The following is a 57103-nucleotide window of genomic DNA, read 5'->3' as shown; positions in this document are numbered from 1 at the left end:
CCGCCCGTAATAATAAATACTTTATTTTTAAAATTGTTCACTTCTATAAACCTTCCTTTCTCTTAACATCTTTTATTATATCTTCGATCAGAAAAAGGATATAATAGGTAATACTAAGAGCGGTATCATTTAAAATGATATCAACGGAGGAATTGAAATTGGAAAGCCAAGACTTACGAATTTTCAAATGTGTGGCAGAAACAAAATCACTATCAAAAGCTGCGGAGGTATTAGGATATGTTCAACCGCATATTAGCCAGCGGATTAAAAATCTAGAGGAAGAATTAGGCACCAAATTATTGATACGTACAAATCGAGGAGTTACGTTAACAAATGAAGGGGAAGCTTTGTTTAACTACGCCCAGCGTATTTTACTGTTAATGGAGGAAGCTAAAGCAGAAGTTAATCCGAATAAGTTTAAAAGATCCTTGATCATTGGTGCCTCGCAGACGGTTTCTGCTACTAAAGTTCCTTCTTTATTCTCATCTTTTCTGAAAGAACATCGGGATATTGAAGTTAAAATAAAAACAGATAGAAAACAAGTCTTGCAAGAAATGCTTTCGTACGGAGAAATTGATGGACTTTTTCTTAGCGGTACCTATAACGAGGCTCAGTTTGAAACGGTTTATCACTATGCAGAAAAAATGGTGCTTATCTCACCTCTATATGAAGCTCCAGAAGAAAAAGACCAACCAACGCTACTCATCAATAGTGATGGAAACTGCATCTATAGAAACAGACTATTAGAGTTTTCAAAAGAACATCATCTACATAAAGCCAACATCATGGAATTTGATTCATTAGAAGCTATTTTACAAGGCGTTCGTGATGGACTTGGAATGAGTGTAGTCCCCGCTAGTGTAGTAAAATCTCGCGGTGATATGAAAAGCATTGAATACCAAGAGCTTTCAGAAGACGTTCATATTGATTTTGTAGTAAAGAAAGGGAAGCAGCGCTCTCAAAGTCTTAAAAAGTTTATTCATTTTTTAGAGAGTTTATAAATCAAGTTTTTATCTTAAGTTCAAATCTATATGATTTGAACTTTTATTTTTGTCTACATTGTGATTAAATGTTACTCCTTTTAAAATCTACTTTGATATATTGAATATATGTTTTTATAGCCGAATACTCGTCATGATTTGAAAGATAAATGGATGATATGCCAGGTGCTTGTATCTTGGAGGCCGAAATAGTTTATATAAAAACAAAAGGAGTAGATTCTATGAAGGTTTCCTTTTCAAATTCTATAGAAAATGTTGAGTGGTCGAGAATGAAAGAAATTTACCGCTCTGTAGGGTGGAAGAACCATGATGAAGAAAAGGTTAAAAAAGTATTCCAATCAAGCAATGTAGTAGCTATCGCTTATGATGAAAATAAAATAGTAGGGTTCGGCAGAGCTCTTTCAGACGGTGTGTTTAATGCTGCTATCTATGATGTTGTGGTTGACAAGCATTATCAGAATCAAGGAATTGGACAGCAAATTATAGAAAACCTGCTTGCTCAGCTTAATGATATTTCATGCGTTCATCTTGTTTCCACAGCGGGTAATGAAGAGTTTTATAGAAAAGCAGGATTTCGGAAAATGAAAACAGGCATGGCTCGTTATTTAAAACCTGCTTTAGAGGAAGAATATTTAGAATAAGTTATGTGTTAGATTGTAAACCAAGGGACATTTTAGAGTATGTACCAAATGAATAATAAAGAGAACGTAGAAAAATCTAACGTGTTCCCTTTTGGGGTGCAAACATTGCAAATCACCTCACACTTTTTGTCACCAATATTAATATAATTCTCAATGGAATTCTCTAATTAAATAAATCAATAAAAGCAGAGAAGGGACAGTAATTAAGCTGCCCCTTCATTTTAATTTCACTACCTAATCCTCATGGTTGAAGAAATTTGTTGTCTTTTATTATTGATTGTCTTCGTCGCTTTTGTACTCCAAAATATCACCTGGCTGACAATCCAAAGTCTTACATATTGCTTCTAATGTTGAAAAACGAACCGCTTTTGCTTTCCCATTTTTCAGAATGGAAAGATTCGCCATAGTAATTCCAACCCTCTCTGAAAGCTCCGTTACGCTCATTTTTCGTTTTGCTAACATCACATCAATATTAATAATAATTGCCATATCCTCCACCTCAGACCGTCAAATCATTTTCTGATTTTATGTTAATCGCTTCTTGCAAAAGCCTTTGGAGAACAGCAGCAAAAACTGCGATAACCAACGAAGCAAAAGGAATGACCATTCCAACAAATATGAGACCTGGGGCATCGTCTTTATCTGCCACGAGATAATAGACAGGCAAACCTAAGACATGCAAACTACAGATAGAAATGGCGCAGTATTTGATTCCCATTAAAATTCGAACAGACAATTCAGAGAAAGCAATGTTCTTGTCAATATAACTCAACAGTTTAACAGCTTGATAAAGGGCGAAGTAAAAAGGTAATGTTCCTCCATATAAAAGGATGAAAATGATATATTTTATGGAATGAATACCTAAGAAATCCGCTACCGCATCTGCCAGTTCAGGAACTAGAAATATGCACAAAGTGAGAACCAGAATTCCAATGAGAATAATTGCTATCTTCAAAAATAATGTGGTTGCTATCTTCATAAAAAACACCTCTCCTATATTTCGAAATGTTAATTGTTTTTTGGCTGTGAATCCATGACATTCTTTATAGGTTTTTGAAACACGTCCACAATGGCTGCGATGATACTTGTTGCCAAGATGCCCATTAGACCTAGAGATATTGGACCTGCTGCATCATCACCTGTGAATTGAGCATGCGCCCTTAAATAAGCTATTGCTAACAAAATAAAGAAAATGACAGTAAAAGTGCATTTTTTTATTACCTTCAAAGATTGAAGAGATAACTCAGAGAAAGCATTATTCTTCTCGATATAGGTTAAAAGCTTAAAAGCTTGATACCACGCCACAGAAAACGTAATACATATTCCATATGTACATACCAAAAGTGGATATAACGAATAATCACCAGGACGCTCTATAGCATCTCTTCTGGCTGCTTCAGGCAACAAAAATATACATGCGGCAAGCACTGCAATTCCAATCAGAAAAATTATTACCTTTAAGAAAGTGGTAGAACCTCGTTTAACATTCATAAAAAACACCTCACTTATTTAATAATAATACGAATTTAACATATGATTTATCGTTTTACAATAAAATATTATCGTTTTTTATTATATTATTGTTGTTATTGAAATATCCTTTTAATTTTAAACAAAATAAAAAGCATTTCTCAATACAAAGAAACGTTCTTACTTTAGAATGTTAAATTTACAACTTGTTCAACAAAACTTCCAAACAGTTTAATAAAGTGAATCAACAACGAAAGATATCAGAACCTACTTAAAATAAATAATATCCTTAAAACTCACTAAATAATTCACGGTTAAATTCAAATAATTATTTCCATATTGGAGAATTTTTATGCGAATTCCTGCTTGAATTTAAGGGGAAATAGCAAATATAGAAGTAATACCAAGCAAATAAAAAAACATGAATTCACGCTAAAAGTGCATTATGAAATTAAATTTTGCCCCTCGGAAAAGAATCCGTAAATAAAAATCTATGTCCTCTTTTTCTTTGTGGCATTAAGACTTTGTAATCTGTATATTTCAATTCAGTATTATATGGTATTATTTTCTTTAGTTAGGAGGGTATTTGAAATGGGTATTTCAAAGGAAAATAAGCCGATTTTACTGACAGTTATTTTACTGGCGGCTGCGTTTGTTGTATTTTTTGCAAATTGGCTGTTTCCACAAAATTCAATTTTCCCAAATGAAACCGGTGACTTGACGATTCCGCTGTGGCTGTTTTTCGCGATAGACGCTGGCTTTATTGTGGCATTAGTTTTAGGAGTCCGAACGAAAAAACCGAGAGTTGTGTGGTTTAGCATTATAGCAAACAGTATCTTTTTTATTTTGCTTTCTGGCTTAATTTTTTTACTAGCAATTGCGAATGGCATTTCTGAACCGTAAGCTTATTATTTTTATTATAGGTGAATAATGAGGGTTTAGAGAGGTTGATAGATTATGATGATAGGCGGCCCTTTATTGATTGTACTGCTGCCAGGTGTGCTTTTACTCCTTATAACCTGGCTGTTCAGAAAGATAAAATGGAACAAAGTCGTTAGAATGCTTCCTTCAATGCTAACCGTTATTGCTGCCGCTGTTCTTTTTTACATTGGCTATGTAGATGTAAGAGGCTTTGAAGGTGCTAGCTATTTGTTTTTATCTGTGTTTTTGCTTTTATTCGCGCTTGTATCCTATATCGTAGCTGAAAAACCTGTACGATAATTTTTATAAACTTTATAAATTCTTTATAATTCCCTCCTATACTACGTGTAGGGGGGATTTAATATGAAAAATATTATTTTAGATGTAAAAAGCGTTTCAAAAAAAGTAAGGCGTCGTCACTTAGTAAAAGGAGTATCGTTTCAAATTGGTGAAGGAGAAATATGCGGACTGTTAGGACCTAACGGTGCTGGTAAAACGACCTTAATTCGTTTGCTGACGGGGTTAATTAAACCAACTGGGGGAGAAGTTTTTATTAATAACAAAACCATTCTTTCACAAAGAAAAGAAGCGCTGCAAAGCGTTGGTGCAATTGTGGAGTCACCCATCTTTTTTCCTTATATGACTGGAAAAGAAAACCTGACAAATTTAGCTCGATTGCATCCATTTTCAACAAAGCAAGAAAGGCAGCAAAGAGTAAAAGAAGTGCTTGATATCGTAGGATTAACCGGCAGAGAAAACGATAAAGTGCGAACATATTCTCTTGGGATGAAGCAAAGACTTGGCATTGCCCAAGCGCTCTTAGGCGACCCGGATTTGTTGATACTAGATGAGCCGGCCAACGGCTTAGATCCGATGGGCGTACGTGAACTGCGCGAGCTGCTTTTTACCTTAAAACGCGACTATAACAAAACGATTCTGATTTCTAGTCATTTGCTGGATGAATTACAGCGAGTATGTGATCAAATCGTTGTGATGAGAGAAGGAGAGCTAATATGGGACGGCGCTTTGGACCAGTTAGCATCCGGTAAAAATCTTGAAGATGCGTTTGTAGAGCTGGTGTCACAATGAAGGAGCTGTTAGTAGCGGAGTGGGAAAGACTTTGGAAAAGAAAAGTGGCGTGGCTGACCTTTCTATTAGTGCCGGTGGTGCTGTTAGTTGCTTCTTCCTATCTCCAAAAAGAAAACGGAGCACTCACAGTCGATTTACCACAGTATACGTTTGCGGGAAACTTTCCTGTACTGAGCTTAGCCGAAATGTTATTTACCGTTTTTAATGCCATGTTCTTAGTTTTTATTACGCTGGTTGTTACCGGCGAGTACCGGTCAGGACAGCTGCGAATGGTCATGATACGTTCGTATTCGTTTAAAGAAATCATCCTAGCAAAAGCCGCAGTGATTCTGCTGTTTAATTTACTGTTTTTTATTACGTATTTTTGTATGAGCTATGTGATAGGCTTTCTGATGTTTGAACATCCGCAAACCTACTTTGTGTTTTATCACAGTCATGCTTTCAACATAAAAGAAGCTCTATTATATAATCTTTCATTCTATGGATATGCCTATTTATCGACGATTGCGATATGCTGTGTGCTGTTTTTTATCTCTGTCATCAGCAAAACGACCACTACGGCTGTTGGAGTTGGGGTTGCTTTTATACTAATCTCGTTTTCGTATCCGACTTTATTAACAGGGTTTAAGCAGTGGATGAGTGAAGAGCTCTTTGGACAGCTGTTTTTTACTTCCGTACCGATGATTCAATGGCAGGGGATCACAGTCATGATGGCAGAAAAACCGCAGTTTGTAGGCTGGAATTTCGGCGTGTTAGGTTTTTATGTTCTGTTTTTTAGCGGTTTAACGTATGTAGCTATTCGAAAAAAAGAATCATTTCTATAAAAGGAGAGAAGACATGATGACAGGACTTTTTATCAGTGAATTAGAGCGAACGTTTAAACGAAAAAAAACAGCGGCTGTATTAGCTTTGTACGCAGGACTGCTTGCTTTTATTTGGTTCTTTTTTCAAAGGGGAGGCATTTCGTTTTTTGATGCGGCTCATGACGTGAAAATTGATTCTTTAAATTCAGCACCGCTGCTTCTTCGAGACCTATCCTTTGCGATTACGTTTATTGTCATTCCTATGTTTGTGGCAGATAGCTTCAACGGTGAGTACACGTCGGGAGCGCTGCGCATGGTACTAATTCGGCCGCACCATCGTGTGAAGCTGTTTTTTGTAAAGTGGGCGGTTCAATGTTTACTAGTTTTTATTATTCTTTGTATTACGTGGGTAGTGGGGACATGTCTTGGAAGAATGGTTATGCCTCATGTAAATGAAACAACATTTTTAGGCGGACATACGCTAGGGACTTTAGGGGCGTTACTATATTCGCTGAAATTTTACGGCATTTGTTTTTGCATCTTTATAGCGGTTATTAGTATCGGGAGTATCCTGAGTGTTCTTATGCCTAATTCCATTTTATCTTACGTCGCAACTATTGGTGCTTTAATTGGAAGTGTGTATGTTTCAGATAAACTAAGCTTCTTTTTCTCCGTAACCGATTCTGTTTTTCGTGAATTAAGCAAGCCAAACTCTGAATTTTTAGTAAACCTATTATTTCCAATTTTGCTTATTAGCCTTATAATAAACCTATTCGTATGGAAAAAGAAAGAATGGGTAGGGTGAGCTGGAGATGAATCAAACAATTTTACTAGTGGATGATGAAAAAGACATTATTTCATTTATGAAAGATGCGCTGCAAGATGAAGGATATGAGGTGCTGTTCGCTTACGAAGGGCAAGAAGCGTTAAAAAAGCTAAAAATAAATCCAGACTTAATTGTGCTGGATGTGATGATGCCAGGCATGGACGGCTTTGCTCTTTGTGAACTGATCCGAAAAAGCATATCATGCCCCATTATCTTTTTAAGCGCAAAGCAAACGGAGCAGGACAGAGTAAGAGGACTATTGGTCGGTGGAGATGATTATTTAGTTAAACCTTTCAGTATGAAAGAACTAAAAGCCCGCATTTATGCTCATCTGCGCCGAGAACAGAGAATTAGCAGTAACTCCTATAACAGGCTTCATTTTGGAGAGTTAACCATCGATTTAAATGGCTATCAAATTTCACATAACAATGAAGTGATTCCGTTTACTTCAAGAGAGTTCGAGATTATTCATTTCCTCGCTCTTCATCCAGGTCAGGTTTTTACACGTGAGCAGCTGTACGAAAAAGTTTGGGGCTACGACGCGGAAGGAGATTCATCTACTATTACAGAACACGTGAAAAAAATTAGAGCAAAACTATTAAAATATGACGAAACACCTTATATCTCGACCGTTTGGGGCATTGGCTACAAATGGGTAAAATAAAAAAATGGATGAACAGGGCAACGTTAAAGGCGCAGTTTGTTTTATCTTTTCATTTGATTTTGCTGTATAGCCTGCTTGCGACACTTGTAACGTGGGGCGTTGTGATTATGGTTAACTGGGTTCTTATGCCCGGAGCACTGAATCCGGCGAATTATTATGAAAAGAAAATCCCAGAAATTATCCAGTTTGTGAACGAAAAGGAAGATGCGCTTCTTTCTAAAAGTACTAAAAACCAAATAGAAGCGGTTATTCCGCTAGAAGGAATGGATTATCAAATTATAAATAAAGAAGGACAAATCGTGTATGGGTCCATGTCTACTTCATACATTAAGAGCAAACGCGATTTGTATTCTCAGGTCAATACGAATATCCATACAGGTAAATATATTATAAAAGTCTATCCGCTTTTTAATTCAAAAGACGAAGTAAACGGGGCCATTGCGTTAAGATATCAATTAAATATGGCTTCTGCTAATCCAAATATTAAATGGATCGTTGCGCTTGTAACGTTTTTATCGTTAGCCAGTCCGTTTCTTTACTTTTACTTGTTTGCTTATTTGTTTGGAAGACGATTTAGTAAAAAAATTGAACGGCCTTTTAACGAGCTGATGACAGCCGCGAAAAACATTCAGCATAATAATTTGGATTTTTCGCTGTCCGTGACTCAAGACGCAAAAGAATTAAGCCAGCTGCTGCATGCCTTTGAAGAAATGCGAAAAGAATTAAAGCAATCGCTAGCTAAACAGTGGCAGCTAGAAGAAGACCGCAAAGATATGACGGCTGCGATTGCACATGATTTACGAACGCCTCTTACAATTATTCACGGTCACACCGAAATTTTAGTAGAAGGAAGCAAAAAGGACCCAGAGAGGCTTAGTCGATATTTACATACGATCTACACAAATACACAGCGTTCGATTCAACTATTAAATCAGCTGCAAGAAGTATCAGTCATAGAAAATCCAGGCTTTGCCGTAAAGAGTGAGCCTATTAATATCAAAACATTTGTTCATGAGAAAGCAAATGAATTTCAGCTTTTATGTCAAAAAAAAGAGATTACATTTGTGTCGTCGCTTAGTGAAACAGAAGGGCCAAACCAATTTTACGGAGATCCTCAGCGCATTTCCCAAGTGTTAGATAATATCATCACAAACTGTATTCGCTACACGCCTGAACGCGGAGAAATAGTTTGGAATACCGTGATTCATCACAACGAAGTAATCTTTGAAATACATGATACGGGTCCTGGGTTTACACTATCCAACAAAGAACAGCTGTTTAAAAAGTTTTACAGAGAAGATGCGTCAAGGGCAAGCGGCCACGGAAACTTAGGGCTAGGTCTTTATATTGCTCATTCCATTGTGAAAAACCACGGAGGAAGCATCACGGCCGATAATAAAGAGACGGGAGGAGCGTTGTTTAAGATTGTTCTTCCGGTGGGGAAAGAAGTAAAACCGTAAAAAAGAACCCTCCAAAAGGAGAGCTCAAAAAAGGGTAAGTAAGAAAGAAATGTACATGTTCCTTTGGGGGGGACTGCATCTGTACAGTAAAATTTATACCCGGTATACCTCTATTGAAACGTTGAAAAATAATTCAATAATAGAAATGAATAGTTGATAATATGCTTTATAATCTATAAAAAAGACTGCAAAGCGGTTGTATACCGCACCTTGCAGTCTTTTTCGATTTTATTTGTTTAAGAAGTCTCTCATAAATTCATTCACTTTTTCTGGCTGCTCATGTTGAGGCGCATGTCCCACACCGTCTAAGCGGTGGATCGTTACATTTGGAACGTACTCTTCAATGCCATCTAAATTACTGTTTTCAAACGCTTCGTCCGCATTTCCCCATACAATTAAAGTCGGAGACTGAAATACTTTATGCGGCAGGGCTACAGGTTTATGAACACGCTCTTCAAATGGATAAAGAGAAGACGCACGGTAGTAGTTAAGCATGGATTTCATTGCATTTGGCTGGTTCCACGCCTCTACATATTTAGCTTCTTCTTCTTTGGTTAAATAGCCTTTTTTAATGCCCGGCTCCGTCAGCATTTTTCTTAATTTTTCACTATTATTCGCGAGTAGCTCATCTTGAGAATTTGGCTGTTGGAAAAAGCTCATATAGCTGCTTGCTTCTCGTTGAGCAGGATTTTCAGCAAGCTCTCTTATAAATGTGTAAGGGTGCGGTGCATCAAACATCACTAACTTTTTGACATACTGCGGATGTGTATAAGCAAATGCCCATGCAACAGCGCCGCCCCAATCGTGTGCTACTAACACACATTCTTTTTCACCAAATGCTTCAATTAACTGTTTTACATCTTCCATTAAGTGAGGCATGCTGTAAGAAGAAATTTCTTCTGGCTTATCTGATAAGTTATAGCCTCGCATATCTACAGCTACCACGCGATAATCTTTAGAAAACTCTTTTAACTGATGGTGCCACGTATACTAAAAGTAAGGGAATCCGTGTAAAAACAGCATTAGTTCGCCTTCACCTTTTGTTACGTAATGAAGATTTACATCATTTACTTTTACATAACCGTCTTTAAACATATTACTCATCCTTTCGCTTTTAACTGTTACTATAGAAAAACTTTACTCTTTATTAGTTGATGCATCAAATAATAAGGTTTCCTTATACAATAAATGAGCTATAAATCTCTTTTAAAACCCTTATTTTGGTTATTGTTTGTGAAATATAAATCAAGTCTTATTTTAAATAATCGTAATCTATTAGAAAAACTTGGAATTTTAAAGGTTATGTAATAAGATAGTATATGATAAATATTTCCATATATAGGAGGGGCATATGCAAAAAAAAATTCTACATACGGTGCTTTCACTTGCGGTAGGAGCAGGAGTGTTTGCTGTTGGCGGAGTTCTTACTCAAGCTAAGAGTCAAGATGAAAAGATAAGTAACACATACGCAATTGCTTTTAAAAATGGATTACCAGACAACTATCAAGAGATTATTCAAAAAGCTGGTGGGAAAGTCACTAAAGCTCTGCCGGAAGTAGGAGGAATAGAGGCTCAATCTGAACAGTCTTCTTTTCTTAACAATTTAAAAGGAAATTCTTCAATCGAAGCTGCTAACAGGGAAATTCCTCTAAGCTTGGAAAAAACAGCAGTTAGTCCTTATAACTATCAGTCTAGTATAATCAGCTCACAGAATTCAGAGAATTATTGGGACTCTCAATGGGATATTCAACGAGTGACAAATGACGGAAAATCTTATAAGGTAGAAACAGGCGGGTATAAAAATAAAGATGGTAGTACAACTCATAAAGCAGTGGTAGGAGTAATTGATACCGGTATTGATGAGTCTCACCCTGATTTAAAAGATAATATACTAGGCGGACGTAATCTTGTTCCGGCTGGAATGGACGAATCGGAAACAGGGGATCCTGCAGATATAAAAGATCGTAACGGACACGGTACGCACGTTGCTGGAATCATTGGAGCGAATGGAAAAGTAAAGGGAGTGGGACCGGAACTTGGAATACGTTCTTATCGCGTACTGTACTCAGAGCAAGCTCTAGGACTGCCATCTTGGATTATAGACGGAATTATTGCCGCAACTAATGATAAAGTAGATGTTATTAATATGTCTCTTCGTTTCTATAATAATAACAAGATGACTATTGAAGGAGAAAGTTATAAATCAATCGCTGAAACGCTGCTTTGGAAAAGAGCCATTCAGTATGCCGTGAAAAATGGCGTAACGGTCGTAGCCGGTAGCGGAAACGAAAGTTTAAATTTGGATAATAAAAAGGAAGTAAACGACTTTTTAAATACCTTGTATGAACCATATGGTATAAGTGTCAAAGGGCCAGCAACTGTCGTACCGGCGCAAATGCCAGGAGTGATTAATGTTTCGGCTTCCACAAAATGGTCGACTCAGAAGCTTGCTTTCTACTCTAATTATGGAAACAGTGCCATTGACGTGGCGGCTCCAGGAGGGGATTTTGGAGAGAAATATGCCAAAACCAATGATCCTGCAGCGGCAGATCCAAGCAATTTAATTCTGAGTACATGGCCTACGTATTTAGGAACTTCCTATGAGTTAAACGCCGGTACTTCCATGGCAACTCCTCAAGTAGCTGGAATTGCAGGAGTTCTTAAAGCAGCTCATCCTGAGTATAAACCCGCTCAAGTAACAGCACGTATTAAGCAAACAGCTTTTGACTATGGAAAAAAAGGACACGATGCTTTATTTGGTTCAGGAGAAGCAAATGCCTATAGAGCGTTAAAAGATATAAAGAACTAGCGCTTGTAATAAATACAGCAAAAAAAGCCTTTCTAAAAATAATTTTTTAGAAAGGCTTTTTTAAAATTCACCGGCCTTGGAAATTCCTAAATTAGATTCAAAGTGGGTAATGTATACACAGGCATTTGTATATTTATCATAGGAATTATAGCTAAAGTCTCTGCTTACATTATAATATCCACTTATAGGTTTATAGAATTGAATCGATTTAATTTGATTGTTGAGAGACAAATCAAAATTATGAGTGGCTTTTTTTAATTGTTCGAGCTGCAGCTTGGTGAAACTATCGCGATGCTTTTGGATTTCGTCTTGCATGAGCTCTATTTTATATTTAGATACGGTATTGATATGATCAATCGCAGGTCCCATATCTTTTTTTATTTGTGCTTCAGAAGAATGGAAGTGTTTATTATCAAATGAGTCTGACACGTTACTGCTTCCTTCCCAAGTTTTTGTTGCATCTATAACGTCATGCATATTGTTCATTAGCGTAACTTCGTAGATGGTCTTGCTTGAATTAAATTTTTTATAGGATTTTACATACTCTTTTTCTGTTAAAGCATCAATGTCTTTTGTTAATTGCGCTATGCTTTCTTTTAGTTCACTATCACTTTGTGTTTCTATTTTTGTTGTACTACTAATAGACGCAGACAGCAGGTTAAAATCGTTTTTATAGCTTTGAAACGTTTTATCCTCTATCTTTCCGTCTTTATTGATTAAGCGTTCGGACTCGTTTTGCAGAAATTTCAGCTCTATGGCCAGCTCTTTTTTTGCCTCGCTTCCATCTATGCTTTCATTGTTTGAACGTGTAGGACTGCACCCCATTAATCCAAGCGCCAAAGCTATCGTAATGGTCCCTGTTGTTATCTTGCTTATGCTCCTCATGTTGAAACTCCATTTCTATTTGTTTATTACTTACGTATAAAAACTATATCATATAAATGGAATATTTATCTTTATATACTATTAAATGTTACATTTCGTATAGATAAACTAAAAAAAGTATTATAATGGAATTCATAAAAGTAGTGCTGAAAGAAGATAAATATAATAGAAAAAAATAACCATGTACTTATACTATTAATGTGACTTCTAAAGGAGGAAATCAATATGACTGGAATTGCCAAAACCCCCGAACCGCCTTATTATGCCGTTATTTTTGCTTCTGAAAGAACAGAAGGCGAGAAGGGTTACGGAATCATGGCTGACAAAATGGTAGAGCTTGCATCTGCACAAAAAGGCTTTTTGGGAATAGAAAGTGCCAGAGATCAAGATTTAGGTATTACCGTTTCATATTGGGATTCATTAGAATCAATAAAAATGTGGAAAGAAAACTCAGCTCACCGCGCAGCACAGCACAAAGGGAAAACAGAATGGTATCAAAAGTTTTCGCTTAGGGTTTGTAAAGTGGAAAGACATAGCTTTTTTGAGATGTAGGGCGTATATGGTTGATTGTTTTAAAAAAGGGAAGAAGCCGTTATGTTTTATGGCGTTATAGGTTTTATAGCCGTTTTTATCACTTTATGTTCATTAGAAGTAAAGCTAAGAACGGTTGTCAAACAAAATGATAGAATCATTGAATTACTTGAGAGACAGAATAGAGAGTAAGAAAACGCTAATGAACTCACCATTTGTAATATCATCTCCTGACTTTAGCTAAGGGAGATGTTTTATTTTAAGTTTAATATCATAGAAATGTTTAGAAGTGCATAAAAAAAACCTCAGTAGGAGGTCTAGTTATTCCTTTTTAATAAAAGTACTTATAACAGGCTCATTTACTATCGTATGTCATCTAGAGGCTGTATTAAAAGCTAATTATAAAGTGAGGTTATTATTTATCGTTTCACCAGAAAATATGAGCTCAATTTCTTTATTTCTTACTTGTGATCTTTCATTTAATCACCGTATTTTTTTCTGTACATGAGAAACGTTATTAAATATATAACTGAAATCATCGTCAGAAATATTAGCGGCGAGATGCCAATGCCATCATAAGAACTTTTCCCTTGAAAAGTCCGATAAATGGACTCTATAACTTCTAAAATCAGCATACCTATAACTACCACAAATGCGTATGATTGAGCCTTCGTGCTGATAAACTTCTTCCTTTCATCACCTTTTCGAGAAGATGATGTAACAAAAATCAAAATTCCGCAAACTAACAGTATGAATGAATACACAATTTTAACCCAATCCATTCTTACTCCTCCTTGTTAAAAATGTAAAAAGTGTTTTACATTATCATTGTATCATCAGTTCCAAAAATGTCAAACTCTTTTTACATTGTAAATTATTTGTATGGAAGAACTGCTATAAAAAAGTCGATATCTTTAAAATGGTTTTATAAAACAAAGTCACGTTACAAAGTGACTTAAATCAACTTCACTGCTAAAATGGAAGTAACAGGAATTTTTGTGTTTCACCAACTAAAAGTGAGGTGGGTTGTTTGGTTCTTCATAAAAAAACAGTTTCTTTTGTTGCTCTTTTCTTGTTGTTATTAGTGATAAGCTCGAATTATGTGTTATATCATTCTTCTTTTGGACTTCACTCGTTGCCTGGTGATTTCAACGGAGTAGTAGTAGGTTCTATTATAGACTTAAGCCTTGTCGCTCCGCTCTTGTTTTTAGCTTGGCAACGTAAGTTCAGCGTAAAATATTTTATCGTATTAATGGCCACAGGCCTTATTGCTGCGCGTTTTATCATTCCGAGTGAATACTTGGCTTCTTTTCAGTCGGTTATGTGGCTAGGTGTTGGAATAGAAGGGGTACTCATTTTATTTGAACTTTCGCTGCTGTTTATGCTAATTAAAAACGTACCGCCTATTTTTAAAAGAGTCAAATCAAGCTCTTTGCCGCTTTTATTTTCTTTTTCGCATGCTATAAACGAAAAGTTTCCCAAACAACCGTTTATACACGTACTGTGTTCAGAAATGCTGATGTTTTATTATGCGTTTGGAACGTGGAAGAAGCAGCCGAGTACTGAAGGGAATACGTTTACTCTGTATAAACGCTCAAGTTTTATTACGTTTCAAATTATGATTATTCATGCGATTGTCATTGAAACATTAGGTCTTCATTGGCTACTGCATAATACGTCTATAATTCTTTCAATCGTTTTACTGATCCTTAATATTTATAGCATTGTTTTCTTCATAGGAGATATTCAAGGATTAAGGCTTAACCCTTTACGAGTGGAAGATGATTGTATATACATTTCGTTTGGCTTAGCTAAGCGTATGGAAATCTCTTTTAAAGATATTGAAGAAATAGTAGAAGACACTCACATCCTCCAACAAAAAATCCCTAGCACCACGATTGAATTTATCGCACGCGATTTTGAAAAAGTTTATCCTGATCTTTTACTAATACTAAAGTCTCCAATTGAAGCGACGCTTTTTATGGGAATCAAAAAGAAATATCAGCAGGTCGCCATTCGAGTAGATGATCCTCATGTGTTTAAAAAAATAGTTAAAGAGCGTTTGGAGAAAGCTAAGCAAGGGGAGTTTATCTAGAGTTCTAGAAAGTTAGGGCCTTATAGAGATATCTATAAGGTCTTTTTGCTGCTGATCAGCTATTGGACATAAATAGTGAAGTGTTAGCTGTATTTTAGTAAAATGGAAGTAATAGGTAACGTGGTGAAGGGGGACAGAATATGGGGATTTTTTCAAAAGGAAAAGTGAGGTATTTAAACTCTGTGAAGTGGCTATCTAAAAACTCAATCCATTTAAGCGAACCGGCTGAATGTAAGCCTCAAGAGTTTGAATTTCTTCGTCATATCGTAAAAGATAAGAGAATTGTGTGGTTAGGGGAAAACGGTCATAACATAAGAGAACATAATATGATGAAGTCAAAAATAATAGAATTTCTACATAAAGAAATGAATTTTACCGTACTGGCATTTGAAAGCGGCTTAGCCGAATGCTTCAGCGCTAATGAGTTAAAGGAAGAGTTTACAGATGAAGACTTTTTAAAAAACGCAATTTATTCTTTATGGGCAACAAAAGAAAATCTGTCTTTGTTTCAGCTAATGAAAAAATCAGATTTAAGTTTAATAGGAATAGATATTAATCCTTCTTCTAATCCTGATCTTTTCGTAAAATTTGTTCAGCAGCTGAGTTCCGTAGTGTCTGAAGACACGATAGAAAAGATAGAATACATTGAAGCAGGCGTGTATAAATGGTACTACCAACTAGGGCAATATAAAGCGAGAAGAAAAAAAGTTCCAGCAGAAATGCTACATGAGTTTGCAGAGTTTAAAGAAAAAGCAAGCGCAGTCATAGGAGATTTAGAAGCCTCTCTACATGAAGAATACGTTTTGCGTCTTGAAAATCACGAGCTTGTACGTCAGTTTAAAATAATCCTTCGCTGCCTGCAAAATCGCTTGTATTTTATAAACCATTTTCATAACAACTACCGAACATATAAAAAAAGTAAGAGAAAAACGAATGAAGGAAAATTTAGAATGGATTTGTCAAGAACTGTACCCTAATGAAAAGATTATTATCTGGGCACATAACCTTCATATTTTTAAACAATACAAAACGTTTACAGGGTTTGAACCACTAGGAGCAATTGTCTCTAATAAAATAAAAGAACAGTCTTATTACTTAGGCCTATTTATGTATGAAGGTGAAATACATACGGACACGGGACAGCCATATAAAATGGAGAAGCCGCCTAAAAAAAGTCTAGAGGACTATATGCATCAAGTGCAGTCACCGGCTTTATTTACGGATTTTTCACAGCTTGAAAAAAACTCAGGCAACAAGTGGATATTCACTAAAACCACCTTTTTAGAAAGTGGTACCATGCCAACTTTATTTGTACCGCGTGACCAGCTAGACGGTGCTTTACTTGTTGAGTCTGTTTCTCCGCCCGAGTATCTTAAACGCAAAAAAAATAAATAAGAAAACGTAATGAACAAAGAGGTCATGCACATTGAAAATCTATAAATTCAGCAAAGAACATGGCAAAAAAGTAGAAAGATATCAGTCGCATTTAGCCACTTACGTAAAAATGGCACAAACAAATAAAGCAGCTACCATTGGTTTTATGTATATAGAACGAGAAGGAACAGTAGGATATCACGAGGCACCTATACCTCAGCTATTTATCGTAGTCGAAGGTGAAGGGTGGGTAACAGGAGAGAATCAAAAACGAATACCCATTAAACGTGGAGAAGCAGCACTGTGGGAAAAAGGAGAATGGCATACTTCGGGAAGTGCAGAAGGCATGACGGCGATTGTCATTCAATCGGAGGCTTTACACCCCGAAGAATTTATGGAGGTGAAAGAGCATGCTTAGATAGAGTTATCCAAGCATGCTCTCTTTTATAGGACTTTAAATTTTTTAAGCGCAAACTCAATTCCGTCTTCACCGGATTTCTTCGTAACAAAATCAGCGGCGCTTTTTAACGTATCAGATCCGTTGCCCATCGCAATTCCAAGGCCGGCTAATTCTATCATATCAATATCATTTTCTCCGTCTCCAAATGCGATGGCCTCAGATTGATGGATGTTAAAATAATGTAAAACCTTCAGGATAGCTACCGATTTTGTGATTTCTTCTTGAAGAACACTTACGACAAAAGGGTGCCACCTTTTAAACAGTAAATGAGGAAATCGCTGTGCATACTGCTCGGCGGTTTTGTCATCGGCATACAAGCACATTAAATAAATGTCTTCATCATAAATACGCTTATTCATTTTAGGATAATCATTGAGAGATAACGTTTCCTTCAGTGCTTTTAAAATATTGTCATCTTTAATCCCGTTCATGCTGAGCTCTTTTGTGTAAAATGAAAGACCGTGATTTTCTGATGCTGCGTATTCAAAAACTTCGCGCGCAACGTGCTTATCCATGGACAGCTTATGAATAACTTTTTCATTGTGTACAGTAAACGCTCCGTTCGCGGTAATGAGCGTATCTATACCTAATTCTCTAATTTCTTCACAGAGAGATAAAGGCCTGCCTGTCGCGGCTACGACTTTTAATCCTTTAATTTTTAGGCTTTTTACAATCTCTCGAGTCTTAGCGGAGATCGTCCCTTTTTCGTGGTGCGTAAGGGTTCCATCTACGTCAAAGAATACAATTTTATAGCTCATCGTAATCTCCTTATTTAAACAGCTCGATCTTTTTTTACATTTACAAATAATAATGCACAAACTAAGATAGCTGCCGCATATAAAAACGCCGAAACAACTGGTTTATGTAAAAAAGCAGTATGGTTGTATGAAGAGTCATACAAATAAAGAGCGGCTAAAAATAGAAAAGGCAGTAGTTTTTTCATGCTGTCACCTCCTGGTTTTATTATACATATTTTCCTTGGATTTGTATGTAATCTTAGTGAGAGCGATAGAATAATAGTATTTTACATAAGCAAAGAGAAAGAGAAGTGACGAGTATGACTGTACATCACTATATAGGTTCTCCTTATGAATTACCGACAGGAAGCTTTGGCATAAAAGAAAAGTTGGTGACTTTATCCGAAGTTTCTTCTTTTAATCGAAATCCAAAGAAAGAAAAGCTGATTACAATCTATGAAAAAGAAGAAGATGCGTACGGTATTAGTATCAATTACTTAACCGACGGGTACAGCGATATAAAGCATGTATTCACCTTATCATATATCTACGAATTATCTTGCGATGTGCACCCTAAATCCATGAGAGAGCTTTTTACATATATTGAAGAACACCTTATAGAGGGCTGTCATATCGAATTATATTCTTGCTTGGACGGTGATGAAGCGGAAGAAAAAGATTCAAGTCTAGATACGAGTATTAACTTAAAAACCTTGTATTTTGGAAAGCATTACAAATTAGACAAGAAGAAGTACATCTATGAATTAGGGGAAGTGTTTACATTTGAAGACAAACAATTTGTAGTGGTGGTTAAGTGAGTTGGTTAGCCTATAACTTCTGGTTAAGAGTTATAGGTTAACCAGTTTAAGCAGACTGATATTTATAAAAAAGGCTTGATATATGGAAGGCTTAAACCAACGTAAATAACAAATGACATAAGCAAGTAGCAGCCCATAACACTTCTTCTAACTGGTTTAGAAGCTTTTTTGAGCCAGCCCCAATGCTTATCGTCATGGTCGAAGATGAAGTAATCCAAAATGACAGATAATGTGATAATAACAGCAATTATTAATAAGCCCATATGTATCCTCGCTTTCAGTTTATAAAGTATTTCTTACTTTGCAATTTACATTAAAAGCTATAGGCGTAGTAACAATAAAACATAATAAATGTTTAGCTTTCAAGAGCTTGATCTTCGGATAGTCGAAAATCAAGCTTTTATTCTTTCATGTAGAAATTTGAATAATCTTATCTAAACCACGTTTTTCTTACATTTTTTAATTTACCTGTTTTATTCATAGTCAACCGTCGTGCCCGCAAACATAAACGTAATAATCCCTAATATAAAGAACAGCTGAGAAATCACGCCTACTATACTGCAGATCAGCCCGGCAATCGCGAGCCCTTTGCCGCCTTGATTGGAAGCAGCTATTTGATTTGATGCTTTTTTGTAGAAGATAATGCCAATAATACCTGTAATAAACCCGATGATTGGAATAAAGAGGGATACGATGCCTAGAGTTAGAGAAACAATAGAGTTGGTGTTTATTTGAGGTTTTGTATTAGTTTCCAATAGATTCACTTCCTATGAATGATATTTTTTTGATTATACCATAAAAAGTTATAATATCCTTTTTGTTAATAAAAATAGAAATTTTTAGAATTATATGTGTCCTAGTATATTTTCTATACGTCATTTCATCAAACGTATAATGACATGTATAAAAAGAAACCTACTTTTTTGACTCCTATAAGGAAATCGGTTTTGCGGGCTACCTTAGATTAAATGTGCTTCACAAAACATTTAACCTAAATTAAGGAAAATATGATGCAATAATCCATAAGGGTGTGAATAAAGTGAAGAAAAAGGATCTTTTATAGGAGATCCTTTTTTATTTGTGATTTCGCTAAATAGGTAAGGCAAGAATAGTACAGGAAGATGTTGTCATACATATTACGGTCATAAAAAATGAACGAAGAAGCAATAAAGCCTTATGTTGTCATCGAATTTTTGTAGTTTACTAGTTATAATTGGAAAAGAATGGTAGTTTTTGTGAATAAAAGGTGATGTTTCGTATCATCAAAACGGTTAAATCTTTGATTTTTATGATTACACCTAACTACTAATAGAGAAAGTGAAGTGAGCAAATGACAAATCTTTTAGAAGTTAGAAACATGGCAAAATCGTTTGGTCAAAATGAGGTTTTAAAAGATGTTTCATTTCATGTCCCCCCTGGATCAATTGTAGGATTTATTGGTGACAACGGAGCGGGGAAATCAACGACGTTTAAAGCAGTACTAGGATTAATTTCGAGAGATAGCGGCACTGTAGAAATATTTGGTGAAGACAATTTGAATAAAAATGCCACGATTAAAGAAGATATTGGAGTGGTATTTGATGCGATTAATCTGCCGGTTTCTTTAACTATCAAACAGCTAAACAAAGTCTTCAAAAGTCTATTTAACTCTTGGGATGAAGCCGATTTTTACCGGTTGATTCGTTCTTTTTCACTGCCAGAAGATAAAAAAATACATACGTTTTCACGAGGCATGTCGATGAAATTATCTCTAGCTGTAGCGCTGTCTCACCGTGCTAAATTATTGCTGTTAGATGAAGCGACAGGAGGACTGGATCCTTCGTCTAGAGAGCAAATATTAGATGAATTAAAAGCATTTGTCAGCGATGGCAACAGCGGAATATTACTTTCGTCTCACATTATGAGCGACGTCGAAAAAATCGCGAGTCATCTTGTTGTGATTAAAAATGGCGAGGTTTTATTAAATGAAGAAAAAGAGAAAGTTTTTCGGGAGTATGCAATTGCCGTTATGAATGAAGAACAGCTGAACTTACTTCCAGAAGATATAGTCGTGGCAAAAAGAACGTATGATAAATCTATCCGCGTACTAGTATCAGATAAGCATCAGCTGCCAGATAGAACTTTAACTGAACCGATGTCGATGGAAGAACTAAGCGTGCTTTTAACAAGGAGTGAAAGATAAATGAGAGGTCTGTTGTTAACGAACTACTACCTCATTCACCGAAGCTTTTTTACGTACACAGCGCTCGCCATAGTTATTTCTGCGGTCATCTTTTATTTTGCGGATCCTTCATTTTACCGTATTATAGCGATGTTAATTATTTTATTGATGGCAATGCCAGCGCTTGAAGTGATCAAATTAGAAAGTAAGACCGGCTATGACAAATACGTGCTTACTCTTCCGGTTAGTCGAAAAAATGTGGTGCAAAGTCACTATGTTTTTTACTTTTTAATTGTCGTCAGCGGAACCATCCTATCCTATGGTGTTTTTTCAATGTATTCGCTTATTTCCAAGAGTGCAGTAAAGGATATAGTAAATATCGTTTCGTTTGGTACATTTATCGTACTTTTTGCAGGTGCACTTGCTTATCCGCTTCTTTACGTATTCGGGGCAGAGAAATCTGACGGAATAGTACTGGGAGGTGGAATGGGCGGCCTTTTCGTTGCGATTGCTTTACAGGGAGCTGTTGGTTATTTCGTCGAGATATTAGCGGCATCAAGCTTACCGATCGCTTCTTCTTTGCATGTTCCTATCTTATATACTCTTTTTGGGATGGTAATGTATATTGCTTCTTACTTTATTGCGCTGTCTATCTACCGGAAGAGAGAATTTTAGTATGAATTGTTTTTAAAGTAAATACTACAAAGCGTTCTTCAAGGCTATTTATCAACAAATACTTCAAACAAAAAACAGCCACAACATTTGATAAACTAAGCAAACAAGATTTCAAAAATATAACGGATATGATTGGCGATAAAGCTTAAGTGATGAGCACTTTAAAAAAAGTTAATTGTGTCCTCTATGCACATGTATTATAGTAAAAGATGCAGTTTTAAAATGGGAAAGGAGATTATATGGGGAATTTGTTTAAACAGGCTTCAAACGTATCAAAAAACGCTTTTATTGCTACACTGATTTTGTATATCATTATTGTAGCATCTTTTATTCCGTCAATTGTATTTGCAGGAGCTTTCTTTGCTATAGTAATTAAAATAGCAGCAGCACTTTTAATCTTAGTAACAATCCTAGGAATGATTTATTCGCTCTTCATTAAAGGCGGTCAAAAATTTCTTTTTTTACTGTTACATGCCGCTTCTTTATTTATTGTTTTGTTTAGTATCTCTGCTTTTATGCTCGCTAAAAGCGCTGAGTTGACATAGTGAAGAGGAATTACATATGCAAAAAGGCAGGAGAAATCCTGCTTTTTTATTTTTGTACAATTTCAAGGTGGTTTGTATTTTCTGGAGAAACGCTGCTAACTATTTGCTTTTCCTTAAAGAGACTTGTTTAACAAGAAAAAAAGAAGAAAAAGGAAGAAAAAGGAGATGTTTTAATTTGGAAATATTCATAACCTTAGCAGCAGGTGTGGGGTTTCTTTTCTCTTTTTATCTTTTTTATATTCATCCTGTTATAAGTAAAAGAAAGGGGAAACCTTTGAGTGAAAGCCAAAGCTATATATTGAGAGGAGTAGCTGTAGTCGCTCTTTTAGCCAGCTTTATTTTAGGAAGTTACTTTTTATAAAAGAATGATAGATACATAATGTTAAGCGCATCTCTCAATCTAAAAAAAGTGTTTATAAATAAACGATGTACTAAGACTCTCTGCTGAAGGTGACGAGAAAAACTTACACATGATGTAGTGGGTCTAGGCAGGGCATAGAAAGGAGCATAAGATGACGAAAAGGTATAAGCATCTGTTGATTCCCTTTGCTATAGGCTTTTTAAGCTTCGTATGTTTTATGATGTATAGTAAAGCAGCAGGAAATACGAGTCTTCAGCTAAACCAGGCGCTGTTTATTTCAATAGGTATAGGTATTGGTGCAATCCCAGTCTCATTTTTTATAGAGTACCAAAAGAACAAAGGAAATAAAAAGTTTCATAGCTAATCTATATACCGAATGCCCTCTAGTTGTTTATTCTGTTGAAATAGATGTGATGATCTGTTTATTTTTGCAAAGATTGGTATGTTTGCCTTCGTTATTTTACTGCATATTGCCTTTCGAAAACTGGTTTTTTATGCTCATGAAAAACAAAAAACATCCCCAAAAGAAGCAAGCAGGGTATGAATAGGAGGAGTTTTGATTATTTTGATCATCTTGTTATCTATCCTAAACCTTTTGGAGTTTTATTATGGTGATTAGATATAGAAGTAAAAGAATTGCCTCCTAGCAAGTAGGAGGCAATTCTTAATCGCTGTCTAGGTAAGATAGCTCCGGTTTTAGTTTAAGCTCATGCTACAATCATTTTACTTTCTTTATTAGGAAGGTTGAAAGTCTTAATTAATCTTTCATTTCTTTTTTCGAAGGTAAAAACATTTATCTTTAATTACTCTTACTATACAAGCTGAAATGTAGATGGTACTTATTTTAAAAGGGAGCTTTCTGTTGACTCGGAATATACCAAGTTTGGCATTGTAATTTCAAGGAAATGCTTAATTACTAATGCGCATGCACCCAATTCATATGCCTTTTTTCCAGTTGAGGAGATTAATAATTCACGGTAGTGACTTATAGAGGAAGAAAGGCTGCTCTTAATTTTTTGTATAGAATCTGGGTATCGAGAAAGTAATTCACTATCGATAATTAAAATTTCAGGATTGTAGATATTAATGACATTATTCAAACCAATTGAAAGGTAATGAATAAAATTCTCCATTTCTTGATGGGTTTCAATATCTTTTCTATTAAGCTCTTCTTCAATATGTTTAAAAGACATATTACGAACTTGTTTTCTTTGGGAAAGGTTCTTAAAAAAGCTTGACTCAGATGCATATTTCTCCCAGCATCCTTTGTTTCCACAGGCACAAAGCTCTCCATTTGGTTGAACAATCATATGACCAATTTCTCCTGCATAGCCATCATGACCTTTAGATAATTTGTTGTTTATTAAGATTCCAAGACCTATACCTGAACGAAGCGTTATACATACTAAGTTATCAGATTTATGATGTGTATAAGCTCGTTCAGCAAAAGCTAGCAAATTTGCATTGTTTTCAAGATAAACATTCACCTTTACTGCTGCTTCTAAGTCTTCTTTTAAAGCAATTTCATGCCACTGCAACCTAGGGATGTAGTGAATAATTTCATCAGTGGTAACAAGACCATGTATCGAAATAGCTATACCAATCAGGCCGTATCTAGACATAAGACATTTATCTTTATATTCATTAATTTTTTTTACTAATACACTAAGTATATTTGAGTAATTTGTATCGTGTATTTTGACTTTATCTGAAGAAACTGGACGTCCAAGAAGATTAGAAAGAGTAAATGAGATTTGACCATAATCTAGATCAATTCCTAGTGCATATCCTGCCGTTTCGTTCAAAGATAACATTATAGGCTTTCTTCCAACGTTTGAATAGTCTTGCTGTGTCTCAATAATAATATCTTCTTCAAGTAGACTTGCAACTTGTGCTGAAATAGTAGCTTTTGTTAATGCTGTAACCTTAGACAATTCAGCTCGTGAAATCATTCCTGCCTCTACAATTTTGCTAATAATTAAAGATCGATTTAATTTTTTGATATAAGCTGCATCACCGTTAGGCATAAATATATCCTCCAAATTTTCGTTGACATTGTTTTTTATTATAGCATCTTCGTGTGGAAAAATATTAATTGTAAAATTTAAAATATTTAATTGACTGAATTTTGTATACATGCTAAATTATTTCTATAATTAATTAGTTTAGTAAACGAACAAATTAATTATAACAGAAAATGAAAGTGTTTACATATCCTTTTAGCCATAAAGTCAATTTTGTTTCCTTAGGAGGAAAATAACATGAAAGAGTTTTTAGCAGACGATTTCTTACTATACACACCTACAGCTGTTAAGTTATATAAATACATTGCTAAAGAAATGCCGATCTTTGATTTTCACTGCCATTTAGACCCAAAAGAGATTTTAGAAAACAAACAATATAAAAACCTTACTCAGCTGTGGTTAGCAGGAGATCATTACAAGTGGCGAACAATGAGAATGAATGGTATAGCTGAGCATTTCATTACGGGAGAAGCTAGTGATTGGGAAAAATTTTTTGCTTGGGCAGAAACGGTGCCCTCTTTAATTGGAAATCCGTTGTACCACTGGACTCATATGGAATTAAAGAATTTTTTTAATATTGATAAAAGGCTTAGCCCGGATACGGCACTTGAAATTTGGAACGAATGCAACGAAAAACTGCAAAGTGCCGAGTTTACACCTCAATCGTTAATTAAGAAATCTAATGTACGATTTATAGGGACTACGGATGATCCTACCTCTACTCTTAAATATCATCAATTGCTAAAGCAAAATTCTACGTTTGAAACAAAAGTTGTTCCAACCTTTCGTCCTGATGGAGCAATGTTTATTGAACGTCCAACTTTTCAGAGATGGATCAAGAACCTTGAACACGTAGCTCAGAAACAAGTAACATCTTTAGCAACTTTAATTAAAGCGCTTAAACAGCGAGTTGATTATTTTCATGATAATGGGGGAAGAGCAGCGGATCATGATATTCCTTACATGAAATACCAAGAGGTGACTCTAGCAGAAGCGGAAATAATTTTTACGAGACGTATGAATGACGAACTTCTTTCACAAGATGAGTTAATTAAGTACCGATCGTTTCTTTTAAAAGAACTAGGAAAAATGTACGCTCACAAACAATGGGTAATGCAACTACACATCGGAGCTATGCGAAACAACAATACAAAAATGAAAAACCTTTTAGGGGCGGATGCAGGGTTTGATTCAATTGGAGAAGCTGATATCGCACGAGGATTATCGGAATTTCTGAATGCGCTTGATCAAGAAGATGCGCTTCCGAGAGTCGTGTTATTTAATTTGAATCCTAAAGATAATCCTGTACTTGCCGCTATGATGGGGAATTTTTATGAAAATGGCGTTCCTGGAAAAATTCAGTTTGGGACAGCTTGGTGGTTTAACGACCACATTGATGGAATGGAGAGACAAATGAAAGATTTTGCTAACGTTGGGTTACTCAGTCATTTTATCGGTATGTTGACAGACTCTCGCAGCTTTCTCTCCTATGAAAGACATGATTATTTTCGTAGAATACTATGCAACTTAATTGGCGAATGGGTAGAGCAAGGAAAGGTTCCCAATGATTCTACAGTTCTGCAAGCGTTGATTGAAAATATTTCTTATTACAACGCAGAGAGATACTTTTTACAACGTTAACATGAATAAAGTTCTTTTTCTTATTACGGATAATTCTAATGTTACAGATTAAAAGAAAGGAGAGAAAAAGATGGGTATTTTGCAAGATTTATTAAAAGATATTCCTATTCCTAAAATGGCCAAGGTACAAGTGGCATTTGATGATACAAAAATTCATGACGTTCAACATGTATTAACGGAAAAATTAAATCAAGAAAACATAAAAAGAAGAATAACACCTGGAATGGAAATTGCCATTGCAGTAGGTAGTAGAGGGCTTGATCAAATAGTCGAAATGACAGCTACCACAGTACAATTCTTAAAAGGACTTGGAGCTAATCCTTTTATTGTTCCAAGCATGGGTAGTCATGGCGGAGCAACTGCTGAAGGCCAGCAAGAAGTTTTACGCCATCTTGGAATAACCGAAGAGAGTGTACAATGTGAGATTCGTTCTTCAATGGAGGTAGTGGAAATTGGACAATTATCCAATGGATTACCTGTCTTTGTAGATAAGCATGCTTCAAAAGCTGATGGAATTATCGTTGTAAATCGAATAAAACCACATACAGCTTTTCGCGGTCCAGTGGAAAGTGGTCTCATGAAAATGATTAGCATTGGTTTAGGAAAACAAAAAGGGGCAGAAGCTTGCCATCAACTAGGATTTAAATATATGGCTGAAAACGTTCCTGCAATGGCTAAAGTTATTATGCAAGAACTTCCTGTTCTATTTGGCATTGCTAGTATTGAAAACTCATTTGATAAAGTAGCTGTAATAGAAGTATTGCCGTCTGAACAAATTGAGGATAAAGAGACGAATCTACAAATTATAGCTAAACAGCTTTTACCGAAACTGTACTTTGATGAGCTAGACGTGCTGGTTATTGATGAAATTGGTAAAAATATTAGTGGGGATGGAATGGATCCTAATGTCACAGGACGCTATCCAACTCCATATGCTCATGGCGGACCGGCCGTTAATAAGATGGTTGTTTTGGACTTGACTCCCCAAACAGAAGGAAATGCAAATGGAGTCGGAACTGCAGACTTTACAACTCAAAGATTAGTAGATAAAGCAAACCTAGAATTTATGTACGCCAATGGCTTAACTTCAACAGTTGTGGCGCCTACAAAAATACCTACTACGTTACCTAATGATCGCCAAGCCATTCAGGCAGCTATTAAAACGAGTAATATATTAGACTTTACTCAAGTAAAGATGGTGCGAATTAAAAATACGTTAGAGCTAAGTGAAATTGAGGTTTCTGAGGCATTGCTAAATCATATCCATTCTCATCCTCATATGCAACAAAGTTCAGAGCTGTATTCTATATCATTTAATAAAGAAGGAAATTTTTTGAGAGTGGAGGACAGAAATGAAACAATTATTTGATTTAACTAAAAAAACTGCAGTCGTAATTGGTGGAAATAGTGTTTTAGGTTCATCTATAGCGATAGGACTAGCTAATCATGGAGCAACAGTTGCTATTGTAGGACGTAATTTAGAAAAAGCAGAAGGTGTAGTGAAGGAAATAGAACGTAATGGAGGAAAAGCAAAAGCTTTTCAAGCTGATGTCAGTGCTCGTGAATCCTTAATTGAAGTAGCTAGTGCAATTGAAAAATGGTCAGGAGGATGGGATATTCTTCTTAACGCTCCTGGTAAAAATAGTGGAACTCCTTTTTTTGAGCTAGATATGGACGAATGGGATGATATTATGGATGTCAATCTAAAAGGGGTTGTACTTACGTGTCAAATTTTTGCTGAAAAAATGATCGAACAAAAAAGAAAAGGCAGTATTATTAATATTTCTTCTGTTTCTTCGACTACTCCGTTATCTAAAGTATTTACGTATTCTGTGTCAAAAGCCGGTCTTAATAGTGTAACGCAATTTTTAGCTAGAGAGTTAGCTCCGAACGGTATTCGAGTCAACGCAATTATTCCTGGATTTTTTCCAGCAGAACAAAATAAAAAATTACTAAGTTCACAGAGGGTAGATTCAATTATGGGACATACACCTATGAAGCGGTTTGGTAAGCCAGAAGAACTACAAGGAGCAGCTGTTTGGCTTTCTTCAGAAAAGGCTTCTAGTTTTGTAACAGGAACGCTAATACGGGTTGATGGTGGATTTGGAAGCATGACAATTTAAAAGTAAGAAGATTGTCAAAGACGGGAGGATAAGAACATGTTGGGCAAAAAATACGAGATTTTAACTTCTATTCTTCGAGATATGGAATCAGTTGTTGTAGCTTTCTCCGGAGGAGTCGATAGCACTTTCTTATTAAAAGTGGCTGTTGAAACATTAGGAAATGAAAATGTGATTGCAGTAACTGCAGATTCGGAGACCTATCCATCAAGTGAACTGGAAGAAGCCAAGGTGCTAGCAAGGCAAATTGGGGTAAGGCATCAGATCATTGAGACATCAGAATTAGCTATTCCAGGCTATTCGGAAAACAACAAAAATAGATGTTATTTTTGTAAAAGTAGCTTATTTGATCATCTGAAGCCAATTATTGAAGAATACCAATTTAAAACGATTGTATATGGTGCTATAGCGGATGATATGAATGAACACCGACCTGGCATGAAGGCTGCAAGGGAAAAAGGAATACGAGGACCTTTACTAGAGGCTAATTTGTTTAAAAAAGAAATTAGAGAGTTATCTCAGCAATTAGAGTTACCAACTTGGAATAAGCCTTCATTTGCTTGCTTATCTTCTAGAATTGCTTACGGTGAGTATATTACGAAAGAAAAATTAACCAAAGTAGAAAAAGCAGAAGCCTATTTAAAAGAGCTAGGTGTTGGTCAAGTGAGAGTTCGAACCCATAAAGAGATTGCTAGAATTGAAGTGGAACCTCAGGATATGAACTTTATTATGGAAAAAAATAATATCATTACTAAGAAATTGAAGGGACTAGGCTATAAATATATTACATTAGATTTGACTGGTTATCAAAGTGGTAGCATGAATCAAGCCTTATCCAAAGTGGAATAGTGACACTAAACTTCACTTAATAAACAATCTAAGGTGTGTGACGAACAATGATAAAAGAAATTTTGAAACAAGTTCAGCAAGGGAAACTAACTGTGGCAGATGCTGAAAAAGAGTTAGCTACATATGAGGATCTAGGTTTTGCTAAGGTAGATTATCATCGAAAAAAACGTCAAGGTTTTTCAGAAGTAGTATTTGGTGAAGGGAAAACAGCCGAACAAATCATTTCTATTATTAAAGCGCTGCAACTGAAAGATAAGTCGGTGCTTGTGACGCGAATATCAAAAGAAAAAGCAAATCAAGTGCTTGAAGCATGCCCAAGTTTTGCATATAACGAGGTAGCAAAAATTCTCTTTTGGAAGGACTCGGATCAGGATTCTTTTTTTGAAGGATATATTGCCATTGTTTGTGCAGGAACCTCTGACTTGCCTGTGGCAGAAGAAGCTGCAGTAACTGCAGAAATACTCGGGTGTAAAGTTCGCCGTATTTATGATGTAGGAGTAGCTGGTATTCATCGACTCTTAAATAATATTGATGAGATTCAAAATGCTACTGTGACAGTGGTAGTAGCTGGTATGGAAGGAGCTCTTCCAAGCGTTGTTGGTGGATTGGTTTCCCATCCGGTCATTGCTGTACCTACTAGCATTGGTTATGGAGCAAATTTTAACGGATTATCAGCTTTATTAACTATGCTAAATTCATGTTCTTCCGGAATTAGCGTAGTTAATATTGATAATGGGTTCGGCGCTGCTTACAACGCTGCTTTGATTCACCGATTAATTCAAAAAGGAGCTAAACATAATGAGAACGCTTTATCTTGACTGCTTTTCAGGCATTAGTGGTGATATGTTCATTGGTGCACTTATTGATGCTGGAGGAGATTCAACTCTTTTAGAAGAGGAGCTTCAAAAACTAAATATTTCTGAAGAGTATAAATTGAGCTGGAGAAAAGTTGTGAAAAATGGAATCTCTAGTACGAAGTTTGATGTAGAACTATCGGAAACAGCTGATCACAAGTATGCTGATGGACATCAACATAATCATAAACATGAAGATGTCGACCACAATCACGAACATGAACATAGCGACCATCATCACAAGCATGAACATAGCGATCATCACGAACACAGCCATCACCATAGTCATCGTGCTTACCAAGATATTGTAAAGCTAATCGACGGAAGTCAATTATCTCAAGAAGTGAAAGAAACTTCGTTAAACATTTTTAGAAAAATTGGGGAAGCTGAAGGTCTTATTCACGGTATTTCTTTAGAAAAAGTACACTTTCACGAAGTCGGAGCTGTAGACTCGATTATAGATATTGTAGGAGCTTCTATTTTGATAAACAAACTAGAAATTCAAAAAATAAAATCATCACCTGTTTGTGTAGGTGCTGGTAAAGTACATATTGATCATGGGATTTATCCAATCCCTGCACCTGCTACTTTAGAAATATTAAAAGGTGTTCCTCTTCAGCAAAGCAATATAAAAAGCGAGTTAACTACGCCTACAGGTGCAGCTATTGTATCAGTGCTTTCAGAAGAATTCTGTACAGTTCCTTCCATGACAGTACAATCAGTGGGGTATGGAGCAGGAACAAAAGATTTTGAAAAACATCCTAATGTGCTCCGAGTAATTATTGGTGAGGAAAATTGAAAGTCTGAAGTATCGTATCTCAAAGTAAACAGGAACTAAAAGAAAGGAGAGACTATTTTGTCTTCACACATTCCTCCTAACTTGGAGCACATCGATCGTAAAATGATAAAAATGGAAGTGAATCTTGACGATATTTCTGGCGAATTACTGGGATATATTATGGACTTGCTTTTAGAGTCCGGAGCCAACGACGTCTTTTACACGCCTATTTACATGAAGAAAAACAGACCAGGTGTTTTACTTCAGCTGCTTTGTGCAGAGGCATATGTAGATAAAATAAAGGAGATTTTATTTCAGGAAACAACAACTTTGGGAATTCGCTATTATCCATTGTCGGTTCACCGGCTGGAACGAGAATTCCATAAAGTAGAAACCGAATGGGGAAGCGTTACAGTAAAAACCGGACTTATGAAAGGTGAAGTTGTACAAAGAGCACCAGAATTTGAAGATTGTAAGTTCATTGCTGAGACTTACAGCGTTCCTTTAAAAAAAGTATATGAACAAGTGTGGAAAGAGTTAAAGAAAAGAGAAAATTGATGCTTTAAGTTTGTGGGCTACTAACTTAAAAAGAGACATCTGAAAGGAGTGTGATAGATTTTAAATATTGAAACATCTATGTCTACTTTTTAATGAAAGGGTTTACAAAAGGGGATTGTAAATGGGAGAAAGAGGGGATAGTTATATGGCATTACCAGTGGTTCCAAGTAAAAGGCCAGTAGTTACGGTTTCTAAAAAGCTAACTTTCAAAGAAAAGATGTCTTATGGTTTTGGTGATATTGGTAACGGACTTATGTTTGATATGGGACAGTTATACCTTCTAAAATTTTATACAGATGTTTTGGGAATCTCTGCTTACTGGGGAGGGCTAGTATTTTTAATTTCTAAAATATTTGACGCGTTTGCAGATACAAGTGTTGGTGCATTTGTAGATTCAAGAACAAATATCTCAAAAAGAGGAAAGTTCCGACCTTTCATTTTATGGGGAACAGTTCCTCTAGCATTAATGACGGTCATCTCGTTTTTGGCTCCAAACTTTTCAGACACCGGAAAGATTGTTTGGGCATTTGCCACCTATATGGGATTTGGGCTAGCCTATTCATTTGTTAATATCCCATATGGTTCTTTGTCTGCAGCGATGACACAAGATCCAATTGATCGTGCATCTTTGGGTTCATTTAGAGCAATTGGTAGTCAAACAGCTCTTCTTATTTCAGGAGTAGTGGTAATTCCTATTGTGCTACAGTTTGCTAATAAAGAAGTCGGGTACATCGTGGCTATATCTGTGATGTCAATATTCGGAATTTTGTTTCATTTAATTTGCTATCGTAATACTAAAGAAAACGTTATTAGAGCCCCAAGAAAAGAAAAGGTGCCTTTATCTAAACTATTCAAAGCATTGTTTTCAAACCGTCCTCTTATTGTATTGTGTTTAGCAGCGTTATTCATGATTGCTTCTTCCAATATTCGCAACGCTGTTCAGTTGTACTATTTGGAGTATAATTTAAAAAGCCCAGAATTAATGTCAATACTTTCCTTTTTAAGTATAGGGCTTGCTGTAGTTGGTTCAATGTTCATCCCGGCAATGGTAAAAAGAATAGGGAAGAAAAATACATTCATGCTTGGGCTTTTAGTTTGCATTGCCTGTGATGTTTTAAATTTTATATTACCAACGAGTACAGTAACGTTTTTAACTATTTTTTCATTAGGAAACTTTGCATTAGCATTTGCGCTTGGTCTACCGTGGGTAATGATTGCTGATTCCATCGACTATCATGAGTGGAATTCGGGAGAACGTACAGAAGGCATTGTTTACTCAACATACAGTTTCTTCCGAAAGCTTGCGCAGGCTTTGGCAGGTTTTATTCCAGGAGTTGCACTGAGCTTAATTGGGTACGTTCCAAATATTCAGCAGTCTTCAGATACATTGTTAGGTCTTAAGGGGTTATTATTTCTTGCTCCGGCGGCTCTTAATATTATTGGATTAATCATTTTATTTTTCTTTTATAACCTTACAGATAATTTATACAGTAAAATTGTTGCCGACTTGAAAGAGAGAAGCAGCTTTAACTAAAAAATTTGATAAAAAGTATATTGAATAGGAGCTACTAAAGACAATATTTATAAACTTTTATTAGGAAGCAGCTTGACACACTATTTTATAATACATGCATAGTAAAGGAGATACCACATGAGTATTAAGGAAAATTATCAATTTACTTTCATAAATGAAACTGATAACATTCTTCAATTTGAACTAGAAGAGAATAACATATATGCGAAAATTATGATACTTGAAACAGATATTATCAGGATTTTGTTTACAGACGGTGAGGAATTACAACTAGATAAAACTTGGAGTGTCGCACCCGGGCAGTCAGATGTTCCATTGGAGGGGCGCAAACGTTTGGATACAAGCGGTTTTTCACTACCAAGCTATGAGTTTAGTAATAATAACGGTGAATGCACCGTAGAAACTTCAGCGTTAAAGCTTAATGTTGATTTAAATGGATTTAAGATTAGCTGGTTTTACCGTGAGGATTCTGGGTGGGTGAATTTTGCGAATGACCGAAAAACTCAGGCGTATAATTTTGATGGTTCACTTGGTGAGGGGATCGTTCATTATTTAAAGCGTGATTTAGATGAACAATATTTTGGATTAGGAGAAAAGACAGGATCAGTTGATAAACATGGAAAGCGCTATCGAATGCAAGCAATTGATGCAATGGGGTATGATGCAGAATATAGCGATCCTCTTTATAAACATATTCCTTTTTACATCACAAGGCATAGAGAAACAGGATTCTCATTTGGGGTCTTCTATGATAATTTGTCCAGTTCAATTTTCGAACTAGGTACGGAACTCGATAACTATCATGAGCTATACAGATACTATCAAGCTAAACAAGGTGATTTAGATTACTATATTATTGGAGGCCCAAAAGTTAAAGATGTTACTCGGAAATTTTCATGGTTAACTGGACAAACAATCTTTCCACCGAAGTGGAGCTTGGGGTATTCTGGATCGACAATGAGTTATACCGATGCTCCAGATGCACAAATGCAGTTAAACGAATTCTTAAAGCTGTGTGAAAAACATGATATCTTATGTGATTCATTCCAATTGTCGTCGGGCTATACGTCAATTGAAGATAAGCGTTATGTATTTAATTGGAACCAATCAAAAATTCCTTCACCAAAAAAGATGGTAAACGACTTTCATGATAAGGGTTTACGTTTATGTGCAAATATTAAGCCCTGTTTATTAAAAGATCATCCCTTATTTAATGAGTTAAAAGAAAAAAAGATGTTTATAACAAATAGTCATAACGAAGAACCTGAAATGGCACAATTTTGGGATGAAATAGGTGCTTATTTAGATTTTACCAATAAAGAAACTTACGACTGGTGGAAAGGGCAAGTAAAAGAAAAGCTATTGGATTATGGAATTGATTCCACTTGGAATGATAATAATGAATTTGAAATCTGGAGTAAGGAAGCCATCTGTCACGGTTTTGGGAACAATAAAGAGTTTGAACTGATTCGTGCACTTCACCCACTGCTTATGATGAAGGCTTCCTATGAAGCACAGTTGGAACATAACCCTCAGTTGCGTCCTTATTTAATATCACGATCCGGTTCTGTGGGAATGCATCGTTATGTGCAAACATGGACAGGCGATAATCGCACCAGTTGGAAAACGTTAAAATTCAATATCAAGATGGGGATAGGGCTAAGTTTATCCGGTATTTATAATTTTGGACATGACGTAGGTGGATTTTCTGGCCCTGCTCCTGAACCTGAATTATTCGTAAGATGGATACAAAATGGAATTGTTCATCCGAGATTCACTATCCACTCTTGGAACGATGACGAGACAGTTAATGAACCTTGGATGTATCCTGAAGTTCTAGACTCAATTAGAGAATTAATTAAATTTAGAACAAAAATAATTCCATATATTTATAGTGAGTTGCGCGAAACCTCTAATAGCTACCATCCTATTATAAGGCCTACTTTTTATGATTTTGAACATGATGAAACTACCTTTGAAGAAAATGACGACTTTATGCTAGGCGATTCTCTGCTGGTTGCTTCCGTTGTTGAAAAAGGAAAGAAAGAGCGAGAAGTGTATTTGCCAAATAATCCTGGAGGATGGTACGATTTTCATGTTGGAACGTGGTATGAAGGGGGAAAAAAGGTTGAAATTCCTGCACCTTTACACTATACGCCGCTGCTAGCTAAGGCGGGAGCAATCATCCCTATTAATGAAGCAGAAGTAACTTTTTTAACGAAAAATATGGATGAAAGAGGATTTTTATTATTTCCTTGTAGAGGGAAAGGGAAATCTTCTTATAGCTTATATGAAGATGATGGGTTAACAAACGAATATTTGCACACATTTGCGTACATTCATGTTGATATGGAAACTACAGAAGATGAGATTCAAATAAACATTAACAAGGAAGGTTCTTATGAATTACCTTATAACCAGATTACGTTTCACCTTCCGGAAAAAGAGCAGCGCAAGCTAACTATCAATGGATTAGATCAAAATGTTGGAAAAGGAACATTTAGTTATAATCTGAGCTGTTAATAAATATAATCATTGACCCTATAGCTACTATAGGGTCTAGTTGTTTTTATTTCTACATTTATAGCGCAGTTGAGTAAAAAAGATGTATTTACAGCGATAAGTATCAAAAATTGTATGCCTAGAAGACTCTGTTTCAAGCCTCTACCTAGGGTCTGCGTGAACAAAGACTTCATTATTCCCTCAGTTTATAGCTCTTAAAGTCTTATATCGAGAAAATCGTACCGGTTTTACCTAGCTCTATCTAAAAAATAACTAAAAGAATAAATAGTAAGAATTCTTAAGAAAATTTTAATAACTTGCTAATAAACTTCTAATTTCCTCTTTATTTTTTTGTAAGTTGTCTCCTTTAAGATAGAAGTAATCGAGTAGCCCACCTTATTTTGAACGAATGAAAGTTAAATAAGGTTGTATGACCAAAATACGAATGGGTAACCTCACTACTTAAAATGGAGGCTGATGTACACTTATGAATCTAGAGGTTTTTCGAAATTACTCCTTGCAGCATTTGAAGAAAGATATACTATCAGGTATTGTTGTTGGCATTATAGCTATACCTTTAGGGTTAGGATTTGCGATAGCTTCTGGAATATCGCCTGTTACAGGACTTTATACAACGATTGTAGCAGGGCTGCTAATTGCTATTTTAGGTGGATGTAGGTTTCAAATCGCGGGACCTACCGGTGCGTTTGTTCCTGTTTTATTAGGGATTGTGCTGCAATATGGCTATGAAAACTTATTAATTGCCGGCTTTATGTCCGGAATTCTCCTCATTATCTTTGCGCTATGTAAAGTAGGAGCTTTAATCAAGTATTTTCCTTCGTCCATTATTGTAGGGTTTCAGTCAGGGATTGCGCTGATTATCTTCAGCGGGCAGATTCCAAACTTCCTTGGGTTACACGCTATTGAAAAATATCAGTATTTTCATTTGAATATAAAAGAGATCTTTGGTAATTTACATTTCATCAACATCTATAGTATCGCTACAGCAGCATTGTGCTTAGCTACGATTTTAATTGTTCTTTACTTTTCACCTAAGTCGCTGGGGATGTCCTATTTACTTGGAATTGTTGTATCAACGGGCTTGGCATCTTTTTTCTTTGCAAATCAGTTTGAAACCATTGGTTCCATTTACGGAGAGATACCTCGTCATTTCCCGGCGCCAGCGTTTCCAGATATAACAGTGGAGAGGGTGGTAACTCTTTTACCTTCTGCATTTGTGATTGCTATACTTGTAGGGTTACAATCTTTACTGACAGCTCGCGTTGCAGATGAAATGACAAAATCAAAGCACAGCAGCAAAAAAGAACTGATCGGTCAAGGAATTGTAAATATGGTAACGCCGATGTTTTCAGGTATTCCCGCAGCAGGAGAGATTGCAAGAACCGTTACCAATATTAAAAACGGCGCTTCCTCTCCAATTGCAGGCATCACGCATGCTATCTTTGTTTTGATTGTGCTGTTAGTGTTAGCTCCGTACGCTTCATACGTGGCGCTTGCCAGTCTTGCACCAGTTCTAATGGTCGTGGCATGGAATATCAGTAAAAAAGAACAGTTTGCAAAGGTGATAAAAGAAAAATCATTTCATTCATTGATTTTACTTACGACATTTTCGTTAACGGTGTTTACAAACCTGACGATCGGAATAGCCGTTGGATTATGTTTGTCAGGTGCACACTTTATGATAAAAAAGAGCAAAGAAAAACAAAAGTTATTAAGAAAAACGAGTTAATTTTACTAAGTGAGATGAATGAAGTAATAGAAAAAGGCCTCTAAGATAGAGGCCTTTTTTTCTTTGGTGGAAAATTTTATAGTTATTGACAATCGTTATCACTGACGTATAATATATACAGAGTGATAATTGATAAAGATTATCATTATCAAATAAGAACGATGTGAAAAAGGAGAAGATTAAACTGAAGAAGCTATTTTTTATACCATTTCTACTTATACTGGCTATTATCGTGAGCGCTTGTGGAAACAGCGAAACGACAAACGGAAAAGATAAGGGAGATACTAAAAGTGAAACAATTACATATAAATCAGAAGCTGGACCTGTCAAAGTTCCTAAAAACCCTAAAAGAATAGTGGCTCTTAGCAACGGCCCTAATGTAATGTCTTTAGGAGGAAAGCTCGTTGGGATTGATGAATGGAGCAGTATGAACCCGCTTTTTAAAGAAAAAGTAAAGGGAGTAGAAGTAGTATCAGAGGATGATTTAGAAAAGATTATGGAGCTGAAACCAGACTTAATTATTGCTGGATCTGAAATGAAGAACATCAAGAAACTAAATAAAATAGCTCCTACCGTTGTCTTTACTTGGGGTAAATTAGATTATTTGAATCAGCAAATAGAAATTGGAAAGCTTTTAAACAAAGAAAAAGAAGCGAAAGAATGGGTGAATGATTTCCAAAAACGCGCAGCGGCTGCAGGAGAAGCAGTTCGCAGAAAAATCGGTAAAGATGCGACTGTTTCTGTGATTGAAAGCGGCAATAAAGAGTTTTATGTATTTGGAAATAACTATGCGCGCGGAACAGAAGTATTGTATCAGGCAATGAAGCTAAACATGCCTAAAAAAGTAAAAGAGAAAGCACTTGAATCGGGTATCTATACGTTTTCTTCAGAATTACTTCCTGAGTTCGCGGGCGATTATATAATCTTGAGTAAAAGTACGGATGGCGATAATTCGTTTTTAAAAACAAGTGTGTGGAAGAACATACCTGCGGTTAAGAACAATCGTGTGTTCGAAATTAACACAAAAGCTTCGACCTACAGTGATCCAATAACATTGGAATATCTTTTAGGATTTTTCGAAAAATCGTTTCTTGAAAAATAATAAGTAAGATATATTTTTTATTCGAAAATTAGCCCGGTTCTACACGAACAACGCTTAGATATAAACGGAATGGATACGCCCTCTATAAACTAGTATTTCAATTTATAGGAGGCGTATTGTCCGTCTTCATTACTTTCCTTCAAACCAGCAGCGAGCGTTATCAAAAAGCATATGCTGAATCTGCTGTTCCGTTACGCCTTTTCTTTTTAACTCAGGAACGACTTCTTCTAATACAAAGCTCATCGACCATTTTGGAAAACGTTCTTCAATCACGCCTTCTGGAAACCAGTCCATTGTACAGCAGTAGTCTTGTGAGAGAAACATGCGGTTTGAATATCCTTGTTTAGCTAACTCAATAACCGTGTTGTTTCTATTTTCAGTTGAACATTCTCTTGTTAGGCCGTAGCGGTCCATTCCAATAAAAGCACCTTGAGTTAATATGTTTGAAATGTACTCAAGATTATCCGTATCTCCCGTATGTCCAATCAGAATTTGATTTGGATTAGCGCCTTCATCCAGTAAGATGTCAAGCTGCTTCAAGCCCGTACCGCTTGCAGGATGTGAATGCGTCATAATCGGCACGCCCGTTTTTTTATGAGCTCGTGCCACGGCACGCATTACTTTTTCTACATCAGCCGTTACGCCAGGTGCATCTGTAGCGCATTTTAGAAAACCTGCTTTGATCGACGTGTTTTGAATGCCGACTTCAATGTCTCGAACAAACAGGTCTGCCATATAGTCAATGCTTCGAGTTTGAAAATGGGTAGGGATGTAGTTATACGTATAAATCCCTGTGGCTGCGACGATTTGAGTGTCTGTTTCACGGGCAATTCGTTCAATAAAACGAATATCCCGTCCTTGTTCCATCACCGTAGGATCACAGATTGTTTTGACTCCGAGTGCCTTCGCACGATTTACTTGTTCTACTGCTTTTGCAACTTCTTGTTCTTCATCATACAAATGAGGAAACTGCGCATGAACAGATTCAGAACGAACGCGCATATGTTCATGGATTAACGTTAGCCCTAGTTCTGACGTATGGACTGGGCCTGTTACCGAATTGATAAATGTCATAGTACGATTCCTTTCATCATATACCTGTAAATCAAACAGCGAGTGATTAGGTACAGTTTTAATATAATCTGTTTTTATATATAGACTACTGTTATAAAAAACACATATTGCATTATACAACATATGTGTTGTCTTACACAACAGGCGGGACTTTTACTCACTATGACAAAAAAGTCCTTCTTTCCAAACAGAAAGAAGGACTAGTTATATTGATGATTACCCAGCATTTACGCTGTAATTATCACCGTTTAATTTACGGAATTTCATATAGCTGCCAACTCTCCAAATGACAATATATATAAAAGCTAGTGTCATCGTTAAGACCGCGAAGTCTATGGAATCTAAGCCTTTGAAGTATTGGCTCAAAGCCATTCTTATAAAGACAATGGCGATAATCACATATTTAAAATTCTTATTTGGCTTTGAATAAATAAAGCCATCTTCTCTTACTTCATAGTCTGTTTGGCTAAGCATAATGAGTCCGAATATAGCACCTAGTACACCAGCAATCATCATTTCCCAGTAGGGAGGTAAGTGAAAGGGCTGGCCTGGTATGTGCATCATCTGACTTAGACTAAGTGAAAATGCAATTAATATGAACAAAATAGGAGCTAATATACCAAGTCCATTCCTTTTAATGGGTCTATGTCTCCTTTTAACCCTTCTCCAAATAATGAATCCAATAAGAGCGATAACCAATATATAAATAAATAGCATTTCCATCGTCATGTTTCCTCCTTTTTTATTTCGATGTTCGTACAATCCACTATTTAGTATAAACAATAAAAGGATGGAGATAAAAGTGCATTCTTTCATTTTTGCACATGAGAATTCTCATTATTTTTTATGACTGCCGTTTTAGTTTTTTGTATATGCTTCATTAACTGTTTATCTCTTTTTTACCATAATATGTTAGAATTATAGAAAGCGTAGTGTAAATAAATTTTGTTTACACGCTGTCATAGTTATAGAGGTGAATGAGTTGAGGTTAGGAAATCAATTGCAAAAGTTAAGAGAAGAACAAAAGATGTCGGAAGAAGAGGTTGCTGAGCAGCTGAGTGTATCGGTACAGCACATACATAAGTGGGAGAATAATAAAAGCTATCCTGACATTCAGCACCTTTTAAAATTAAGCGACATCTACGAGACGACTATTGATAAATTTATTAAAAAGGATGCCACATTACAAAACAGAATAAACATTCGTGAAGAAGAAAAAGAGGACGACGATGAACTGTTTCACCCAGGTTTTTATATCGGAATAGGTATTATGTTTCTTGGTACTTTTCTTAGCCTGATTATCGGCAATCTTATGATTATGATGGTAACCAACATCGCTGGAATGTTAATTACTTGCTTTTATAAAGGTATCTTAAAACTTTTAAAAGACGTCAAAAAAGATTTTTATGAACAAGGATGAAATAGCAGAAAGACGATGAGGTGTACCAGGTGAAAGAGTTGAATTTGAATTATATGATCATATCTCTTTTATGTTTAGCCAGCTATTACTTATTTCGAGTGGTTGCAAACTCTTTAGCGAGAAAGTATGTAGATAAAACGTCTGAAGGAAATGTTTTGAACTGGGCTGTAAATGTACTTGTTAGAGGCGGTAAAAAGATGGAGCTCAGTGATTATGTCACATGGGCAGGATTTTGTGTATTTTTGTACCTTGTGTAGTTACATTAAAAAGTAAGGAACTATCTTCTTATTTTAAAAGGAAGAAGCGCTGCCTCACATGGTCTTTGAGCTCAAATGATAAAAGGGTGAAAACATATAAAATCCTTAAAACGAATAGTATAGGTTATCAATGAAACCTAAAGCAGAAAGGTGGTGTAGTGATGACCAAGTCAAAGCTTTTGTGGAAAGTTATTGGCCTAGAAATCTTAGTTATCTTTTGGTTTTTGGTAAACGGTGCATACGTGAGCATGACGCATCCTACTACACATTATCTTCAGTTTTTAGGAATCGTCCCTTTGGCGATTGGAATAGCATTTTATCTAACAAAAACAAAAAAGTGGCCGCATTTTTTCTCCTTTCAACAAAACATGTCGTTTAGAATGAGAATCTTGTTTCTTTCTCCGCTTCTTTTGTATTTGCTTATTATTTTAATTGGTAATAGGGGGATACACGTTAGTTCTATCCTTGATTTGATTCTTATTCTTCTTACCCAAACTCTTATCATTGCGTTTGTAGAAGAAATGGTATTCAGAGGATTTATGCTGAATTTGCTGTTGTCAAAAAGCTATAAATTAGCGGTTCTTCTTTCATCGCTCCTTTTTGCATTTACGCATAGCTTAAACATGTTAAGCGGTCAAACATTAGGAAATACGGTTTTTCAAATTTTATTTGCATTTGTTACTGGGTTGGTATTGGCTTTACTGATCGTTAACGGTCAATCGATTGGAGTTACGATTATATTCCACGGTTTAAATAATTTTCTCCAGTTTACAAGCCCTGTGGACGCAAACGATTCTTTACTTGTTAATTACGCGCTGCTTCTATTTTTAAGCGGTTATGCTTTCTATTTATGGAATCGAAAATCTACTTTATCTGTTTCTCATAATCAAGTTAGTGGCTAATTAAAAGAGGCTGTGACAAAAGTAGTTTAGTTGAAGGTGAATCCGAACGAGAAATGGAGATTCTTGATAGAGAATCAAACTCGTTCGGATTTTTTTGTTATTGTGATGGACGTAGGTTTCGTTTATGTGGGTAGGTGCTTCTAGCGGTTGATTGGAGGGCATGGCGAAGACTCCTGCGGGAAAAGCGGAATAGGTGAGACCTCGCAGGAACGTAAGCGACGAGGAGGCTCAGTGGGCGCCCGCGGAAAGCGAAGCCTTGCACGGAAATCAACAGCGATGTAGCGAGTGACCTAAACTAGCTCATGTATCCAATTTGCTCGCCTTTAGATTGAATTGCTTTAGTTGTGTCTTACTCTCTTTTTAGTGTTTCGAAGCAGGTATTAATCTACCCAAAGCTGAATAACTTCTATGGCTAATGTTACTACATTTAATTTGTTGGGACTTCATTAAACGCAAAAGGGGAGAACTATATGTTTGAAGAAAAAGTAGGGATTATTACGGGTGGAACGTCGGGGATTGGCTTAGCTACAGCGGAATTACTCGCAAAAGAGGGCATGTCTGTTGTGATTGCTTCTAGAAATAGTGAAAAAGGAGAAGAAGCTCTTTCTGTATTAAGAAAGTGGTCTCCTCAATCTCTTTTTATCAAAACGGATGTAACGAATAGTCAAGATGTTAAAAATCTCGTGAGCCAAACATACTCGACGTTTGGAAAAATTGATGTGAGCTTTAATAATGCGGCTAACACGGAGGCAGCTTCTAATGTTACCCATGAATTCAAAGAAGAAGACTTTGACCATTTAATAAACGTTACGTTAAAAAGTGTATGGCTTTGTATGAAATATCAGCTGCAGGTAATGACCAAACAAAATAGCGGGGTCATTGTAAATACATCGTCAATGGACGCTATTTTATGTTCAGCAGGGACTGGCGTATATGCGGCTGGGAAAAGCGGTGTGATTGCTTTAACGAAGTCAGTTGCTCAAGAATATGGCCATCAACATATAAGAATTAACTCTCTGTGCCCAGGTGCATTTCGTACGCCTATGTTAGAAGAAAGGTTTTCAAATCTATCTGAAGACGAAAAAGCAAAGCTCAATGAATCCTATCAAAAGCTAAACGCGCTGGGCAGAATTGGTGATCCGATTGAAGCCGCAAAAGCAGTAAAATGGCTCCTTTCTGATGATGCTTCGTTTGTTACGGGTCAAAACATTATTGTAGACGGTGGGATTGGATTTAGGTTTGAGTAAGAATAATGGAATAAAAAGATATTTAAGGGGATGCGTATGTCTTTCATTCTTAATAATTGTATGGCCATTAGTATCGTATTTACGGTAATCCTTTTTGTAAGTATCGTATGTAACAAAAGAATAGTCGCCCTTGTTATTTCATTCGTTACTATGTTATTCGGTTCATTTTTACTTCTTTATGCTTTTGCGAAAATAAGCGGGTTTGATGCTCTAGACATTCAAATAAAAGGTTTAATGATTATCGGAGAAGGTTTACTCTTACTTGTTGTTACAAGCGTATTTATTTCCGTCCAAGAGGCAAAAAAGAAAACGATGTAAAGTAAAAGAGAAACTGGCTGCTAAAGGCGGTGATGAAATGGCAATTGGAGTGGCATTAACAGTTTTAGTAGTAGGGCTTATGTTTGCAAGCGGACTAAGCCGAGGGAAAACAGCTAAAAGAAAATATATAGTGTGGGGAACAACGATTATATTGATCATAGCTCCATTTTTTTCATGGGTGGTTTCGGTTCTATATGCTATTAGTCAGGAAGAAGGTTTTGCAGGAGTTGCATTAATGATGTTATTGTTTCCTATTTTCTTTTTAATAGGACTCGTTACGCTTTTAACAGGAGTCTTTAAAAAAGAGAGTGTGAATAAATCTATTTAAAAAAAGAAGGAACAATCAAGAGTACAATTGATGGTAATATAAATCCGAAATAACTAAGGTAAAACCTTTAATCTATTAATAAAAAAAGCCAATTCGTGTTAAATTCGAATTGGCTTTTGCATTTTTCGGAACGACTGTTGTACAAATACACCTTTGGCTAAAGCAAGAATCTCTTTTATTACTCTTCTGATTTTGAAGATAGCACTTCTTTTTTTAGAAAGAAGCATAAAACAAAGGCAATGATCGTAAGTACAAATGCGTAAGTATAGATATGCTGAAACGATTCAATAAATAAAACTTTAATTTTCATAAATAATTCTGGAGTAAGTCCACTTGGAATTCCTCCTGCTGCCAGGCTATTCATGTTATTTGCCATACTTTTAGGCAATTCATCGCCTAAACTGCTTAGATTTGACGTAAGTGTGGAAGATAATAGCGTCCCAAACATACTTACTCCGACAGTTGCGCCAATAGACTGAAACAATGGAACGGTTGCCAAGGCAATTCCTTTGTGTTCTTTTTCTACAGATTCTTGAACAATTAAGTTATCTCCACCGAACATAACGCCTAAACCAAGACCGGTGATAAAAAAGAAAATAATGACCTGCAGGGTAGTGGTACTAATATCTAATTTAGAAAATAAATAAAAACCGATAACAGGCATAATGAAAGAAATCACGAATAATTCGCGGTACCGAACTTTTGTTAATAGAAATCCAGAAACGATTGAGGTTGCAACAGCACCTACCATCATGGGCAAAGTTAAATACCCAGATTCTGTAGGAGTAAGGCCTAATACATTTTGTGCAAAGTAAGGGAAAGATGAGAATGAGCCCATCAATCCACAGCCTACAGTAAAAACAAGCAGTGACAATACTAAAATATTACGATTTCTAAATAGATGCAGCGGTACAATAGGTTCAATCACTTTTGATTCCACCCAAATAAACAGTCCAATTAAAATCACGCCTACACATAGTAGCGAAACGATAAATGGAGAGCTCCACGTATACCCTTCGTTCTCGACTAAAACAGGCGTAATTAATAACGAAATGATTGCAGCTACTAGAAGAATAGCTCCTGCCCAATCAATTGTTACTTTTTTTCTTTCATGTACTTCTTTTAACCCACTTGCTAAAAAAATGACTGCTATTAATCCCACTGGAATATTCACGAAGAAAATCCAATGCCAGCTTGCTTGATCTACAAAAAAGCCTCCCATTAGCGGGCCTAAAAGCATAGGGATAAACATAACTGGTCCCATAAACGCTTGAACTTTTGCTCGTTGTTCAACAGGGAACAAATCACTCGAAATCGTCATGGCTAATGGCATGAGGCCACCCGCGCCAAGTCCTTGAATTCCTCTTCCAATTAAAAGCATAATCATTGAATGAGAAAGCCCGCATATAATGGAGCCTCCAATAAAGAAAGCCATAGAAGCGAAGTAGACTTTTTTTCGACTAAATAAATCGGCTAATTTTCCTAGTATAGGCATGAAAGCAGATAGAGCTAGCATATAGATGCCTGCAACCCAGCCATACATAGATAATCCGCCAAGATCACGTATAATCGTTGGCATGGCTGTATTTACAACTGTTTCATCAAGCTCAGAAAAAATAATTCCAATCATTAATCCAGTCATTACTAGTATTTTATTGTTTTTATTATTTAAAACTTGTTCTCCAACATTTGAGATGTTTTCCATATTGCGTTTCCTCTCGTGAAATTATTAGAAATGATCACTAAACAGCATGTGAATCATTTCTCGTCATTATCTCTATTAGTCTCTCGGGGATTTCGGTTTCTAAATCTCGGTGTTCTAAATTCAGCACCGTCTCCCCAAGGTCCGCGCCCAAAACTTCTTGGACCATGCTCTGGATCACCACCAAAAAATCTGTGGTGAGGTCCAAATCCTCGTAGGTCATTATGGCGTCGAAATTCTTGATTTTCATCATGACCTTGTTTTAACATTTCTTCATCTAAATAAGTATTTAACTTTTGCATTAAATGTGAAAGAGTATCCTGCTCTTCTTCTGAAAGAACATCAAAGATGCCTGAGTTATTGTCTTGTTCCTCCGTAGCCTCGATAGCTTCTAGTCCAGCTTCTGTTAGCTCAACGGAAAGTACTCGCCGATCTTTCTCAGATGGCGTACGAGCAATGTAACCTTTTCTTTCTAACTTACTAAGTAATTCACCTATTGACTGAGGTCTCATATCCAGTAAGTACGACAGCTCTTTTTGTGTAGTTTTAGGCTGCAATTTTAATAATTTTAATATCCGTCCTTGCCCCCGGTGCTGATCACCTAGTGCTCCAGCATCTCTTCGATTAACAAAGTAGTGTCGCTGGTATCTTGCCAGCTGTCTCTGGAACCTGAAAAATTGATCGATCAAATCTTGCTCGTGTAAATATTCGTTATCTCTTTCATTCACGATAAAAGCCTCCTTACTAATTTAACGCTGCACTTATCTATATAAAAAATTTTATCCTTTTAATAAGATAGGAAGGATTCATTTGACATAAAAATAAGGTACCTTATCAAATAATAAAGGTACCTTACTAAAATGTCAATTTCTTATAAAAAAGATACTTTGACAAAGTTAAACATATGCATAAAAGCTGTATATTCTATAGAAATCCCTTACTTGATTAAGTAAGTTTGCTAAAAGATATGATTACAAAATAAAGTGATAAAGCTAACTGTACTAAGTTAGCTTTATCACTTCATGGCGTTTTTCAATACGTTTTTCGATTTTCTCCATTGCTTTTTTATCTTTTAATAATGCTTGTTTATTTTCTTTTACTAGCTCTTCAAAAGATTTTTTCTGTTTAAACAAACTAACACTTCTTTCTCACTATCGTGTTTTTGAACGATGAGGGGGTATGGTTATTTGTCCTCGGCATTAAAATGAAACGACTTCTCAGACTTTGCGATAACAACAGTAGCTAAAGAGTTTCCTACGACATTTAATGCTGAACGGCCCATGTCTACAAAGAAATCAACTGCTAATAATAAAGCGACTCCTTCTGCAGGTAAGCCAATTTCTTTCGCGGCAGCTAACAGTACAACGATGACAGCCGAAGGAACGCCTGCTAATCCTTTCGTCATAAGCATTAATAAACCAATGATCACAATAATTTGTTCAAGACTAAGAGGTAGGTTATATACATTGGCAAGAAAGATAATCGCTACACTAATATAGATGCTAGCTCCATCTAGATTAAAAGAATAGCCGGTTGGTAATACAAAAGAAGTGACAGAACGTGACACTCCGAACTTTTCTAATCGATGAATCAGCAGCGGCATAGAAGCCTCTGAGCTGCGCGTTGTAAACGTTAATAAAATCAAATCTCCGGTTCTTTTTAACAGTTCCTTATAAGGGATACGGAAAATAAGTGCGATAATCGGAAACACAACAAATGCCGTAACGGCAAAAGATAAGTACGTAATACCTACAAATTGACCTAAAGAAAGCAAGCTGCCAATCCCGTATTTAGCCACGCTAAATGAGATAAATCCAAATACGCCAACTGGGGCAAACGATACCGCGTATTCGACTACTTTAAACATAGCTTGTAGCCATGCTTCAAAAAATGTAATAACCGGCTTCGCTTTATCTTCAAGTGATGTAAGAGCTAACCCTACAAAAATACCAAAGAAAATAATCGGCAACAGCTTTCCTTGTGCCATTGCTTCTACAATATTGCTTGGAATAATACTTAAGAAAAACTCTCCAAAGTCGATGCCTTTTGCTAGGTTTCCTAACGAGGAAGTATCCACTGCACCTACATGCATATGTCCACCTACATTTGTTACTTTAGCAATGAGTATTCCTAATATAATTAATACTGTAGTCACAATCTCAAAATAGAGAAGCGTTTTAAACGCTACTCGTCCCAGCTTTTTTGTATCATGCATCCCTGTGATTCCTAATACAATCAATGGGAAAACAAGAGGGACAATCACCATTTGAATAAGCTGGATAAACGCTTTTCCTACTATTTCTAACTTTAAACCAACTTCTTTACTAACATAACCAACGATCAATCCAAGAATTAATCCGATAATTACTTTTAATCCTAAATTAAGCTTAAATTTCTTTTTTGCAGCCATCTGTCCAATTCTCCTTGTAGTGTAGTATTGTTTTTGCTTTAGTAACCTTTGAGAATTAGACAAGTACACATGCTATTATTATGCTTATTCACTATCGAAAGTGCGTTCACCTAAAATACCTCCTTAAAATATCTTTTTACATACTAAAACAATTATTCCTATAAGTAAAGTGTGGATTTTGTTTATTCTTCGGGTTTTTATCTAAAATTAATGGTTTTAATGTTAAAAAAAGTAATATAAGCAGTGTTAGAAAAAGCGTAAAAACCCTGATATTTTAAGGTTTTTACGCTTTTATTAATGATCTATAAAACCATGAATAAGTCATACCTTATAATTCTGATAAAAATACTATAAATTATATTTTATATATGTTATTATGTTTACAGAATTTAAAGGAGTGTGTATGATGCCGTTTAGTTATGTTTCTCACTTATATTGTCCTAAATGTAAAAATGAATATAGTCCAAAAGAAAAACATCAATTATGTGAATGTGGCTCACCTTTATTAGTAGCGTATGATTTAGAGAGACTGAAAGACAATCTAAGTCCAGAAGATGTCCAAAGCAGAGAACCAAATCTATGGAGATATCATGAACTGCTTCCAGTAGAAGATCCAGAAAACGTCGTTACCTTAGGAGAAGGGATGACTCCGCTTATAAAAATGCCTAAGCTAGGTAAAGAAATGGACATTCCAAGCTTATATATGAAAGATGAAGGTATTATTCCAACGGGATCATTTAAAGCTAGAGGCGCCGCTGTAGGTGTGTCAAAAGCAAAAGAACTTGGCGTTGAACAGTTAGCGATGCCTACAAATGGGAATGCCGGAGCCGCTTGGTCGCTTTATTCGTCACGCGCTGACATAAAAGCAACCGTTGTAATGCCAAAAGATGCGCCTGTTATTACACGAAATGAGTGTGCTGTCGCTGGAGCTGACCTTTACCTAGTCGATGGACTCATCAGCGATGCGGGTAAAATTGTCGGTGAAGCTATTAAAGCCTGGGGTCTTTATGACGCTTCTACGCTTAAAGAGCCGTACCGAATAGAAGGTAAAAAAACAATGGGCCTGGAAATTGCTGAACAGTTTTCTTGGAATCTTCCTGATGTAATTTTATATCCAACAGGAGGAGGCGTTGGTTTAATCGGCATCTATAAAGCGTTAAATGAATTAAAAGAGCTTGGCTGGATTAAAGGTGATCTTCCTCGTTTAGTTGCGGTACAAGCTGAAAACTGCGCGCCTATTGTAAAAGCGTGGAATGAGAGAAAACAAGAATCTGAATTTTGGCCGGATTCTTCAACCATTGCCTTTGGTATCAACGTACCAAAAGCAATCGGGGACTTTCTTGTTTTAGAGGCCGTATACAATACAAATGGATGCGCGATTGCGGTGGACGAAGATAAGATTGTGGAGGAACAAAAAAAGGTTGCGCAGCTTGAAGGTTCGTTCATTTGTCCTGAAGGTGCTGCTACATTCTTAGCTGCACGCCGTTTAAGAGAAGAAGGCTGGATTAAAGAAAACGAAACGGTTGTTGCTTTAAATACAGGGCTTGGAGTTAAATATCCAAACACGGTAGATATTGAAGTACCTATTTTAGAGCGAAATGGCAGCCTTACTAAAAAATAAAATAAAAAAACATCCAAATAGATCTCCGACTTTAAGCAGTCTAAGCGGAGATCTATTTTTTAATTTGATCCTGTCCAAATCATAAATAATAAATTTAAAATTTAGATTATTTTAAATATATTGACTTATTTTTGTTAGTAATCTATTATTCAATTAAACAAATTGATTTACTGGGAATTAAAGCTGAATGTAATGCTACCAGGCAACTGGGGCCGGACGATCGCTCAAGCGAATGGACTGGTCCTTTTTGTTTTTTAGAAATACGGCTATACTCTAGAAAATGAATTTGTCATAAAAAATGAAAAGCTCTCTTTTTAGGGAACTTACGAGGAGGACGTATCATGAGTACAGTTAGCAAAAGCGCAGCAAAAAATTCGGTTTTAGAAGTACAGCCCATCGCTGGTCACATTGGAGCAGAAATAAAAGGAGTGCATTTATCTTCAAATTTAAATGCCGAGACACTCAATGCCATTAACAAAGCTTTGCTAAAGCATAAAGTGGTCTTTTTTAGAGGCCAAGGGCATATTGACGATGCTGAACAAGAGGCCTTCGCTGCGTTATTTGGTGAACCGGAAGCGCATCCTACCGTTCCGATAAAAGAAGGCAGCAATTATTTATTTGAACTTGATTCTGAACGAGGAGGACGAGCTAACTCTTGGCATACCGATGTAACGTTCATCGATACATACCCGAAAGCATCGATCCTTCGAGCTGTAGTTGTCCCAGAAGCAGGAGGAGATACAGTTTGGGCAAATACAGCCGTTGCCTATCAAAACCTTCCTTCAGAGCTGCGTCAGCTAGCTGATCAGCTTTGGGCGGTGCATACGAATGACTATGATTACGGCGGAAGACATCCTAATCGCTCACAAGAAGATTTAGAGCGTCACCGTAAAGTATTCGCTTCTACTGTATATGAAACAGAACATCCAGTCGTAAGAATTCACCCGGAAACGGGAGAGCGTACGTTAGTGTTAGGACATTTTGTTAAAAAAATTAAAGGGTTATCTTCTTCGGATTCAAATCATCTTTTTTCAATTCTGCAAGACCATGTAACAAGACTAGAAAACACGGTTCGCTGGCACTGGAAAGCAGGTGATATTGCGATTTGGGATAATCGCGCAACCCAGCACTATGCAATTAATGACTACGGAGAAAAGCACCGCGTTATGAGACGAGTTACTTTGCTTGGAGAAGTGCCTGTGAGTATCGACGGGCAAACGAGTATTACTTATAAAAAAGAAGAATGAAATCAGGTTCTATTTTGTACCAGCATGTTTCTTTCAAAGCAAAGGCAGGTGAGAAAAGTTTCGCACTTATAATAAGAAGAGGCTGAGACAAAAATCTTTTAGTTGAAGTGAAATCCGAAATGTTAATCAAAATTATTGATTAACATTTCGGATCTTTTTGTCATGGTGAACATAGATTTAATGTGTTTGGCTGCTTCTAGCTTTTGGTTGGAGGGCAAGGCGAAGACTCCTGCGGGAAAAGCGGAATAGGTGAGAGCCCGCAGGGGCGTAAGCGACGAGGAGGCTCACCGGCCGCCCGCGGAAAGCGAAGTCTTGCACGGAAATCAACAGCGTTGTAACAAGCAGTTCAGCTCATTTATCCCATTTGTTCGTCTTTAGATTGAATTGATTTCGTTATGTCTCAATGCCTTCTTATGGGTCTTTATACAAAGTGACACGCTACAAAATGATTAGAACCGACATCTTTGTAGTCAGGTGGAATATCTGCACATTTCTTCTGGGCAATCGGACATCTTGTCCTAAACTTACACCCAGAGGGAGGTGTAATCGGACTTGGTATTTCACCTTTCAAAATGATTTTTTCTCTTTTGATGGTTGGATCAGGTATCGGTATGGCAGATAAAAGCGCTTTTGTATAAGGGTGCAGTGGATTTTTGAATAATTCATCTCTTGATGCTTGCTCCACAATATTTCCTAAATACATAATAGCAACCTTGTTACACAGGTGCTCGACGACGCTTAAATCATGTGAAATAAACAGATAAGACAAATTTTCTTTTTCTTGAAGTTCACTAAACAAATTAATAATTTGAGCTTGAATTGATACGTCCAGTGCAGATACTGGCTCATCTGTTACAACAAATTCAGGGTTTAAAGCCATGGCTCTGGCAATGACAATTCGCTGACGCTGTCCGCCTGAAAATTCGTGCGGGTATCTGTCTATATGGTAAGGAGATAAACCGCATTTCTCCATAATCGACAAGACGTGATCTCTTACGTTAGTTCGGGAAGCTAATTTATGTTGAATCATAGCTTCTCCAATCGCTTCGCCTATTCTAATTCGAGGGTTTAAAGAACTAAAAGGATCTTGAAAGACGAGCTGTGACTGCAAACGGTAATGAATCAGCTCTTTTTTTGACAGCTTAAAAACGTTCTTTCCTTTAAAAAATACGTCTCCGCTTGTTTTATTATGAAGTCTTAAAATGGTTTTTCCTAAAGTAGACTTACCGCTTCCTGACTCACCAACCAATCCGAAAATGTCACCTTTTTTAATTGAAAAAGTTACTCCGTCCACCGCTTTTACTTGTTCGTTTACTGATTTAAATAACGTAGATTTGGAGGAGTAAAATTTTTTTAAGTTGTTTACTTCTAACAGCGTTTCACTCATTGATCTTTACCTTCCTTATAAAGCCAGCAGGCTGTGTAGTGGTCATTTTCTGAAATGAAGGGAGGAGCTTGTGTTTTGCAAATATCCATACAGTGTTCACAGCGCTCGCTGAAATAACAACTTTCTGTAAGGTCCGTAAGTTTTGGTACTTGCCCTGATATCGAATGCAGCCTTTGTGTTCGTTTGCCGATAACCGGCTTTGAGCGAAGCAGACCCTTCGTATAGGGGTGTTTTGGATTTTGAAATAGCTCAACTACCTGTGCTTTTTCTACGATTTTACCTGCATACATCACCATTACGGTATCAGCCATTTCAGCTACAACGCCGAGATCATGTGTGATAAATAAGATTGATGTACCAAGATCATGTTTTATAGTTTGTAATAGATCTAATATTTGAGCTTGAATCGTTACATCTAGAGCAGTAGTAGGTTCATCGGCAATTAATAGCTTAGGGTTGCACCCGAGTGCAATCGCAATCATAATCCGCTGAAGCATACCTCCGCTTAGCTCGTGCGGATAACTTTTTACTATTTTTTTAGCATTGGGTATCCCTAAAAGCGTAACAAGTTCAATGGCTTTATCACAAGCTTCAGCTTTACTGATAGATAGATGCTCTAATAGAGTCTCGGTAATTTGGTCTCCAATAGTGAATACTGGATTTAGAGATGTCATCGGTTCTTGAAAAATCATACCAATGTCTTTTCCTCTAATTTTTCTCATCTCTTTTTTTGTTTTTTCTAATAGGTTTGATCCATTAAATAAAATCTTACCGTCTGTAATTTCCCCTGAATCAGAAAGCAGCTGCATAATGGATAGAGCCATTACGCTTTTCCCGCAACCCGATTCACCAACGATACATACCGTTTCACCGGGATTAATGGAAAAGCTGACGTTGTTTACTGCTGTAACCGTACCTTCTTCCGTATGAAAAGAGGTGTGTAAGTCTTTTAATTCTAGTAAAGGTGTATTCATCTATTCATTACCTACCTTTTCATTTTAGGATCAAGAGCATCTCTTAAACCGTCTCCAAGAAGATTAATAGAAATGACCGTTAAAAAGATGGTAGCGCCTGGTGGAACCCAAAGCCAAGGTCGCTTTTTAAAATCAACTAAATTATTAGCTGCATCAATCATATTTCCCCAAGAAGGTGTAGGGGGAGTGACGCCTAGTCCCAAGTAGCTTAAAGCAGACTCACTTAAAATAGCTCCTGCTACGTTTAAAGTAGCAACAACCAATAATAAAGGGAAAATATTAGGGATTAAATGATAAAAAATCTTTCTTTTATCGCTTAAACCTAATATTTGTGTGGCTTGAATAAAAGGCTGTTCACGCAGTGAAAGAACTTGGCCGCGAACAAGCCTTGCAAGCCCAGGCCAGCCAATTAAACTGAGCATTAGCATAATAATATAAATACGGTATTCAGAAGGCGTTTTCCATTCTGATAAAATAGCGCCCATGATCAATAAAAGAGGAAGGCCAGGTATAGACATCAATATGTCAGCTAGCCGCATCAGCACTTGATCAATGATACCTCGGTAAAAACCAGCAACAGCTCCTAAAACAGAGCCAATTAAAACGGATAGAACCATAGAAGCAATTCCTACAGTGAGAGAAATTTGACCAGCAAGCATCAAGCGGGTAAGTACATCTCTTCCGTACTTATCTGTACCTAACCAATGCTCTGCGCTTGGCGGATGATTCATTAAATTAACGTTTACGGTACTATTAACATAAGGAGAAAACAAAGGGCCAATAAAACTAAAAGCAATCATGGCAAGCAAAAAGAATAATCCGCTTATCGCTAATTTATTTTTTCCCAGCCGCATATACGTTTGTTTCCATAGTGATATTGGTTTTGAAACTGCGTCTTTTTGCGGCTGGTCTGTTACTAATGAAGTTTCCATACAATAATCGCCTACTTTAACCGGATTCGCGGATCGACCGCTGCATATGTAATATCTGCTAAAAAGTTACCTATAATCGTTAAGAAAGAAAGTAACATCGTAAAAGACATTAAGACTGGATAATCTCTAAAGCTTAATGCTTCGAGCTGAATTCTGCCCACTCCGGGCCAGTTGAAAATTTGTTCTGTTATAATCGCACCGGAAAATAGCCCGGGCAGTTCAAAAGCTAACAGTGTAATAGCAGGAAGCAACGCATTTTTTAACGCGTGCTTAAAAATGATAGAACGTTCTTTTAATCCTTTTGCACGTGCTGTTCGTATATAATCTTGCCGAACGACTTCAAGCATTCCTGTACGAAAATATCTGGTTAATGAACCTACGCTTAGAAGAGTCAAAATCGCCACCGGCAGTACCATATGTTTACTCACTTCTAGCAGATAAGCTAGCTTTGTTGTATTGCTGCCTGTATCAATCATCCCTCCAATTGGAAGAATTCCTAAATCAACAGCAAAAAATTTAATAAGCAATAAACCAATAAAGAAAGAAGGGAAGGACATAGCAGCAAAAACACCAAGTGTAACGAAACCATCGAACCAAGAGTACTGTTTTACAGCTGAAATAACCCCTGTAAATAGAGCGATCGTCCAGGTGAAAAATAGAGAAACTGCAGCTATAAGAAATGAGTTCCAAATGAATTTATTTAATAATGACGTTACAGGTTCTTGGTACTTTAATGAAAAACCAAAATCACCTTTTACTAAATCTGTAAACCATCTTACGTATCTTTCTAAAATCGGCTTATCAAGTCCATATAATTCTCGTAGTTCCTGAGCTCTTTCCGGAGTCAGCTTAGGGTTTGAGTCGATATAATCCCCGGGCAATAAAGCAAAAAGAACAAAAATAAGAAAAGATGTTCCAATTAAAATAGGAATCATTTGTAAAAATCGATAAAAAATATATTGTTTCAATACGTGTTCCTCCCTAAAAGTGCACGGGGGCTAGGACCAGGCACTATTTTTTACCTATACATGAAAGGAGACTTCACTCTTTAATTGAAAGGTTTGGAAGGCTCGAAGAAATCCCAGTGAAATTATCTGGATTAAGTCCGCTAATGCGTGCATTATTAGCGTGAATGACTTTGCGGTAATTCAGTAAAATAACGGGTGGATCATCAGATAATTCTTTATACAGTTCATGGTAAATCTTTTTGCGTTCGTTAATATCCGTAGTGCTAACGCTTTCTTCTAGCAATTTATCTACTTTAGGATTTGAATAGCCTGCTGAATTATCAGGATGAGTCGAAGCTAAATCAGCGACTGCATCGTCAGGATCAGAAAGCATAGGGGTAGAAACGGCAGCTAAGTCGTAATCTTTTTTATTCAGCTTAGTCAAAAGCGTATTAAAGTCTAATACTTCCGGGTTAAATTGAATGCCGAGCGCCTTGTAATTTTCTTTTGCGATTGGAATAAAGTCGTCGTCATTTCTGCTTGTTAAATAACTAATTTTCAGCTTCGCTTCACCTTTAGCTCGTATTCCGTCTTTTCCGACTTTCCATCCTGCTTCATCTAATAGCTGTTTGGCTTTTTTGACATCATATTTATATTTGTTGATGCCATCCTCTGTGTATGCCCATGAAACAGGAGAAACAGGTACATTAGCGACAGTGCCGTATCCTTTATACGTAACGTCCGTAATTTTTTGACGATCAAGTCCGTATATCAATGCTTGTCTGACGGCTTTATCTTTCAAATAAGGCTTAGTATTGTTAATATACGCGTAGCTATAAGAGTTAGCGGTTGTCACTTTGATATTTGCAAAACCTAGCTCTTTAAGCTGCTCTACGCTTTCCGGTTCTGCTGGAAAACGGTCATAGTCTGTTTCGCCTGCTTCAAATAGCTGAGAAGTTGTTTCTGGCGTGGTTACTTTATAAATGAAATTCTTCACTTTAGGCGGGCCGTCATAATAGTTTTTATTTGCAACATAGCGTATTTCTTGACCGGGAATATATTTTTCCAGTTTATAAGGTCCAGATCCTACAGGCTTAGAGTAGAGCTTCTTTAAATAATCTAAATGACCGTACGTATAGTCTTTTCCGTAATAATCTTTTGATAGCACGATACCGCCTAGTAATAAAAGAGCTTTTGCGTTTACTTTTTCCGTTGCGATTTTAATTGTTAAAGGATCAACCACTTTGATTCCTTCTATTGTTTTTGCTTTTCCATCTTTATAGTCTTTTCCACCTTTAATTGTAGCGGTTGCTAAGTCACCCCATCCGTCATAAGCTGGATCGTGAAGAAGTGTTAATGTAAAAGCTACGTCATCGGCAGTAAGAGGGGAGCCGTTGCTGAATTTTAAATCATCTTTTAAGTGAAACGTATAAACAAGCTGATCATCTGAGATTTCCCAACTTTTTGCTAAAATCGGAATGGGTTTTCCGTTTTTATCTAAATCTACTAAAGGGCTAAAGATAGGACTTGTTGCGTTTCCATCCCAGCCGTTGTCGTAGAAATAAGGCAAAAAGACGCCTCCGGGAGCTGACATTCCAGCAATAAACGTATCTTTTCTTTCTAGCGCTTTGGCTGGAATATTTCCTGTGTTAGAAGCCTTTATTACCTGATCTTTTATTTGTTTAATGTCGGCCGTCTGTACAGCAGAAGTTGTTTCCTTATTAGCTTTTTCATCTGTGCTACTATTTAGTGCACATGCCGATAAAAAGCTAGCAAAAGTCATTGTTAACACTAAACCAGTCATTTTTTTCATCATTTTCCACCCCAAGTTATATTTTCTTTGTGCAAAACCAGTAAACTTTTTTATCACTTCCAGTTCTATGTATAATAAAACATGTAATTCTTATCGAAAAAGTATGTTTTATTTCATGATATTTCTAAGATATGGGAGAGTCAATAAGTATCAAAGTGACTTCAGTTAAAGAAATATGACTTATCATAAAAAGTAATTTCTTGAAAATAAAAACTTAAAAACAGCACGCCGCACATTGTAAAGCGTTTTCATTTATCATAGAAAAAATGTAAAAAAAGTATTATATGTAAATTATTGTTATAGTTGTGAATCTTTACATTCAATATAATACGGATACATTTAGGTTTAAAGTTTGTCTTAGGGGGTATTCGAAAAAGGAGAGATGGCATCTTTACATCCAGAGAAACAGCTTGGTGAGGAAGTTGAATTCATTTGGCATATACTCAACTTGAAGAATATGCCAAAAGTCGTATTGTAAACCCGCTT

The 57103-nt window shown here is 36.4% G+C and carries 62 protein-coding genes and 2 pseudogenes (1 of these 64 only partly in view); 41 read left to right on the top strand and 23 right to left on the bottom strand.

The features are described from left to right. Nucleotides 1-41 carry the 5' end (the start) of an SDR family NAD(P)-dependent oxidoreductase gene (locus tag ACFX4N_RS11910; protein ID WP_029323246.1) on the bottom strand. 703 nt of this gene lie to the left of the window's left edge, so 41 of the gene's 744 nt are visible here — the first part of the coding sequence; it begins with the start codon at nt 39-41; its stop codon lies off the left edge, out of view. 117 nt (nt 42-158) lie between these two features. Here ACFX4N_RS11910 and ACFX4N_RS11905 point away from each other — a divergent pair, with 117 nt between their 5' ends. Together ACFX4N_RS11905 and ACFX4N_RS11900 are read left to right on the top strand one after the other, a co-directional pair. Continuing rightward, a complete protein-coding gene (locus tag ACFX4N_RS11905; protein ID WP_013058156.1) occupies nt 159-1001 on the top strand; it encodes a LysR family transcriptional regulator in 843 nt (280 codons plus the stop codon). 221 nt (nt 1002-1222) lie between these two features. Further along, nucleotides 1223-1642, top strand: a complete 420-nt coding sequence (locus tag ACFX4N_RS11900) for a GNAT family N-acetyltransferase (protein WP_192100222.1) — start codon at nt 1223-1225, stop codon at nt 1640-1642. A gap of 270 nt (nt 1643-1912) precedes the next feature. On the opposite strand, the gene ACFX4N_RS11895 is transcribed toward ACFX4N_RS11900, so the two are convergent. From ACFX4N_RS11895 to ACFX4N_RS11885, 3 genes are read right to left on the bottom strand one after another with little or no spacing between them, the layout of a single operon-like run. Next, a complete protein-coding gene (locus ACFX4N_RS11895; protein WP_013058154.1) occupies nt 1913-2131 on the bottom strand; it encodes a helix-turn-helix domain-containing protein in 219 nt (72 codons plus the stop codon). A 10-nt stretch (nt 2132-2141) separates the two neighbouring features. Beyond that, complete coding sequence (locus tag ACFX4N_RS11890; protein WP_013058153.1) at nt 2142-2621, bottom strand: DUF2975 domain-containing protein; 480 nt, start codon at nt 2619-2621, stop codon at nt 2142-2144. A 29-nt stretch (nt 2622-2650) separates the two neighbouring features. Beyond that, the gene (locus ACFX4N_RS11885) at nt 2651-3133 is read right to left on the bottom strand and encodes a DUF2975 domain-containing protein (RefSeq protein WP_057273660.1); all 483 of its coding nucleotides are present in this window, start codon (nt 3131-3133) and stop codon (nt 2651-2653) included. Between the two features lie 570 nt (nt 3134-3703). On the opposite strand from ACFX4N_RS11885, the gene ACFX4N_RS11880 reads away from it, so the two are divergent. The 7 genes from ACFX4N_RS11880 (at nt 3704) to ACFX4N_RS11850 (ending at nt 8875) form a co-directional block, all read left to right on the top strand. Beyond that, nucleotides 3704-4015 carry a hypothetical protein gene (locus ACFX4N_RS11880; RefSeq protein ID WP_377261461.1) on the top strand — a complete coding sequence of 104 codons (312 nt, stop codon included), beginning with the start codon at nt 3704-3706 and terminating at the stop codon, nt 4013-4015. Nucleotides 4016-4069: 54 nt separating this feature from the next. After that, on the top strand, nt 4070-4333 hold the full coding sequence (locus tag ACFX4N_RS11875) for a YesK family protein (protein ID WP_057273658.1): 264 nt from the start codon (nt 4070-4072) through the stop codon (nt 4331-4333). 63 nt (nt 4334-4396) lie between these two features. Then, nucleotides 4397-5122: an ABC transporter ATP-binding protein gene (locus ACFX4N_RS11870; RefSeq protein ID WP_057273657.1), complete on the top strand. Its 726-nt coding sequence runs from the start codon at nt 4397-4399 to the stop codon at nt 5120-5122. After that, nucleotides 5119-5946, top strand: a complete 828-nt coding sequence (locus ACFX4N_RS11865) for an ABC transporter G family protein (protein WP_057273656.1) — start codon at nt 5119-5121, stop codon at nt 5944-5946. Before ACFX4N_RS11870 ends, ACFX4N_RS11865 begins: the two co-directional genes overlap by 4 nt. Nucleotides 5947-5959: 13 nt before the next feature. Beyond that, nucleotides 5960-6730 (top strand): ABC transporter permease, encoded by a 771-nt coding sequence (locus tag ACFX4N_RS11860; RefSeq protein ID WP_057273655.1) that lies wholly within the window; start codon nt 5960-5962, stop codon nt 6728-6730. A gap of 7 nt (nt 6731-6737) precedes the next feature. After that, a complete protein-coding gene (locus tag ACFX4N_RS11855; RefSeq protein WP_057273654.1) occupies nt 6738-7415 on the top strand; it encodes a response regulator transcription factor in 678 nt (225 codons plus the stop codon). Next, entirely contained in the window at nt 7403-8875 is a 1473-nt protein-coding gene (locus ACFX4N_RS11850) for a sensor histidine kinase (protein WP_328127221.1), read from the top strand. The genes ACFX4N_RS11855 and ACFX4N_RS11850 overlap by 13 nt, the downstream gene beginning before the upstream one ends. A 228-nt stretch (nt 8876-9103) precedes the next feature. Here the strand turns inward: ACFX4N_RS11850 and ACFX4N_RS11845 are convergent. Further along, nucleotides 9104-9847 (bottom strand): annotated as a pseudogene (locus tag ACFX4N_RS11845) (alpha/beta fold hydrolase); the annotation flags it as partial. 379 nt (nt 9848-10226) lie between these two features. On the opposite strand from ACFX4N_RS11845, the gene ACFX4N_RS11840 reads away from it, so the two are divergent. Then, nucleotides 10227-11684 (top strand): S8 family serine peptidase, encoded by a 1458-nt coding sequence (locus tag ACFX4N_RS11840; protein ID WP_057273652.1) that lies wholly within the window; start codon nt 10227-10229, stop codon nt 11682-11684. Nucleotides 11685-11744: 60 nt separating this feature from the next. On the opposite strand, the gene ACFX4N_RS11835 is transcribed toward ACFX4N_RS11840, so the two are convergent. Then, complete coding sequence (locus ACFX4N_RS11835; RefSeq protein ID WP_377261457.1) at nt 11745-12569, bottom strand: hypothetical protein; 825 nt, start codon at nt 12567-12569, stop codon at nt 11745-11747. A gap of 225 nt (nt 12570-12794) precedes the next feature. On the opposite strand from ACFX4N_RS11835, the gene ACFX4N_RS11830 reads away from it, so the two are divergent. Next, on the top strand, nt 12795-13121 hold the full coding sequence (locus tag ACFX4N_RS11830) for an antibiotic biosynthesis monooxygenase family protein (RefSeq protein ID WP_057273650.1): 327 nt from the start codon (nt 12795-12797) through the stop codon (nt 13119-13121). A 458-nt stretch (nt 13122-13579) separates the two neighbouring features. On the opposite strand, the gene ACFX4N_RS11825 is transcribed toward ACFX4N_RS11830, so the two are convergent. Further along, nucleotides 13580-13882, bottom strand: a complete 303-nt coding sequence (locus tag ACFX4N_RS11825) for a hypothetical protein (protein ID WP_025750889.1) — start codon at nt 13880-13882, stop codon at nt 13580-13582. A gap of 248 nt (nt 13883-14130) precedes the next feature. Here ACFX4N_RS11825 and ACFX4N_RS11820 point away from each other — a divergent pair, with 248 nt between their 5' ends. The 4 genes from ACFX4N_RS11820 to ACFX4N_RS11805 all read left to right on the top strand — a co-directional run bounded on the left by ACFX4N_RS11820 (nt 14131) and on the right by ACFX4N_RS11805 (nt 16987). Next, nucleotides 14131-15195, top strand: coding sequence for a hypothetical protein (locus ACFX4N_RS11820; protein ID WP_057273649.1), 1065 nt, complete (start codon nt 14131-14133; stop codon nt 15193-15195). Nucleotides 15196-15335: 140 nt separating this feature from the next. Beyond that, entirely contained in the window at nt 15336-16172 is an 837-nt protein-coding gene (locus tag ACFX4N_RS11815) for an erythromycin esterase family protein (RefSeq protein ID WP_377261454.1), read from the top strand. Next, nucleotides 16129-16590 carry an erythromycin esterase family protein gene (locus ACFX4N_RS11810; RefSeq protein ID WP_377261452.1) on the top strand — a complete coding sequence of 154 codons (462 nt, stop codon included), beginning with the start codon at nt 16129-16131 and terminating at the stop codon, nt 16588-16590. The genes ACFX4N_RS11815 and ACFX4N_RS11810 overlap by 44 nt, the downstream gene beginning before the upstream one ends. A gap of 31 nt (nt 16591-16621) precedes the next feature. Then, nucleotides 16622-16987 (top strand): cupin domain-containing protein, encoded by a 366-nt coding sequence (locus ACFX4N_RS11805; RefSeq protein WP_057273647.1) that lies wholly within the window; start codon nt 16622-16624, stop codon nt 16985-16987. A gap of 26 nt (nt 16988-17013) precedes the next feature. On the opposite strand, the gene ACFX4N_RS11800 is transcribed toward ACFX4N_RS11805, so the two are convergent. Continuing rightward, nucleotides 17014-17787, bottom strand: a complete 774-nt coding sequence (locus ACFX4N_RS11800; RefSeq protein ID WP_057273646.1) for a Cof-type HAD-IIB family hydrolase — start codon at nt 17785-17787, stop codon at nt 17014-17016. A 14-nt stretch (nt 17788-17801) separates the two neighbouring features. Continuing rightward, nucleotides 17802-17972, bottom strand: coding sequence for a hypothetical protein (locus tag ACFX4N_RS11795; RefSeq protein WP_013058143.1), 171 nt, complete (start codon nt 17970-17972; stop codon nt 17802-17804). Nucleotides 17973-18086: 114 nt separating this feature from the next. On the opposite strand from ACFX4N_RS11795, the gene ACFX4N_RS11790 reads away from it, so the two are divergent. Next, entirely contained in the window at nt 18087-18584 is a 498-nt protein-coding gene (locus tag ACFX4N_RS11790) for a hypothetical protein (protein WP_013058142.1), read from the top strand. Between the two features lie 62 nt (nt 18585-18646). Here ACFX4N_RS11790 and ACFX4N_RS11785 read toward each other — a convergent pair whose 3' ends face one another. Continuing rightward, a complete protein-coding gene (locus ACFX4N_RS11785) occupies nt 18647-18847 on the bottom strand; it encodes a hypothetical protein (RefSeq protein ID WP_098314711.1) in 201 nt (66 codons plus the stop codon). Between the two features lie 210 nt (nt 18848-19057). Then, on the bottom strand, nt 19058-19339 hold the full coding sequence (locus ACFX4N_RS11780; protein WP_057273643.1) for a DUF4190 domain-containing protein: 282 nt from the start codon (nt 19337-19339) through the stop codon (nt 19058-19060). Nucleotides 19340-19914: 575 nt separating this feature from the next. On the opposite strand from ACFX4N_RS11780, the gene ACFX4N_RS11775 reads away from it, so the two are divergent. The 5 genes from ACFX4N_RS11775 (at nt 19915) to ACFX4N_RS11755 (ending at nt 22690) form a co-directional block, all read left to right on the top strand. After that, nucleotides 19915-20766, top strand: a complete 852-nt coding sequence (locus ACFX4N_RS11775) for an ABC transporter ATP-binding protein (protein ID WP_097812272.1) — start codon at nt 19915-19917, stop codon at nt 20764-20766. Then, nucleotides 20767-21420, top strand: a complete 654-nt coding sequence (locus tag ACFX4N_RS11770) for an ABC-2 transporter permease (RefSeq protein WP_057273641.1) — start codon at nt 20767-20769, stop codon at nt 21418-21420. It begins immediately after the preceding gene. A 239-nt stretch (nt 21421-21659) separates the two neighbouring features. Continuing rightward, nucleotides 21660-21965, top strand: a complete 306-nt coding sequence (locus ACFX4N_RS11765) for a hypothetical protein (protein ID WP_053487534.1) — start codon at nt 21660-21662, stop codon at nt 21963-21965. Nucleotides 21966-21981: 16 nt separating this feature from the next. Next, nucleotides 21982-22326: a hypothetical protein gene (locus ACFX4N_RS11760; RefSeq protein WP_057273640.1), complete on the top strand. Its 345-nt coding sequence runs from the start codon at nt 21982-21984 to the stop codon at nt 22324-22326. Between the two features lie 151 nt (nt 22327-22477). Further along, nucleotides 22478-22690, top strand: coding sequence for a hypothetical protein (locus ACFX4N_RS11755; protein WP_013058132.1), 213 nt, complete (start codon nt 22478-22480; stop codon nt 22688-22690). Between the two features lie 475 nt (nt 22691-23165). On the opposite strand, the gene ACFX4N_RS11750 is transcribed toward ACFX4N_RS11755, so the two are convergent. Continuing rightward, nucleotides 23166-24353 (bottom strand): ROK family protein, encoded by a 1188-nt coding sequence (locus ACFX4N_RS11750; RefSeq protein ID WP_057273639.1) that lies wholly within the window; start codon nt 24351-24353, stop codon nt 23166-23168. A 234-nt stretch (nt 24354-24587) separates the two neighbouring features. On the opposite strand from ACFX4N_RS11750, the gene uxaC reads away from it, so the two are divergent. The 10 genes and pseudogenes from uxaC (at nt 24588) to ACFX4N_RS11700 (ending at nt 38038) form a co-directional block, all read left to right on the top strand. After that, entirely contained in the window at nt 24588-25991 is a 1404-nt protein-coding gene (uxaC, locus tag ACFX4N_RS11745) for a glucuronate isomerase (protein WP_057273638.1), read from the top strand. A gap of 70 nt (nt 25992-26061) precedes the next feature. After that, nucleotides 26062-27360, top strand: coding sequence for a nickel pincer cofactor-dependent isomerase, group 22 (locus ACFX4N_RS11740; RefSeq protein WP_013058129.1), 1299 nt, complete (start codon nt 26062-26064; stop codon nt 27358-27360). Continuing rightward, nucleotides 27344-28114, top strand: coding sequence for an SDR family oxidoreductase (locus ACFX4N_RS11735; protein ID WP_057273637.1), 771 nt, complete (start codon nt 27344-27346; stop codon nt 28112-28114). The genes ACFX4N_RS11740 and ACFX4N_RS11735 overlap by 17 nt, the downstream gene beginning before the upstream one ends. Nucleotides 28115-28150: 36 nt before the next feature. Next, nucleotides 28151-28960, top strand: a complete 810-nt coding sequence (larE, locus tag ACFX4N_RS11730; protein WP_377261443.1) for an ATP-dependent sacrificial sulfur transferase LarE — start codon at nt 28151-28153, stop codon at nt 28958-28960. A gap of 47 nt (nt 28961-29007) precedes the next feature. Next, the gene (gene larB / locus ACFX4N_RS11725; protein ID WP_013058126.1) at nt 29008-29778 is read left to right on the top strand and encodes a nickel pincer cofactor biosynthesis protein LarB; all 771 of its coding nucleotides are present in this window, start codon (nt 29008-29010) and stop codon (nt 29776-29778) included. Continuing rightward, a pseudogene (gene larC, locus ACFX4N_RS11720) lies at nt 29759-31150 on the top strand (nickel pincer cofactor biosynthesis protein LarC). Before larB ends, larC begins: the two are co-directional and overlap by 20 nt. Before the next feature lie 145 nt (nt 31151-31295). Continuing rightward, complete coding sequence (locus ACFX4N_RS11715; RefSeq protein ID WP_070809485.1) at nt 31296-32684, top strand: glycoside-pentoside-hexuronide (GPH):cation symporter; 1389 nt, start codon at nt 31296-31298, stop codon at nt 32682-32684. Between the two features lie 117 nt (nt 32685-32801). Beyond that, nucleotides 32802-35207 (top strand): glycoside hydrolase family 31 protein, encoded by a 2406-nt coding sequence (locus tag ACFX4N_RS11710; RefSeq protein ID WP_057273635.1) that lies wholly within the window; start codon nt 32802-32804, stop codon nt 35205-35207. A 505-nt stretch (nt 35208-35712) separates the two neighbouring features. After that, nucleotides 35713-36936, top strand: coding sequence for a SulP family inorganic anion transporter (locus ACFX4N_RS11705; protein WP_377261438.1), 1224 nt, complete (start codon nt 35713-35715; stop codon nt 36934-36936). Nucleotides 36937-37120: 184 nt separating this feature from the next. Further along, on the top strand, nt 37121-38038 hold the full coding sequence (locus ACFX4N_RS11700) for an iron-hydroxamate ABC transporter substrate-binding protein (RefSeq protein WP_098547368.1): 918 nt from the start codon (nt 37121-37123) through the stop codon (nt 38036-38038). 129 nt (nt 38039-38167) lie between these two features. Here the strand turns inward: ACFX4N_RS11700 and ACFX4N_RS11695 are convergent, their stop codons facing one another. Next, nucleotides 38168-39112 (bottom strand): phosphotriesterase family protein, encoded by a 945-nt coding sequence (locus tag ACFX4N_RS11695; protein ID WP_013058118.1) that lies wholly within the window; start codon nt 39110-39112, stop codon nt 38168-38170. Between the two features lie 216 nt (nt 39113-39328). Then, nucleotides 39329-39835, bottom strand: coding sequence for a CcdC protein domain-containing protein (locus ACFX4N_RS11690; RefSeq protein ID WP_236019606.1), 507 nt, complete (start codon nt 39833-39835; stop codon nt 39329-39331). A gap of 259 nt (nt 39836-40094) precedes the next feature. On the opposite strand from ACFX4N_RS11690, the gene ACFX4N_RS11685 reads away from it, so the two are divergent. The 7 genes from ACFX4N_RS11685 (at nt 40095) to ACFX4N_RS11655 (ending at nt 43584) form a co-directional block, all read left to right on the top strand. Continuing rightward, entirely contained in the window at nt 40095-40532 is a 438-nt protein-coding gene (locus tag ACFX4N_RS11685) for a helix-turn-helix domain-containing protein (RefSeq protein ID WP_192100238.1), read from the top strand. 29 nt (nt 40533-40561) lie between these two features. Further along, complete coding sequence (locus ACFX4N_RS11680; RefSeq protein WP_377261434.1) at nt 40562-40789, top strand: hypothetical protein; 228 nt, start codon at nt 40562-40564, stop codon at nt 40787-40789. A gap of 161 nt (nt 40790-40950) precedes the next feature. Beyond that, nucleotides 40951-41691: a CPBP family intramembrane glutamic endopeptidase gene (locus tag ACFX4N_RS11675; RefSeq protein WP_377261431.1), complete on the top strand. Its 741-nt coding sequence runs from the start codon at nt 40951-40953 to the stop codon at nt 41689-41691. A 147-nt stretch (nt 41692-41838) separates the two neighbouring features. Then, nucleotides 41839-41973, top strand: a complete 135-nt coding sequence (locus tag ACFX4N_RS11670) for a hypothetical protein (RefSeq protein ID WP_274598736.1) — start codon at nt 41839-41841, stop codon at nt 41971-41973. Nucleotides 41974-42161: 188 nt separating this feature from the next. Then, nucleotides 42162-42938: an SDR family NAD(P)-dependent oxidoreductase gene (locus ACFX4N_RS11665; protein ID WP_301264506.1), complete on the top strand. Its 777-nt coding sequence runs from the start codon at nt 42162-42164 to the stop codon at nt 42936-42938. Between the two features lie 60 nt (nt 42939-42998). Next, on the top strand, nt 42999-43256 hold the full coding sequence (locus ACFX4N_RS11660; RefSeq protein WP_142319185.1) for a hypothetical protein: 258 nt from the start codon (nt 42999-43001) through the stop codon (nt 43254-43256). Nucleotides 43257-43293: 37 nt separating this feature from the next. Next, a complete protein-coding gene (locus tag ACFX4N_RS11655; protein WP_274589126.1) occupies nt 43294-43584 on the top strand; it encodes a hypothetical protein in 291 nt (96 codons plus the stop codon). 178 nt (nt 43585-43762) lie between these two features. Here the strand turns inward: ACFX4N_RS11655 and ACFX4N_RS11650 are convergent, their stop codons facing one another. The 4 genes from ACFX4N_RS11650 to ACFX4N_RS11635 form a co-directional block, all read right to left on the bottom strand. Beyond that, the gene (locus ACFX4N_RS11650) at nt 43763-45289 is read right to left on the bottom strand and encodes an MDR family MFS transporter (protein ID WP_013058109.1); all 1527 of its coding nucleotides are present in this window, start codon (nt 45287-45289) and stop codon (nt 43763-43765) included. Between the two features lie 53 nt (nt 45290-45342). Then, entirely contained in the window at nt 45343-45975 is a 633-nt protein-coding gene (locus ACFX4N_RS11645) for a MarR family winged helix-turn-helix transcriptional regulator (RefSeq protein WP_377261427.1), read from the bottom strand. Between the two features lie 312 nt (nt 45976-46287). After that, nucleotides 46288-46419, bottom strand: a complete 132-nt coding sequence (locus ACFX4N_RS11640; protein WP_013058107.1) for an FbpB family small basic protein — start codon at nt 46417-46419, stop codon at nt 46288-46290. A gap of 50 nt (nt 46420-46469) precedes the next feature. Further along, on the bottom strand, nt 46470-47696 hold the full coding sequence (locus ACFX4N_RS11635) for a dicarboxylate/amino acid:cation symporter (protein WP_029323185.1): 1227 nt from the start codon (nt 47694-47696) through the stop codon (nt 46470-46472). Between the two features lie 406 nt (nt 47697-48102). Between ACFX4N_RS11635 and ACFX4N_RS11630 the strand changes: the two genes are divergently transcribed. From ACFX4N_RS11630 to ACFX4N_RS11620, 3 genes are all read left to right on the top strand, one after another. Next, on the top strand, nt 48103-49317 hold the full coding sequence (locus tag ACFX4N_RS11630; RefSeq protein WP_057273627.1) for a threonine synthase: 1215 nt from the start codon (nt 48103-48105) through the stop codon (nt 49315-49317). Between the two features lie 341 nt (nt 49318-49658). Continuing rightward, complete coding sequence (locus tag ACFX4N_RS11625; protein ID WP_274589127.1) at nt 49659-50564, top strand: TauD/TfdA dioxygenase family protein; 906 nt, start codon at nt 49659-49661, stop codon at nt 50562-50564. Between the two features lie 203 nt (nt 50565-50767). Beyond that, nucleotides 50768-50902 carry a hypothetical protein gene (locus tag ACFX4N_RS11620; RefSeq protein ID WP_377261423.1) on the top strand — a complete coding sequence of 45 codons (135 nt, stop codon included), beginning with the start codon at nt 50768-50770 and terminating at the stop codon, nt 50900-50902. A gap of 83 nt (nt 50903-50985) precedes the next feature. Here ACFX4N_RS11620 and ACFX4N_RS11615 read toward each other — a convergent pair whose 3' ends face one another. The 5 genes from ACFX4N_RS11615 to ACFX4N_RS11595 form a co-directional block, all read right to left on the bottom strand. Further along, a complete protein-coding gene (locus ACFX4N_RS11615) occupies nt 50986-51951 on the bottom strand; it encodes an ABC transporter ATP-binding protein (RefSeq protein WP_029323178.1) in 966 nt (321 codons plus the stop codon). Continuing rightward, entirely contained in the window at nt 51948-52925 is a 978-nt protein-coding gene (locus tag ACFX4N_RS11610; RefSeq protein WP_057273625.1) for an ABC transporter ATP-binding protein, read from the bottom strand. Before ACFX4N_RS11610 ends, ACFX4N_RS11615 begins: the two co-directional genes overlap by 4 nt. An 11-nt stretch (nt 52926-52936) precedes the next feature. After that, nucleotides 52937-53857 carry an oligopeptide ABC transporter permease gene (opp4C, locus tag ACFX4N_RS11605; RefSeq protein WP_377261420.1) on the bottom strand — a complete coding sequence of 307 codons (921 nt, stop codon included), beginning with the start codon at nt 53855-53857 and terminating at the stop codon, nt 52937-52939. Nucleotides 53858-53868: 11 nt separating this feature from the next. Continuing rightward, the gene (locus tag ACFX4N_RS11600) at nt 53869-54825 is read right to left on the bottom strand and encodes an ABC transporter permease (protein WP_013058100.1); all 957 of its coding nucleotides are present in this window, start codon (nt 54823-54825) and stop codon (nt 53869-53871) included. Between the two features lie 73 nt (nt 54826-54898). Next, complete coding sequence (locus tag ACFX4N_RS11595; RefSeq protein ID WP_156622789.1) at nt 54899-56620, bottom strand: ABC transporter substrate-binding protein; 1722 nt, start codon at nt 56618-56620, stop codon at nt 54899-54901. Nucleotides 56621-57103: the final 483 nt, after the last annotated feature.

The sequence above is a fragment of the Priestia sp. YIM B13551 genome (assembly GCF_042787905.1).
GTDB lineage: Bacteria > Bacillota > Bacilli > Bacillales > Bacillaceae_H > Priestia.
Note: the sequence above shows the minus strand (reverse complement) of the source record. Positions and strands in the feature narration are given on the sequence as shown.

Coding starts and splice junctions, on each gene's coding strand:
- opp4C (WP_377261420.1), bottom strand. CDS start 53,857: ATGGAAACTTCATTAGTAACAGACCAGCCGCAAAAAGACGCAGTTTCA.
- ACFX4N_RS11825 (WP_025750889.1), bottom strand. CDS start 13,882: ATGGATTGGGTTAAAATTGTGTATTCATTCATACTGTTAGTTTGCGGA.
- ACFX4N_RS11710 (WP_057273635.1), top strand. CDS start 32,802: ATGAGTATTAAGGAAAATTATCAATTTACTTTCATAAATGAAACTGAT.
- ACFX4N_RS11635 (WP_029323185.1), bottom strand. CDS start 47,696: ATGGCTGCAAAAAAGAAATTTAAGCTTAATTTAGGATTAAAAGTAATT.
- ACFX4N_RS11840 (WP_057273652.1), top strand. CDS start 10,227: ATGCAAAAAAAAATTCTACATACGGTGCTTTCACTTGCGGTAGGAGCA.
- ACFX4N_RS11610 (WP_057273625.1), bottom strand. CDS start 52,925: ATGAATACACCTTTACTAGAATTAAAAGACTTACACACCTCTTTTCAT.
- ACFX4N_RS11630 (WP_057273627.1), top strand. CDS start 48,103: ATGCCGTTTAGTTATGTTTCTCACTTATATTGTCCTAAATGTAAAAAT.
- ACFX4N_RS11785 (WP_098314711.1), bottom strand. CDS start 18,847: ATGGGCTTATTAATAATTGCTGTTATTATCACATTATCTGTCATTTTG.
- uxaC (WP_057273638.1), top strand. CDS start 24,588: ATGAAAGAGTTTTTAGCAGACGATTTCTTACTATACACACCTACAGCT.
- ACFX4N_RS11625 (WP_274589127.1), top strand. CDS start 49,659: ATGAGTACAGTTAGCAAAAGCGCAGCAAAAAATTCGGTTTTAGAAGTA.
- ACFX4N_RS11880 (WP_377261461.1), top strand. CDS start 3,704: ATGGGTATTTCAAAGGAAAATAAGCCGATTTTACTGACAGTTATTTTA.
- ACFX4N_RS11750 (WP_057273639.1), bottom strand. CDS start 24,353: ATGCCTAACGGTGATGCAGCTTATATCAAAAAATTAAATCGATCTTTA.
- ACFX4N_RS11870 (WP_057273657.1), top strand. CDS start 4,397: ATGAAAAATATTATTTTAGATGTAAAAAGCGTTTCAAAAAAAGTAAGG.
- ACFX4N_RS11890 (WP_013058153.1), bottom strand. CDS start 2,621: ATGAAGATAGCAACCACATTATTTTTGAAGATAGCAATTATTCTCATT.
- ACFX4N_RS11615 (WP_029323178.1), bottom strand. CDS start 51,951: ATGAGTGAAACGCTGTTAGAAGTAAACAACTTAAAAAAATTTTACTCC.
- ACFX4N_RS11660 (WP_142319185.1), top strand. CDS start 42,999: ATGGCCATTAGTATCGTATTTACGGTAATCCTTTTTGTAAGTATCGTA.
- ACFX4N_RS11875 (WP_057273658.1), top strand. CDS start 4,070: ATGATGATAGGCGGCCCTTTATTGATTGTACTGCTGCCAGGTGTGCTT.
- ACFX4N_RS11760 (WP_057273640.1), top strand. CDS start 21,982: ATGCAAAAAGGCAGGAGAAATCCTGCTTTTTTATTTTTGTACAATTTC.
- ACFX4N_RS11770 (WP_057273641.1), top strand. CDS start 20,767: ATGAGAGGTCTGTTGTTAACGAACTACTACCTCATTCACCGAAGCTTT.
- ACFX4N_RS11715 (WP_070809485.1), top strand. CDS start 31,296: ATGGCATTACCAGTGGTTCCAAGTAAAAGGCCAGTAGTTACGGTTTCT.
- ACFX4N_RS11695 (WP_013058118.1), bottom strand. CDS start 39,112: ATGACATTTATCAATTCGGTAACAGGCCCAGTCCATACGTCAGAACTA.
- ACFX4N_RS11900 (WP_192100222.1), top strand. CDS start 1,223: ATGAAGGTTTCCTTTTCAAATTCTATAGAAAATGTTGAGTGGTCGAGA.
- ACFX4N_RS11740 (WP_013058129.1), top strand. CDS start 26,062: ATGGGTATTTTGCAAGATTTATTAAAAGATATTCCTATTCCTAAAATG.
- ACFX4N_RS11755 (WP_013058132.1), top strand. CDS start 22,478: ATGACGAAAAGGTATAAGCATCTGTTGATTCCCTTTGCTATAGGCTTT.
- ACFX4N_RS11860 (WP_057273655.1), top strand. CDS start 5,960: ATGATGACAGGACTTTTTATCAGTGAATTAGAGCGAACGTTTAAACGA.
- ACFX4N_RS11850 (WP_328127221.1), top strand. CDS start 7,403: ATGGGTAAAATAAAAAAATGGATGAACAGGGCAACGTTAAAGGCGCAG.
- ACFX4N_RS11795 (WP_013058143.1), bottom strand. CDS start 17,972: ATGAAAAAACTACTGCCTTTTCTATTTTTAGCCGCTCTTTATTTGTAT.
- ACFX4N_RS11650 (WP_013058109.1), bottom strand. CDS start 45,289: ATGGAAAACATCTCAAATGTTGGAGAACAAGTTTTAAATAATAAAAAC.
- ACFX4N_RS11765 (WP_053487534.1), top strand. CDS start 21,660: ATGGGGAATTTGTTTAAACAGGCTTCAAACGTATCAAAAAACGCTTTT.
- ACFX4N_RS11835 (WP_377261457.1), bottom strand. CDS start 12,569: ATGAGGAGCATAAGCAAGATAACAACAGGGACCATTACGATAGCTTTG.
- ACFX4N_RS11790 (WP_013058142.1), top strand. CDS start 18,087: ATGACTGTACATCACTATATAGGTTCTCCTTATGAATTACCGACAGGA.
- ACFX4N_RS11675 (WP_377261431.1), top strand. CDS start 40,951: ATGACCAAGTCAAAGCTTTTGTGGAAAGTTATTGGCCTAGAAATCTTA.
- ACFX4N_RS11665 (WP_301264506.1), top strand. CDS start 42,162: ATGTTTGAAGAAAAAGTAGGGATTATTACGGGTGGAACGTCGGGGATT.
- ACFX4N_RS11690 (WP_236019606.1), bottom strand. CDS start 39,835: ATGGAAATGCTATTTATTTATATATTGGTTATCGCTCTTATTGGATTC.
- ACFX4N_RS11800 (WP_057273646.1), bottom strand. CDS start 17,787: ATGAGCTATAAAATTGTATTCTTTGACGTAGATGGAACCCTTACGCAC.
- ACFX4N_RS11595 (WP_156622789.1), bottom strand. CDS start 56,620: ATGATGAAAAAAATGACTGGTTTAGTGTTAACAATGACTTTTGCTAGC.
- ACFX4N_RS11775 (WP_097812272.1), top strand. CDS start 19,915: ATGACAAATCTTTTAGAAGTTAGAAACATGGCAAAATCGTTTGGTCAA.
- ACFX4N_RS11810 (WP_377261452.1), top strand. CDS start 16,129: ATGAAGGAAAATTTAGAATGGATTTGTCAAGAACTGTACCCTAATGAA.
- ACFX4N_RS11830 (WP_057273650.1), top strand. CDS start 12,795: ATGACTGGAATTGCCAAAACCCCCGAACCGCCTTATTATGCCGTTATT.
- ACFX4N_RS11895 (WP_013058154.1), bottom strand. CDS start 2,131: ATGGCAATTATTATTAATATTGATGTGATGTTAGCAAAACGAAAAATG.
- ACFX4N_RS11815 (WP_377261454.1), top strand. CDS start 15,336: ATGGGGATTTTTTCAAAAGGAAAAGTGAGGTATTTAAACTCTGTGAAG.
- ACFX4N_RS11655 (WP_274589126.1), top strand. CDS start 43,294: ATGGCAATTGGAGTGGCATTAACAGTTTTAGTAGTAGGGCTTATGTTT.
- larB (WP_013058126.1), top strand. CDS start 29,008: ATGATAAAAGAAATTTTGAAACAAGTTCAGCAAGGGAAACTAACTGTG.
- ACFX4N_RS11735 (WP_057273637.1), top strand. CDS start 27,344: ATGAAACAATTATTTGATTTAACTAAAAAAACTGCAGTCGTAATTGGT.
- ACFX4N_RS11865 (WP_057273656.1), top strand. CDS start 5,119: ATGAAGGAGCTGTTAGTAGCGGAGTGGGAAAGACTTTGGAAAAGAAAA.
- ACFX4N_RS11885 (WP_057273660.1), bottom strand. CDS start 3,133: ATGAATGTTAAACGAGGTTCTACCACTTTCTTAAAGGTAATAATTTTT.
- ACFX4N_RS11855 (WP_057273654.1), top strand. CDS start 6,738: ATGAATCAAACAATTTTACTAGTGGATGATGAAAAAGACATTATTTCA.
- larE (WP_377261443.1), top strand. CDS start 28,151: ATGTTGGGCAAAAAATACGAGATTTTAACTTCTATTCTTCGAGATATG.